Genomic DNA, 56271 nt, shown 5'->3' with positions numbered 1-56271 from the left:
CTCGCCGCGGCAAGCATTGAGCAGCCAGCTTCCTGGGCGCAGGCTGGTCAGGCGGTCGGCATCGAACAGGTGCAGGGTGCGCTGCGCACCCGCGCGGATCAGTGGCGTATGCAGACAGAGCACGTCACACCGCGCGATCAGCTCATCCAGGCTATGGAAGTCGCCCTGCTCCACCGCCTGACGCGGCGGATCGCAGACCAGTACCGTCCAGCCCAGTCCGCGCAGCACCTTGGCGAGGCGGCCGCCGACCTGACCGGCGCCGACGATGCCATAGGTCCGCTGCGCCAGCTCCGCGCCGGTGCCATCGGCCAGCGCCAGCAGCGCGCCAAGCACCCAGTCCACCACCCCACGGGCATTGCAGCCGGGGGCGTTGCTCCAGCGGATGCCCGCCTGCTGCAGATAGCCGAGATCGAGATGGTCGGTGCCTATGGTGCAGGTACCAACGAAGCCGACCTTCGAACCTGCCAGCAGCGTCTCGTCGATGCGGGTGATGGAGCGCACCAGCAGCGCATCGGCGCGGCCCACGGCTTCGCGATCGAAGGCGCGGCCAGGAAGGCGTTCGAGGGTCGCATGGGGTCCGAAAAAGGCGTCCAGCAGCGGTATGTTTTCGTCGGCAAGGATGTGCATGCCTGGGCACTCGCAAGGGCGGGGATCGGCACTTTAGCAGGCCATTCGCACCAGGCAACGGTCGCCGCGAGGCTTGCCACGCCGGCCATGAGGTCTAGACTATTGGCCCCGAAGCTGACCGACCGCTCAAGTGACCTCCTCTCTGCCTCGTATCAGACGTGAATTCGGCGCCCTGCTCTCCCTGGCCGCGCCCATCGTCATCGCCCAGCTCTCGCATTCGGCCATGGGCTTCGTCGACGCCGTGATGGCCGGCCGTGTCGGCCCGCTGGATCTGGCTGCCGTCGCCCTGGGCAACTCCGTGTGGATTCCGGTGTTCCTGCTGATGACCGGCATCCTGCTGGCGACCACGCCCAAGGTAGCCGAGCGCCACGGCGGCGGGCGCAGCGGTGAGATCGGCTCGCTGGTGCGCCAGGCGCTGTGGCTGGCCCTGGGCTGCGGCCTCATCGCCAGCCTGCTGCTGCTCAATGCCCGGCCGCTGCTGGTGGCCATGCACGTCGACCCGCAACTGATCGGCCCGACCCTGCTCTATCTCAAGGGCATCGCCATGGGGTTGCCAGCCACCGCCTTCTACTATGTGCTGCGCTGCTTCAGCGACGGCCTCGGGCGCACCCGGCCGGCGATGCTGGTCGGCCTCGCGGGGTTGGCGCTGAACGTGCCGCTGAACTGGATCTTCATCCAGGGCCACCTGGGCCTGCCGGCCCTGGGCGGCGCCGGCTGCGGCTTCGCCTCCGGCACAGTGATGTGGGCGATGCTGCTGGCCATGCTGGCGATCATCCGTACCGAACGCTATCGCTCCTGCGCCATCTTCGCCCGCATCGAGCGGCCGCACGGACCCACGCTGCGCGCCCTGCTGGCCATCGGCGTACCCATCGGCATCGCCGTATTCGCCGAGTCCAGCATCTTCTCCGTGGTGGCGTTGCTGATCGGTGAACTGGGCCCGACCGTGGTGGCCGGTCACCAGGTGGCGCTCAACTTCTCCGGTCTGGTGTTCATGGTGCCCCTGGCGCTGGGGATGGCGGTGACCGTCCGCGTCGGTCAGGCGCTGGGCCGCGGCGAGCCGCGCGAAGCCCGTTTCGCCGCGGGCGTCGGCATGGCCGCCGGGCTGCTCTGCGCCTGCGTTTCCTGCACCCTGATGCTGACCGCGCGTACCTTCATCGCCGGGCTCTACTCCCAGGACCTGGCGGTGATCCAGCTGGCGGCCTCGCTGCTGGTGTTCGCCGGCATCTTCCAGTTCTCCGACGCCATCCAGGTCACCGCCGCTGGCGCCCTGCGCGGCTATCAGGATACCCGCGCGACCATGGTCATCACCCTGCTGGCCTACTGGGGCGTGGGACTGCCGGTCGGCTGGGCGCTGGGACTGAGCGACTGGTTCGGTGCGCCACGCGGACCGGCCGGCCTCTGGCAGGGCCTGGTACTGGGTCTGACCTGCGCAGCCATCCTGCTTTCGGTGCGTCTGGCGCGCAGTGCCCGTCGACGCATCCACGGCGCCAAGCCCTTGTTACACTGACCCCCTCGTCGGACGGCCCTGGGCCGTTCAGGACGGGCGTTTTCACCTTTCGCGAGCGTGCGGCTTCGATGATCTTTCGCCTGCTACAGCTGTTTTGCCTCTGCTTCCTGCTCATCGGTCCGGTCCAGGCAGCCCTGCCCGGGCTGCCTGGTACAGAGAAGGATCAGGTCGACCCCCAGTTCGGCCAGTCCCTGGACCAGGTCATCAAGACCCTGGAAAGCGATCAGCAGCGCAATCGCCTGCTGGCGGATCTCAAGAAGCTGCAGGCCGCCCAGACCAAGGCGGAACCCAGCGCCTCCCAGGGAGTGATCGGCCTGATCACCGACACCATGACGGTGGTCGAGCAGCAATTGCAGCGCGACAACCTGCGCGAGCGCTGGCAATTCCAGCTGGATCAGGCTGGCGCGGAGCTGGCCATGTTGGCACCCGCGCCCGAACAGCGGCTCAATCTGCTCTCGGGTTTCGTCATCACCCTGGCCTTCTGGGCCGGTTGTGCCCTGGGCCTGAAGAGCATCAGCCATCGGCTGCGCATCAGGTTCGGGCTGGCCGAGGAGCTGCCGCTCAGACCGCGGACCCTGGACCTGGTGCGTTTCGCCCTGCGCAAGCTGGCACCCTGGCTGCTGGCGTTCGTCATCACCCTGCTGGTATCCCTGTGGATGCCGGATTCCCTGGGCAAGACCGTGGCCGTGACCCTGGCCTATGCCGCCGTCATCGGCCCGCTGTTCGCGGCAACGGTAGTAGTGATCTGCTCCCTGCCCAGCGGCGCGCACCGCAGCCGGGCGTTGCTGATCCTGCGCCGGCGCGCCTTTCGCCCGCTGTGGATCATCGGCAGCCTGGCGGCCCTGGGTGGCGTGGCCAGCGATCCGCACCTGGCCGAGACCCTGGGGCCGCACCTGGCCGCGGTCATCGCCATTGGCGCCAATATCTGCGCCGCCCTGCTCACGGCGCAATTCGCCCTGAGATTCCGCCGCCCCATCGCCCACCTGATCCGCAACCAGCCCCTGGCCAAGCGTCAGGCGCTGCGCGGCCTGCAAGGCGTGCGCCACCTGATCGCCCGGCTCTGGCACCTGCCGCTGCTGATCCTGGTGGCCGTCTCGGTGGTGGCCACCTTCGTTTCCGCCGGGGACACCAGCGACGCCCTGCGCCGGGCCCTGCTGTTCGCCGTGACCATGGGTGCCGCGATGGGGCTCAATGCCCTGGTCAGGGCGCGCCTGCTGCACCGGCGCCATCACGGCCGAATCCAGGAAGCCTATGCCGAACGGCTGCGGGCGTTCTTCGTGCTGGTACTGGGGATTGTCATCTGGCTGGTGGGGATCGAGCTGGCCCTACGGGCCTGGAATCTCTCCCTGCTGGGGTTCAGCCAGGGTGACGGCCATGCGGTCGCCAGCAAGTTCTTTGGCCTGGGCGGCACCCTGTTGCTGGCCTGGCTGGTATGGATCCTGGCCGACACCGCCATCCATCGCAGCCTCAATCTGCACCGCGTGAGCCCCAACAACGCTCGCGCCCAGACCATGTTGCCGCTGATCCGCAACGTGCTGTTCCTGACCATCTTCGTCATCGCCCTGATCGTCGCCCTGGCCAACATGGGCGTGAACGTCACCCCGCTGCTGGCGGGTGCCGGCGTCATCGGCCTGGCGGTGGGCTTTGGTGCCCAGAGCCTGGTAGCCGACCTCATCACCGGGCTGTTCATCATCATCGAGGACTCCCTGGCCATCGGCGACTACGTCGACGTGGGCAACCACCTGGGCACCGTCGAGGGCCTGACCATCCGCACCGTGCGGCTGCGGGACATCGACGGCATCGTCCACACCATCCCCTTCAGCGAGATCAAGAGCATCCAGAACTACTCGCGGCAGTTCGGCTACGCCATCTTCCGCCTGCCGATCCCGCAGGCGATGTCGGTGGACAAGGCTATCGAGATGGTCCAGGAGGTCGGCCGCTCGCTGCGCCAGGACCCGCTGATGGGCCGGGACATCTGGTCGCCGCTGGAGCTGCAGGGGGTGGAGAGCTTCGATTCGGGCATGGCCATCCTGAGATTTCGCTTCAAGACCGCGCCAATCAAGCAGTGGGAGGTCTCGCGGGCCTTCAACCTCAAACTCAAGCGCTACCTGGACGACGCCGGCATCGAACTGGCGTCGCCGCGCATGAACGTGCGCTACGAGGTAGGCGGCTCGCCGCTGGATCAGGCGGCGCGGGGCAGCGAAGCGCCGGGCGAAGGCTGAGGCCGCTGGCACGACCGTCGGTCCTCGCGGCGCTGCGGAAAAGCCTCTAGGGTGGACGTCACTCTATCCTGGCGAGGTCCTGACATGCCCCTGCGTACCCTGCTCTGTTATGGCGACTCCAACACCCACGGCACCCGTCCCCTGACCCAGCCCGGCGTGCTCGAACGCTTCGGCTGGGACGAACGCTGGACCGGCGTCCTGGCCCGCGGCCTGGGCAGCGACTGGCAGGTGATCGAAGAAGGCCTGCCGGCGCGGACCACGGTGCACGACGATCCCATCGACGGCCAGCACAAGAACGGCCTCACCTATCTCCGACCCTGCCTGGAAAGCCAGCTGCCCGTGGATGTCCTGCTCCTGATGCTTGGCACCAACGATCTCAAGGCACGGCTGTCGGTGACGCCCGCGGACATCGCCAGTGCGTTGCAGGTGCTGCTGGAAGAGATCAAGCGCTGCAATGCCGGCCCGAACGGCGCCACGCCCAGGCTCATCGTGATGGCACCGGCCCCCATCGAGGAAGTGGGCTTTCTTGGCGAGATCTTCGCCGGCGGCGCGGCTAAGTCCCGTCAATTGGCCGAGCGCTATCGACAGGTAGCCGAGGCCCAGGGCGCAACCTTCGTCGATGCCGGGGAGCTCATCCAGGTAAGCCCAGTGGACGGCGTGCATTTCGAAGCGAACCAGCATCGGCGGCTGGGGGAGCATCTGGTGGGGGTGGTCAGAGCGGCCGCTAGCGCTTGATCGTAGCCTGGACAACGGCGCGGCCTTGTCCACGGACTTGATGCCACACAGTGAAAAACGTTGCGCGGTTTTCCACGCTACGGGGTGGCTGGCATTGCCCTGTTGGGCTTCGACGATGGAGCCGTCTCAGCCCAACCTACGCATGACTCGCCTATGTAGGAGCGGCCCATGGCCGCGATGAGGCTTGAGCTTGAACTTGAGTTGCCGGAAGTAAGCGGGCGTTATCGCGGCCATGGGCCGCTCCTACAGGCCTGCAGGGCTGAACGTAGTGTGGACAACGGCGCAGCCTTGTCCACGGACTTGATGCCACACAGTGAAAAACGCTGCGCGGTTTCCCATGCTGCGGGGTGGCTGGCATCGTCCTGTTGGGCTTCGACGATGGAGCCGTCTCAGCCCAACCTACAGAACCGCATCAACGTAGGTTGGGTTGAGCGCAGCGAAGCCCAACATCCTCGGCTCAGCGCCGTTTTCAGCGATCCGGGCCGTAACGTTGACGAAGGGCGTGGTACTGCTCGCTGTAAGCCTGATACCCCAGGTTTCTGGCCTGAAGTGCAGCCAGCTCGTCTTCAAAGGTCAGCGCAGCCGGCGTGGCGGTCGAGGCAACAGGCGCGATGGACCGGCGATTGTGAGCCAAGTCACAGCAGCAAAGCGAGCCCTGCGCTGGAAGTCATTCCACCTTCTTGCGGATCCAGTACAGGTAGCGCCCTTCCCCTTCGCTCTTCTCCACCAGCTCATGGCCGAGGAAGACGCAGAACTTGGGGATGTCGCGCTGGGTGGAGGGATCGGTGGCGATGACCTTGAGCAGGGCGCCGGGGGCGATGTCGCGCACCTTGTTGTGCAGCATCATCACCGGCTCCGGGCAGTTGAGCCCGCTGGCGTCGAGGGTGGCATCGGCTTCGAGGGTCATCGGCACTCCAGAAAACGCTAAAAATAGATATCGAGTAGGCGCGAGAACCTGTGCAAAGTTTCGCGAGCTAGAGACAGGCAAGGCGCAACGACCAGCGAGAGTAACAGCCAACGGCTGGCCCGAAGGGTGAGCGCCAGCGAATAAAGCCGTCGAGGAAGCGCAGTTTACGAGTGTAAATGAGCATTTCGACAGGGCTGGCGATCCAGGCGGTTTTCAACGCAGCCTGGCCGACGCGCAGCAAACTTTGGATAGGTTCTCAGGGTTTACGATCCAGCCGGCGCAGATGACAGGTCACCTCCTCGCGGTCGTGGTAAAGCTGCTTGCAGCCGATGACCACGCGCTGGCCACGATCCTTGAAGTGATGGCGCAGGCGTTCGAGGATGCCGGCCACTTCGCGATAGCGCTGCTTCATCGGCAGCTTGAGATTGACCACCGCCTCGCGGCAGTGGCCCTCGCCGATCCAGCGCTCGATCAGCGCCGCGGTGCGCGCGGGCTTCTCGACGATGTCGCAGACCATCCAGTCCACCGGACGCTTGGGAACGAAGGCGTAGCCGTCGACCTGCAGGTGCTCGACGAGGCCGGTATCCATCAGCGCCTCGTTCATGGGGCCGTTGTCCACCGCCGTCACCAGCATCTCGCGGGCCACCAACTGCCAGGTCCAGCCACCCGGGGCGGCGCCCAGATCGACGGCGCGCATCTCGGAGGACAGGCGGGTTTCCCAATCGGCACGCGGGATGAAGTGGTGCCAGGCCTCTTCCAGCTTGAGGGTCGAGCGACTGGGGGCCTCGCGGGGAAACCTCAGCCGCGGGATGCCCATGGGCCAGAGCGCGGCGTTGCCCGGCTCGACCACGCCGACGAAAACCTCGCGTCCGCTGAGAAAGGTTAGCTGCAGCCGTGGCGCCCGGGCATCGTCCACCAGGCGGCCGGCCTTGCGCAGCGCCAGGGTCAGGGGGCGCTCGAATTTCTTGCAGAAGGTGGAGAGCGCCTTGCCATCGTTGGTGTCGGGCATCTCCAGGGCCAGACTGCCGCAGACAGGATAGTCAGCCAGCAGCTCCAGCAGCGGGCCGATGCGATCCTGCTCGGGCAGGCTGAGAAAGGCGCCACGGGACCACTGGCGGGGAAAGATCAGCTCGGCGAAGGTAATGTTCTGCATCAACCGGGCGGCACCCTCGGCGTCGCCACAGACGAATTCGGCATAGGCCGCACCCGGCTTGCCCTTGGCATAACCGGCCACGCCGAGCAGCGCCGCCCGCTCGCCAAGCTCGGCGCAGACCTCGCCTTCGAATCCGGTACGGCACAGCAGCAACAGGGTATTCACGACGGAGCTTCCTCAAGGGGTCACGCAGGGCGCGCACTATACCCCAGCGCGCCCGCTGGGGAACGCCAGCGGCGCCTATCTGTCCAGTACTACACCTAGAAAAATCAGTCCGCCCAGCGCTGGTACGGGTCTCCTTCACCTTTCGAGGCTCGTACGGCCAGCGGGCAACCGTCGAAGCGTCGATAAGGAGACCCCTGATGCCAGCCCTGGACAGCCTCAAAAGCCTCAAGACCCTGCAGGTCGGTGAGCGCACCTACCACTATTACAGCCTGCCCGACGCGGCCAAGACCTTGGGCAGTCTCGACAAGCTGCCCAAATCGCTCAAGGTGCTGCTGGAGAACCTGCTGCGTTGGGAAGACAACCAGACCGTTACCGGCGAGGACCTCCAGGCCCTGGCCGACTGGACCAAGACCCGTTCCGCCAATCGCGAGATCCAGTACCGGCCGGCGCGGGTGCTGATGCAGGACTTCACCGGCGTACCGGCAGTGGTCGACCTGGCCGCCATGCGCGAAGCCGTGGCCAAGGCCGGTGGCGATCCGCAGCGGATCAATCCGCTTTCCCCCGTCGACCTGGTGATCGACCATTCCGTGATGGTGGACCGCTACGCCAGCGAAAACGCCTACCACGAGAACGTCGAGATCGAGATGGAGCGTAATGGCGAGCGCTACGCCTTCCTGCGCTGGGGCCAGAACGCCTTCGACAACTTCCGCGTGGTCCCGCCGGGCACCGGTATCTGCCACCAGGTCAACCTGGAGTACCTGGGCCGCACCGTCTGGACCAAGGAAGAGGACGGCCGCACCTATGCCTTCCCCGACACCCTGGTCGGCACCGACTCCCACACCACCATGATCAATGGCCTGGGCGTGCTGGGCTGGGGCGTGGGCGGTATCGAGGCCGAGGCGGCCATGCTCGGCCAGCCGGTGTCCATGCTGATCCCCGAGGTGGTGGGCTTCAAGCTCACCGGCAAGCTGCGCGAGGGCATCACCGCCACCGACCTGGTGCTGACCGTGACCCAGATGCTGCGCAAGAAGGGCGTGGTGGGCAAGTTCGTCGAATTCTTTGGTGATGGCCTGGCCACCCTGCCCCTGGCCGACCGCGCCACCATCGGCAACATGGCCCCGGAATACGGCGCCACCTGTGGCTTCTTCCCGGTTGACCAGATCACCCTGGATTACCTGCGCCTGTCCGGTCGCCCCGAGGAAACCGTGCAGTTGGTGGAGGCCTACACCCAGGCCCAGGGCCTCTGGCGCAACCCCGGCGACGAGCCGGCATTCACCGACGTGCTGGAGCTGGACATGGGCGAAGTCCAGTCCAGCCTGGCCGGTCCCAAGCGGCCCCAGGATCGCGTACTGCTCGGCGAGGTCGCCAAGACCTTTGGCGATTTCACCGCCCTGGCGCCGAAAAAAGCCGAGGCCCCTAAGGCTGGCAGTGGCGTGGAAGTCCAGCTCGACGGCCAGACCTTCCAGCTGGAGGACGGCGCGGTAGTGATCGCTGCCATCACCTCCTGCACCAACACCTCCAACCCCAGCGTCATGATGGCCGCCGGCCTGTTGGCCAAGAAGGCGGCCGAGAAGGGCCTGATGCGCAAGCCTTGGGTGAAGTCTTCTCTCGCCCCCGGCTCCAAGGTGGTGACCGACTACTACAATGCCGCCGGTCTCACGCCCTATCTCAACGACCTTGGCTTCGACCTGGTCGGCTATGGCTGCACCACCTGCATCGGCAACTCCGGCCCGCTGCTCGACCCCATCGAGAAGGCGATCCAGGACGCCGACCTCACCGTGGCTTCGGTGCTCTCCGGCAACCGCAACTTCGAAGGCCGTGTGCATCCGCTGGTCAAGACCAACTGGCTGGCCTCGCCGCCGCTGGTGGTGGCCTATGCGCTCGCCGGCAGCGTCAAGGTCGATCTGACCCAGGAGCCGCTGGGCACCGGCAATGACGGCCAGCCGGTCTATCTGAAAGACGTCTGGCCCACCCAGCAGGAAGTGGCCGACGCCGTGCAGAAACTCGACACCGCCATGTTCCACAAGCAATACGGCGCCGTGTTCGATGGTGACGAGAAGTGGCAGGCTATCCAGGTGCCGGACGCTGAGACCTATGTCTGGGACGCCGACTCCACCTACATCCAGAATCCGCCGTTCTTCGAAACCATCGCCGGCGATCCGCCACGTATCGCCGATATCCACGATGCCCGCATCCTGGCGCTGCTGGGCGATTCGGTCACCACCGACCACATCTCCCCTGCCGGCAACATCAAGAAGGACAGCCCCGCTGGCCGCTATCTGGCCGAGCATGGCGTGGACTATGCCGACTTCAACTCCTACGGCTCGCGCCGTGGCAACCACGAAGTCATGATGAGAGGCACCTTCGCCAACATCCGCATAAAGAACGAGATGTTGGGCGGTGAAGAAGGCGGCAACACCTACCACGTCCCCACTGGCGAAAAGCTGTCGATCTACGACGCGGCCATGAAGTACGAGCTGGAGAACACCCCGCTGGTCATCATCGCCGGCAAGGAATACGGCACCGGCTCCTCTCGTGACTGGGCCGCCAAGGGTACCAACCTGCTGGGCGTCAAGGCGGTGGTCGCCGAGAGCTTCGAGCGCATCCACCGTTCCAACCTAGTAGGCATGGGCGTGTTGCCGCTGCAATTCAAGGACGGCGTCGACCGCAAGTCCCTGGGGCTGACCGGCAAGGAAAAGATCGCCGTGTTGGGCATCGACGGTGTCGAATTGCGCCCGCGCATGCCGCTGACCCTGGAAGTCACCCGTGAGGATGGCAGCCTGGAAAGCGTCGAGGTGTTCTGCCGCATCGACACCCTCAACGAGGTGAGCTACTTCAAGGCCGGCGGCATCCTGCACTATGTACTGCGGGAGTTCCTGGCCAAGCCTGCGGCCTAAGCAGGCGTTAGCGAACGCCCGGCAGCCTGGCTGCCGGGCGTTCTGCTGTCAGGAGGTTGCCAACAGCTGACTCGCCGCCCGCCCGAACCCCTCGACCACCTCCTGCAGCGGTCCGAGAAAGCGCGGGTAGATCAGCCATAGCTGGATCTCCGGCTTGAAGTCCTTCAGCGGGATCACCGCCAGGCGTTCGCGATGGGCACTCAAGGCCAGCAGCGGTGCCGGGACCAGGCCTAGACCCTGGTCGTCCGCCACGAGGCCGAGCTGGAGTTCTGTGCCATAGGTTTCCAGGTTAATACGCAACGCCTGACCCTGCTCGGCCAGGGTTCGTTGCAGGCTGGCGCGAAAGCCACAGCCATCGGGATTGAGCACCCAGCCCTGACCCTGGATGTCGGCCAGCCGTTGCGCCTTGACCGGCGCCTGGTCTCGGGCGCAGACCACCTGCAGCGGCATGGCGCCCAAGGCATTGGCCTCGACGCCGTCGGGAAACACCTTGTTGGCCGGAAACAGCACCAGGGCGCCATCCAGCTCGCCGTGCTCGATACGGCTGACCAGCACGCTGCCCCAACCGGTCGCCACCTGGGTACGCAGTTCCGGGTAGCGGGTGCGGATAGCCTTCACGGCCTCCAGCAACAGCGCATCGCCCAGGGTCTGGGGTACGCCAAGGCGCAGCAGTCCGGACGGCGGGACATCACCCGCCACTCGCTCGCGCAGGGCGTCCATCTCGCGCAGGATGGCGCGGCAGTGGCCGTAGACCTCCTGACCCAGGCGTGTCGGCTTGAGTGGCTTGGTGTGGCGGTCGAGCAACTCGACACCCAGATCCTGTTCCAGGCTCTGCAGGCGGCGGGTGATGGCTGGCTGGGTAAGTCCCAGGGACAGTGCGGCGGCATTGAGGGAACCGCTGCGGAGCACCGCGACAAAGGCTTCGATATCGTCGGTCTTCATGAGGAGGCGCCTGACTTTTCGGTTCTGGACATGCATCCCAAGCATAACCCAGGGCCATCTCACCTGCCCTTGTTCAGCGCTACGTCGTCCACTCCACACTAAATCCACAGCGGTGATACGGACGTTCGTCAGGTATAGGCGCGGATATCGGGATACTGGCCTTTGGCCGCATAACAACCGACCTCCAGTACCTTGTAGGCCAGTGGATCGTGCAGGCTGTGGGTGCGCACATCGCGCCAGAAGCGATCCAGGCCGAGACGGTTGTGCGTGGCGCGAGCGCCCAGGGCGTCGAACACGCGAGTTGTGACGTCCAGCGCGGTGCGCGCCGCCAGCACCTTGGCGCTGGCCACGGCAATGGCCGTCTCGCCGCGCAGTTCGGCGGTAAAGGCATCGTCGGCGTCGAGCAGCTCCTGTACCCGTTGCGCCGCTAGATCGGCCAGGGCCACGGCGCCTTGGAGGGCGATCCAGAGTTCGCCCATCTGGCTCAGCACCAGTTGATCCTCGCTGGCGCGGGTGGCCAGGGAATGCACCCAGGGCCGCGCCTCTTCGTGCAGATAGCGTCGCGCCTCGCGCAGGGCGCCCTGGGCTGCCCCCAGGTAGTACTGGGTAAAAGCCGACTGGTTGACCGGGGTGCGGATCACCGCGGCGAAGTCGTCGGCGTCCTCCAGGTCGCAGATCTGGACCTCCTCGGCGCTGGCCCAGACGTCTGTTAGGGTAAAGCTGCCACTGTCGCTGCGGGCAACGCCGAAGTGATCCCAGTCATCGGCGTAGGCCAATCCGGGCCGGTCCGCCGGCAGGGTGACCATCAGCCGTGCGCCACTCTCCCGGTCGCGGGCGCTGATGGTGAGGCGGTCGGCAAAGGCGGCACCGCTACAGAAACCCTTGCGCCCGGTCCGGCGATAGCCACCGCCGGCGAGCGGAAGGGCCAGGATGTCGTCATCACGCGGATTGACCACCCCGGCCAGCCACAGACGGCCTTCCGCGATTTCCGCCAGTAGTCGGTCGCGCCTGGGCCGGGGCTCGCGCCGCAGGTTGACGGTATTGAGCAGGTGGTACCCATAGAGCAGGCCCACTGAACCATCACCGGCAGCGATCTCGCGCAGCACACGCATGGCCAGCGACCAGGGCTGACCGGCGCCCCCGAGGCGCACGGGTATGACCAGGTTGGTCAGGCCGCTGTCCTTGAGTCTTTGCAGCTGGGCGTCGGGACGAATGCGCTCGCGTTCGTCGGCCACCACCCGGGCGGCGAACTCCGCGCCGATTTCGCGGGCCAGCGTCAGCCAGCCAGCAGCCTCCTCGATCGTGCTCATCTAGTCCTCCAGGGGGCCGAGGCCCAGGTGATCTCTCAGGGTCGTGCCTTGGTACTGGCGCCGGAACAGCCCGCGGCGCTGCAGGTGCGGCACCACGCTCTCGCTGAATTCGACGAAGGAACCCGGCAGGTAGCCGGGGGAAATCACGAAGCCGTCGCACCCGCCGGCTTCGAACCACTCGGCCAACTGGTCGGCGATCTGGGCAGCGGTACCCACCAGCTGCGGCACGCGGACACTGGCGGCGTAGCTGCGACCCAGTTCGGCCAGGGTGGTGCGCCGCCCCAGCGCCAGCAGCTTCTCGGCAGCGGCCAACGGCAGGTCGCCGACCTCGGCCACCTCGCCCAGGGCGGTGTCCAGGGTGAAGCGGGACAGGTCGATGTTGAGCTGGGAGCAGAGGGTAATCAGCCCCACTTCCGGTTGCGCCAGGGCGTTGTGCCGCTCCTGCTTGGCGCGCGCCTCGGCTTCGCTGCCGCCGATGAAGGGCATCACCGAAGTGAGGATCTTGCAGCGGTCGGGCGAGCGCCCCTGCTCCAGCACCTGGCGGCGGACATCGTCGCGAAAGGTGCGCATAGCGGCGAGGTTCGGCTGGATGGTGAAGATGGCTTCGGCCCAACGCGCGCCAAAGCGCCGGCCACGACCGCTGGAACCGGCCTGGATCAGCACCGGGCGCCCCTGGGGACTGCGCGAGATATTGAGCGGGCCCTCCACGCGGAACCAGTCGCCCTGGTGATCGAGGGCGCGCACCTGCGCGGGATCGGCCAGCACGCCGCCTTCGCGATCCAGCCGCAGAGCGCCTGGCCCCCAGCTGCGCCAGAGCTTGAGTGCCACTTCGACGAATTCATCGGCACGGTCGTAGCGCAGGTCGTGTTCCAGGTGGCGCTCCCTGCCGAACAGCCGGCCCTCGCTGTCGTTCATCGAGGTGACGATATTCCAGGCTGCGCGCCCGCGGGACAGGTGATCGAGGGTGGCGAAGGCCCGGGCGACATGGGCGGGTTCGTAGTAGGTGGTGGAGCGGGTGCAACCAAGGCCAAGGTGGCGGGTATGGGCCACCAGATAGGACAGCAGCGGCAGCGGGTCGAGGCGGGTGGCATCCTGGGCGCCCAGGCGCAGGGCGGTCTCCCGCGAGCCGCCGAGCTGATCGCCCACGGCTAGGCGGTCGGCGAAGAACAGGAAGTCGAACAGCCCCTCCTCCAGGGCCTTGGCCGCGCGGACGTAGTAGTCCGGGTCGAGGAAATCGCCTTGAGTCTCGGGATGGCGCCAGATGGCGTGGCTATGGACGACGGGACCGGCCAGCAGGAAGCCGGCGAGGTGCAATTGGCGACTCATCGGCTGGCCTCCGTGGAAGCTTGCAGGTAGCGATTGAAGCTCTGGTCATAGAGAGACTTGACGTCATAGGGCTGCTGCAGCACCCCGGCCTTGACCAGGAAGTCGGCGGTCTTCTGGCCATCGCTCAGGGTCTGGGCGCTGATTGGCTCGACCCAGGTGGCGTCGCGGCGGAACCAGCGTTCGGCGATGGCCGAATCGGAGTTGTTGCGTTTGGCCCAAGCCTGGGCATAGACGTCGACGTGGTCGCGTGCCCAGCTGCGGGCCCGTTGCAGGCGGGCGACAAAATCGCCAATGGCGGCGCGGTTTTCGTCCAGGCGCTGGGTGTTGGCCACCACATAGACCGGCGCTGGCATCAGGTCCTTGGCGGTGACCAGCACCCGTCCGCCCTGACGCTCCACCATACTCACGTAGGGTTCCCAGGTGGCAGTGGCATCGAGCGTGCCCTGGCTCAGGGCGGCTACCGCCTCGGTGGGCATCAGATAGCTGTAGCGGGGGGCGTCACTGGGCAGCCCGGCCTGCTCCAGCGCCGAGTAGACCAGCTGCTGGCTCCAGGAGCCCTTCCAGATGGCCACGCGCTTGCCGGCCAGGTCCGCCACCGTCTTGATCGGCGAATCCTCGCCGACCACGATGGCGGTGCCGTCCGGGCGGTTGCGGGTCACCGCCACCACCTTGATCGGTCCCCCGCAGGCGGCCAGGGCAATCACCGGGGTGTCGCCGACAATGCCCAGGTCGATGGAGCCGACATTGAGCGCTTCCACCACCGGCGCCCCGGCGTTGAATCTCTTCCACTGGATCTGGTACGGCAGGTCCTTGAGTTCACCCGCCTGCTCCAACAGGGTACTGCTGTAGTAGAACTGATCACCGATGGTGAGGGTGACCGCCTGGGCCAGGTTGGCGGAGGTGCCGGCCAGCAGGCCGGCGGCGAATAGCAATCCCTTGATCACGAAAACGTCTCCTCGAAGGTATCGGGAGCGCTCCGTGGGTACGGTCGCGCGGTAGGTAGGTCAGAACGCTTCAGCCGGTGCGGCGGACGCTGGCCAGGCGCGCGGCGACCTTTTGCCGGGTCAGGGGAATCAGCTCGCGACCGTATTCCACGGCATCGTTGAGCGGATCGAAACCGCGGATCAGGAAGCTGTCGATGCCCAGGTCGTAGTAGTCCAGCAGGGCATCGGCGACCTGCTCGGCGGTGCCCACCAGGGCGGTAGAGTTGTGCCCGCCGCCGACCAGGGCGGCGATGCCGGTCCAGAGCCGACGATCCACACGATCACCCAGGGCCACGGTGTCGCGCAGGCGCTGGGCCCCGACCGCTTCCGGCTTGGCCGGATGCACGGCGCCTTCTGCGGCCAGGCGCGCCTTGGCCTGTTGGCGGATGCCCTCGGCCTTGGCCCAGGCAGCATCCTCGGTTTCGCCCAGGATCACCCGGAAGGAGACGTTGAAGCTGGGGGTGCGGCCATGGCACGCCGCCTCGGCGCGGACCGCGGCGATGGTCTCGCGGGTCTGGGCCAGGGACTCGCCCCACAGCGCGAAGACATCGGCGTGCTTGCCGGCCACCCGCAGGGCGGCTGGCGAGGAGCCGCCGAAATAGACCGGCAGACTCGGCTGCTGCAGCGGCTTGATGGCGGAGAAGCCCTTCGCCACCCGGTAGTGCTCGCCCTCGTGGTCGAAGGGCTGGGTGCTGGTCCACTCCTGGCGCACCACGTCGAGGAATTCCTCGGTGCGGGCGTAGCGCTGGTCGTGGTCGAGCCAGTCGCCATCCTTGCGCTGCTCCCCGTCGCTGCCGCCGCTGATGATGTGCACCGCCAGGCGGCCGTCGAGCAGATGATCGAGGGTCGCCAGCTTGCGTGCCGCCAGGGTCGGGGCAACGAAGCCGGGACGATGGGCTAGCAGGAACTTGAGTGTCCGGGTGGCCTGCCCCGCCAGGGCGGTGACCAGGAAGCCATCGGGTTGATCGGACCAGTAGCCGACCAGAATGCGATCGAAGCCGGCCAGCTCGTGGGCCTGGGCGAAGCGGGTGATGTAGCCCTTGTCGAAGATGGGGCCGGAGGGGGCGATGATCTCCGAGGTGAGGCGATGGCCGATCATGCCGAGGAACTGAACGCTCATGGTGGTGAATCCCGTGCCGAGGTAAAGGGGACGCCTTCCGGGAAGGCGTTGGCTGGGGTCCACCTTAGATAGCCAGCGCATAACAAGGAAATTCCTTATACGCATATCCTAATGCGAGATTTATTTACATTGCGCATTTAATAAAGATAGCTCCGTACTTCTTCTTATGACCGCGATGGCGCTGTAGCGTGGAAAACGGCGCAGCCTTTTCCGCTGGAGGAGTTCGCTGCGAAGGGCGTCCTCACCCCAGCCCTCTCCCAGGGGGAAGGGACAGCCCGCACGAAGGTCTAGATCCGCGGTTACCCGGCCAAAGTCCGTGCATTGTTGGGCTTCGATGGTGGAGCCGTCTCACCCAACCTACGAGGGTGTTCCGCAGGCTGGGTTGAGCACCGTAGCGTGGAAAACGGCGCAGCCTTTTCCACAGGAGGAATTCGCTGCGAAGGGCGCCCTCACCCCAGCCCTCTCCCAGGGGGAGAAGGGGCACTCCGCGCGAAGGTCTAGATCCGCGGTTACCCGGCCAAAGTCCGTGCATTGTTGGGCTTCGACGGTGGAGCCGTCTCAACCCAACCTACAGTGCTATCTCGTAGGTTGGGTTGAGCGCAGCGAAGCCGAATAGGCCGGGGAAGACCCTAACGCTGCATCCCCCACTTCTTCACCGTCAGCCGCTCCAGGGTGGCGAACACCAGGCCTTCCACCAGCAGGCCGATGATGATCACCGCGGCGAGGCCAGCGAAGACGCGGTCGGTGTAGAGCTCGTTGCGATTCTGGAAGATGTACCAGCCCAGGCCGCCCTTGCCGCTGGAGGCACCGAACACCAGCTCGGCGGCGATCAGGGTGCGCCAGGCGAAGGCCCAGCCGATCTTCAGGCCCGAGACGATGGCCGGCAGCGCCGCCGGGATGAGGATCAGCCCGACGTACCTTAGCCCCTTGAGACCGTAGTTGCGCCCCGCCATGCGCAAGGTGTCGGAAACGCCGAGAAACCCCGAGTAGGTGTTGAGCGCCATGGGCCAGAGCACCGAATGCACCAGCACGAACACCAGGCTGTTCTCGCCCAGGCCGAACCAGAGCAGCGCCAGGGGCAGCAGGGCGATGGCCGGCAGCGGATTGAACATGGAGGTCAGGGTGCCGAGCAGGTCGCGACCGAACTGGGTGGAGACGGCCAGGGCGCTCAGCGCCAGGGCCAGCACCACGCCCAGCAGATAGCCCTTGAGCAGGGTGCCGAGGGAAATGGCAACCTTGGCCGGCAACTCGCCGGTCACCAGGCCATCCCAGAAGGCCGCGGCGGTCTGCAGGAAGCTGGGCAGCAGCAGGTCGTTGCCCTGCCAGCGGGCGGCCACTTCCCAGGCCAGCATCAGGATCGCCAGGATCACCAGCTTGCGCAGCCAGGCCTGGCTCCACAGGCGCGTGGCCAGGGGTAGTTCGACCGCCAGCGGCAGATCGTCGAGGGGCGCGAGGTCCCGTTGGTATTCGGCCCGCACCGGGGACTGTCGAGTCATGGTCCACCTCGAAACTAGTAGGAAATTCGGCCCTGGACGATGGCCTGCTGCAGGCGCAGGCGCTCGTCGGCGACCTCCGGTGGCAGGGTCTGAACGTCGTCGGGGAACAGCAGGTTGTGGATGCGCAGCGCGGTACTCTGGAATTCGGCGCCGCCGAAGTCCTCGAGGCCGAACTGGTGGCAGTTGAGTTCCGCGCGGACCCGGCCCGGATGGGGCGACAGGAGCAGGATGCGATTGCCCACCACCAGCGCCTCTTCGATGGAGTGGGTGACGAACAGCAGGGTGAAGCGCACCTCATCCCAGAGCGTCAGGAGTTCTTCCTGCATCTTGCGGCGGGTCAGGGCATCCAGCGCAGCGAAGGGTTCGTCCATCAGCAGGATCTTGGGCTGCATGGCCAGGGCGCGAGCGATGGCCACCCGCTGCTTCATGCCACCGGAGAGATGATGCGGATAGGCATCGACGAAGCGCGTCAGGCCGACCTTGTCGAGGTAATGCAGCGCCCGCTCACGCGCCTCGCCACGACTGGCCTGGCGACTGGCGAGCAGCGGGAACATGGTGTTTTCCAGCACCGTCTTCCAGGGCGGCAACTGGTCGAATTCCTGGAACACCACGATGCGATCCGGTCCCGGGTCCTTGATCGGCTGGCCCTCCAGGCGAATCTCGCCGTGCAGCGGCGGCAGGAAGCCCGCCACCGACTTGAGCAAGCTGGACTTGCCGCAGCCGGACGGGCCGAGCAGCACGAAACGGTCGGCGCCATGCACCTCGAAGGACACCTGGTGCGTGGCCCGCACCCGGCGCTCGCGGGTGCGGTATTCGAGGTCAAGATCCTGCACCTGCAGCAGCGGCTGGGTCTGCGCCAGGGTCAGGTGCGGACGGGAAGCGAGAGGAGCGTTCATGGTCGTCTCCTCCCTTAGAAAGGCGCATCGCCCTGGATGGTCGTGCGGTACAGCTTGCGCCGCAGATGATTGGGGCAGCCGGCCGCCAGGTGCAGCAGCGAGCGGTTGTCCCAGAACACCAGGTCGTGGGGCCGCCACTGGTGGCGATAGAGGTGCTCGGGCTTGACGCTGTGGGCATGCAGCTCGGCCAGCAGCTCGCGACTCTCGTCTTCCGGCAGGCCGACGATGTGGGTGGTGAAGCCCTCGCTGACGAACAGCGCCTTGCGACCGTTTTCCGGATGGGTCCGCACCACCGGATGCACCACCGCCTTGACCTCGGCCAGTTGCGCGGCGGTCAGGGTCGGCCGCCAGTTGCCCTCGAACTTGGGCTTGGCGTAGGTGGCGGTATAGGAATGCTCGGCCTGGAGACCCTCGACCTGACGCTTGAGCGCCGCCGGCAGGGTGTCGTAGGCCAGGTGCATGTTGGCGAAGACGGTATCGCCGCCCTCCTCCGGCAACTCCTGGGCGTGCAGCATGGAGCCCAGGCTCGGCAGCTCCTTGTAGGAGAGATCCGAGTGCCAGAACTTGCCGGCATCGCCGAGACCAATGGGCTGCCCGTCTTCGACGATGTTGGAGACGATGAGGATTTCCGGATGGCCGGCCAGGTGGAATTGCTTGAGCACATGGATCTGCAATTCACCGAAGCGGCGGCTGAAGGCGATCTGCTCCTCCGGGGTGATGCGCTGATCGCGGAACACCACCACGTGATGATCCAGGTGGGCGCGATGGACGCGGGCGAAGTCTTCGGCATTGAGCGGCCGGGCCAGCTCGATGCCGAGGATCTCGGCACCCAGGTTACCGAAGGGACGGATCTCGAAGGCCTGGTCGGCGGCCGGACGGGGGGAAGCGAGGGTCATTGGAGTGTTCTCCTTGGTGGTCCAGCTCAGCTGCCGGGACGCTCGTGGGTTTCGGGGAAGAAATAGTCCTGCCAGGCGGCAGCCTGGTGTTTCAGCACGCCCAGCTCGTGCAGCTTCTGGGCGTAGACGAAGGTCCGCTGGGGCTCGACGGTGAAGTCGATCTCCGGGTCTTCGACGATGCGCTGCACCAGGGCCAGCGGCAGCTTGGAATGCTCAACGCGGATATAGGCTTCCGCGGCCGCGGCCTTGTTGGCGCGGATGAAGGTGGCGGCTTCTACCAAGGCGTCATAGAAGGCGCGGTAGGTCTGGGGATTCTCGTCGTGGAATTTCTCGGTGGTGTAGAGCACGTTGAAGGTGCCCGGACCGCCGAGGACGTCGTAGCTGCTGAGGATGCGATGGACCCGGGGATTCTCCAGCGCCTGGTACTGGAACGGCGGACTGGAGAAATGGGTGGTGATCTCCGAGCCGCCCGCCAGCAGGGCGGCGCTGGCATCGGGATGCGGCAGACTCACGCTGATGGCATCGAATTTCTTGAACTGGGCGTCGCCAAAAAGCTTGGCGGTCTCGATCTGCAGGGTGCGCGACTGGAAGCCCACACCCGCCGCCGGGACGGCGATGCGGTCCCTATCGGTCAGGTCCGCTATCGACCTGACCTCGGCGCGATTGCTCAACAGGTAGTTGGGCATGGCGCCCAGGGCGGCGATGGCCTTGACGTTTTGCCGGCCGCGGGTGCGATCCCAGACCGTCAGCATCGGCGGTACGCCGGCGGAGACCACGTCCAGCGAGCCGGCCAGCAGCGCCTCGTTCATGGCGGTGGCGCCGGAGATGCTGTTCCAATCCACCTGGATGTCCAGCCCGGCAGCCTTGCCGTGCTTCTCGATCAGCTGCTGATCGCGCACCACGTCGAGGATCAGATAGCCGATGCCGAATTGCTGGGCGATGCTGATCTTGCCCTCGGCCACGACTTGGCCGGCAAAACCCAGGGCGCCAACCACTGCCAGGATCGCCGCGAATCCATTGCCTACCCTGCTCATCCACCACGCTCCGTGCCAATTGGCTCCCAGAAAGCGTTATAGGCTAATGAGCTGTTATAACTTTTGGTAAAGACAGAATTTGTCTAACCATATGCGCGGCGGCACATGAGCAAAGATCCAGGTCGACCGCCGCGACGGCACTACCCTTCCAGCAGCTGCCGCAGGCGCCGTACGGCGCTGGCCGGGGTGGTGAGCACCGGCCCTGCCCAAGCGATCTCACTGGCCGCCTGCGCGGCGGTCATGGAGAACTGAGCGAAGCAGAGCACATCATAGTCGCCACGGAGGCGGCCCGCAGCCGTGGCGATGAGGGCGTCGTGGCGGGCCTGGTCACCCCCATGCAGCGCCTCGAGCGCGCCTTCGCAGAGGATCGGCGTGATGTTCACGGCCTGGCCGAGCCGCTGTGCCTCGACCTCGAAGTCGCTGACGATGGCCGCGCCCGCCGGGGCGAAGGTGGTCAGGGCGGCAATGCGCCCGCCTTGGGCAAGGGCCTCCTGCACCATGGCCTCGTTGGGCTTGAGGACCGGTCGTCGATAGCGGCGCTGGCACGCTTCGATGGCGCTGGAGAAGGCCGAGCAGGTAAAGAGCACGGCGTCGGCCTCGCCGCGAAAGGCATGGTCGGCGAGGTCCTGGATGCGCTGGTCAAGCACCGGCGTGCTACCCCCGGCGGTGCTGGCGTCCTTCGACAGCGAGTCGTCCCAGAGATCGAAGCGCTGCGCCTCGGGCCAGCCCTGGGCGAAGGCGGTGTTGATGGGTTCGATGGCGATGCGGGTGGCGTGAATCAGAAAGATGCGTTTGGCAGTGGTCATGGCGATAGCGCTCCTGGAAGGGCCGCCCGAAAGGCGGCTGGTAGCCCGCAGAGGCGCCTAGCGGACGTCGAGGACGATCACGCCGTCGGCATCGGCGTAGAGCTGATCGCCGCTACGGATCGTCTGCCCGGCGAAGGTCACCGCCTCGCCGATCTGGCCTTCGTCGCGTTTGACCGACTTTCGTGGCGAGACGCCCAAAGCCTTGACCGCCAGGGGCAGCCCGGCGAGCACCGCCTTGTCACGGACGTGGCCGTAGATGAGGGCGCCGGCCCAGCCGTTCTTAACCAGGTCCTCGGCGATGATGTCGCCTAGCAGCGCACAGCGGTCGCTACCACCGCCATCCACCACCAGCACACGGCCCTCGCCCGCTTGCTGACTCAGTTCCTTGATCCGCGAGTTGTCCTCGAAGCACCTGACCGTCAGCGCCGGCCCGGCGAAGTCCTGGCGGCCGCCCAGGTCCTGGAAGATCGGCTGCAGGACGCGCGCGCGGTCGCCATGGTCGTCACAGAGGTCGGTGGTCTTGAAGGTCATGGTGGTGCTCCTTGGTGGTCGAAAGATCGATCAGGCCGGTACCGTTCGCCGTGCCAGCAGCTGACCAGTCACGAGCACGATGAAGACGCCGAGAACGCCGGCCGCATAGGGAACCCAGTGCATGTCGGCGGTACCGAGCCAACCCTGCAGGAGTTCGTCACTGGCGATCAGCTTGCCGGCGATCCAGCCAAGCAGGGCTGCCCCGGCCATGACCAACCAGCGGAAGCGCTCCATCAGGCGCAGGATGATCTGGCTACCGAAGATGATGATGGGGATGCTGATGAGCACGCCGGTGACGGCCAGGCCCAGATGGCCCTGGGCAGCGCCGGCCACGGCGATGACGTTGTCCAGACTCATCACCACATCGGCCACCATGATGATCCAGATGGCCTGGCCCAGGCTGGTACCGGCCTTGACGTCGGCCTCGTCGTCCTCGGGCACTAGCAGCTTGATGCCGATCCACAGCAGCAGCACGCCGCCCACCACCTTGAGCAGCGGCCAGCCCAGCACGTAGCTGGCGACGAACAGCAGCAGGATACGTAGCACCACGGCGCCAGCGACCCCGCCGAGGATGGCCTTGCGTCGTTGCGCCTCGGGCAGGCGGCGACAGGCCAGGGCGATCACTACGGCATTGTCGCCGCCGAGCAGGATATCGATGATGACGATCTGGAGCAGGCTGGTCAGAAAGATCGGATCGGACAGGGTGGTAAGCAAGGTGGACCTCGTCTATTTAGGGGCTGACGTCCCTTGGGCAGCAGAGGGCCGCAATGATTTCAGGTCGCCAATATTGTCTTTTATATCAACACAGCACAATATTTGCCAAGCCCTGAGAACTTGCGTTCGTGTACGGAGAACGCTGCCTTGGCCAGATACCAATTTCGGTGGCTGACGAGCCCTCCTAGGATGCCCCTGCCCCTTCCTTCCCCAATCAGACCGGATAGCCCATGAAGTTTGCCCTGGATTCCGCCCACGCCGGCCAGCTCACCCTCGGCGACCGGCATTACGCCTATGTCGACCTCAAGCGTCTGTTTGACGCCAACACCCTGGCGCGCCTGCCGTACTCCTTGCGCCTACTGGTGGAAAACGTCGCCCGCTGCTTTCCCGAGGCGCTACCGCCAGTGCTGGCCCGCGCCCGTGGTGAAGGCCCGCCGTGTGAAGCGCCCTTCCTACCCAACCGCCTGATGTTCCACGACACCACCTGCCTGCCCGCCCTGGCCGACTTCGCCGGCATGCGCGACATGGTGGCCGAACTGGGCGGCGATCCGAGTCGGATGAATCCACGCATCCCGGCGGTGCTCACCATCGACCACTCGGTGATCGTCGAACGCTTCGCCGAGCCGGACGCGGTGGAAGCCAATCTGGACATCGACTACCGCCGCAACACCGAGCGTTACCAGTTCATCAAATGGGCGCAGAAGAGTCTGGACAACTTCAAGGTGGTCCCACCGGGCACCGGCATCATCCACCAGGTCAACATGGAGTCACTCGGCACCGTGGTCTGGGAAAGCGAGACCAGCGACGGCCAGCCACTGCTGCACCCGGACGATATGGTCGCTACCGACAGCCATACGCCGATGATCAACGCCATCGGCATCCTCGGTTGGGGCGTGGGCGGTCTGGAAGGCCAGGCGGCCATGCTGGGCGAACCGGTACCGATCAGCTTTCCCGAGGTCATCGGTATCCGCGTGACCAACGCACTGCGTCCGGGGGTGACCGCCACTGACCTTTCCTTGAAAGTCACCCAGTTGCTGCGTCAGCGCGGCGTGGTAGGCAAGTTCGTCGAGTTCTGCGGACCGGGCCTGTCGGGCCTGAGTTGGGCCGTACGCGGCACCCTGTCCAACATGGCACCGGAATACGGGGCGACCGTGGTGTTCTTCCCCTTCGATACGGTGACCATGGAGTACCTCGAGCTCACCGGCCGCACGCCGGAGCTGCGTGAGCGCGTCGCCGCTTATCTGGAGGCCCAGACCCTCTGGCGTCACGACGACGACCCCGAACCCCAGTTCACAGAGGTCATCCACCTGGACCTCGCCAGTATCGAGCCCAGCGTGGCCGGTCCGCACCAGCCGCACCAGTGGCAGCCCCTGGCCAGAGCCGCAGACTCCTTTCGGGCTGAGGTGCCAGTCGATGCGGACGTCGGTCTGATCGCGCGTTCCACCCCGGCGGCGGACTACTTCGAGCCGAGCTTCGGCCAGCCGCTGACCCATGGCGCCATTTCCATCGCCGCCATCACCAGCTGCACCAACACTGCCAACCCGAGCCAGATGATCCAGGCAGGTCTCCTGGCGCGAAGGGCGCGCGAACGTGGCCTCACCCGCAAGCCCTGGGTGAAGACCTCGCTCTCCCCTGGCTCCCGGGTGGTGGCGGACTACCTGCGCGATGCCGATCTGCTGAGCGACTTCGCGGCCCTCGGTTTCGACCTGGCCGGCTTCGGCTGCATGACTTGCATCGGCAACTCGGGCAAGTTCGAATCCCACATGGAGGCCTTCGCCGACCAGGGCCTGAAGACAGTGGTGGTGCTGTCCGGTAACCGCAACTTCGAGGGGCGGGTCAATCCCAAGGCGCAGTTCGGTTACCTCGCCTCACCGGCCCTGGTGGTCGCCTACGCCCTGGCGGGCAGTATCGACGTCGATCTCGAACAGGCCGTGCTGGGGCTGGATCAGGCCGGTCAGCCGGTCCACCTGCGCGACCTGATGCCGGACGACGACGAGGTCCAGGCGCTGGTCCGCGAGACAGTGCGCCCGGAGCTGTTCCGCCAGCGCAACGCCACCCTCTGGGATGGGACCCATCACTGGCAGGCGCTGTCGGCCGAGGGTAGCGTACGCTTTCCCTGGTCGCCCAGCTCGACCTACCTGCGGCGTCCGGTCTATCTGGAAGGTATCGCGCCGGAGCCGCCAACATCGCTGGCCCTGCGCGGTGCCCGGGCCCTGATGGTGCTGGGCGACAACATCACCACCGACCATATCTCGCCCGCCAGCGCTATTCCCCTGGACAGCCCCGCCGGCCAGTGGCTGGTGGCCCACGGCGAGTTGCCGGAAGACCTCAACCAGTACTCCACCCGGCGCAGCAATCACGAGGTGATGATGCGCGGTGCCTTTGTCAACCGCGCGGTGAAGAATCGCCTGCTGCCGGCGCATCCGGGCCAGGGCGGCTGGGCGCGGGCAGCCGACGGCGAGGTATTGCCGGTGTACGACGCCGCCCTCAGCTGGGTCCGCCAAGGCACGCCGCTGGTGGTGTTCGCCGGCATCAACTATGGCGCCGGCTCCAGTCGCGACTGGGCGGCCAAGGCCCAGGCCACCCTGGGGGTTCGGCTGGTGGTGGCGCAGAGCTTCGAGCGCATCCACCGCAGCAACCTGATCGGAATGGGCATCTTCCCGGTCCGTTTCCCGGCCGGCCTGACCGTCGAAGCGCTGGCCCTGAGCGGCGAAGAACGCCTTGATTTCGTCGGCCTCGACGAACTGCAGGTGGGTATCAATCCCATCACCCTGAGCATCACCCGCCCGGATGGCCGGCAGGACAGCATCGTTCTGGAACTGCCATTGGATTCCAGCCAGGAGATTCTCTACCTGCGCCAGGGCGGAATCCTGCCCTACGTCATCCGCAAGGCACTGAGCGAGGCGCCGGCCTGACGCCTAGCTGACCCATCGGATCCATGCTGCTTCCACGCCACAGAAGCAGCATCCTAGCCACAATATTGTATCTTGTGTGTTTACAGGACAATAACGTTCGACGTACCTTGCTTCCAACACGGCTCACGCCCGACAAGAACGACAACAGGAGAGCAACACATGAGCAAGCGCATCGCCTTCGTCACCGCCGGAATGGGCGGTCTGGGTACCGCCGTCTGTCAACGCCTGGCCCGGGACGGCTTCACCGTCATCGCTGGCTGCGGCCCGGACTCATCGCTCAAGACCGACTGGCTCGCACAGCAACGCAAGCTGGGCTTCGATTTCATCGCGGCCGAAGGGAACGTTGCTGACTGGGAATCCACCCGCGCCGCCTTCGCCAAGATTCGCGACGAGGTCGGTCCGGTCGATGTGCTGGTCAACAATGCCGGTACCGCCTGCAACGTGGTGTTCCGCGACATGCAGCCGGGCGACTGGCAGACCGTCATCGATACCAATCTCAATTCGCTGTTCAACGTCACCCGCCAGGTGATCGACGGCATGACGTCCCGCGGCTGGGGCCGGATCATCAATATTTCCTCGGTCAACGCCCAGCTTGGCCAGGTCGGCCAGGTCAACTATTCCACCGCCAAGTCGGCGATCCGTGGCTTCACCCGGGCGCTGGCCAGGGAACTGGCAGCGCGTGGGGTCACCGTCAACACCGTCTCGCCCGGCTACATCGCCACGCCACGACTCAAGGCCCTGACCCGCACCGAACTCATGGATCGCATCGTTCACGAGATCCCCATGCGCCGCCTGGGTACCCCGGAAGAGATCGCCTCGATCTGTTCCTGGCTGGCCTCGGACGAATCGGCCTTCGCCACTGGCGCGGACTTCTCCCTCAACGGCGGGCTGCACATGAGCTGATCGCCGCTCCGTCACCAGACCACAACGACAACCACAACAAAAGTTGTATTTTGGAATCAGGAGATACAGATGCTCTCTCTACTTGGCTTTGGAATGATCGTGACCTTCATGGCGCTGATCATGACCAAGCGTCTGCCACCGCTGGTGGCCCTGACCATCATCCCCATCGTCTTCGCCATCATCGGCGGCTTCGCTCCCGAAATGGGCCCGATGATGATCGATGGTCTGCGCAAGGTCGCGCCCACTGCCATCATGGTGATGTTTGCCATCCTCTACTTCGGCCTGATGTTCGACACCGGGCTGTTCGATCCCATCATCCGCACCTTCATCAAGCTGATCAAAGGCGATCCCGCGAAGGCCGTGCTCTTCGCCACGCTGCTGGCCGGCATGGTGTCGCTGGACGGTGACGGTTCCACCACCTACATGATCACCCTGACCGCCATGCTGCCGCTGTTCCGCCGACTGCGGCTGAATCCACTGATCCTGCCCTGCGTGGTCATCCTCGCTGCCAGCGTTACCAACCTGCTGCCCTGGAGCGGTCCCATGGCGCGGATCGCCGCGGCGCTGCAGGTGGAAACCAGTCAGCTGTTCATTCCGCTGATCCCGCCGATGATCGTCAGCTTCATCGGGGTATTGGCGCTGGCCTTCTGGCTGGGGTTGCAGGAGCGGCGCCGCCTGGGCCTGCTGGTGGCGCCAGGCAGCAACCCGTTACGCGCGACGGGCATGGACGAAGACATGGGTGATCTGCTGACCTTGAGCGATGAGAACGCCGAGCTGCGCCGGCCCAAGCTGTTCTGGTTCAATGCCCTGCTCACCTTGGCACTGATGACCTGCCTCGTGATCGAACTGCTGCCGCTGCCGATCCTGTTCATGGTCGCCTTCTGCATCGCGCTGACCATCAACTACCGGCAGATGGACGAACAGCGCCGCCGCATCTCGGCCCATGCGCCCGCAGCCCTGACGCAGATCTCGATCTTCATCGCCGCCGGTATCTTCGCCGGCATCCTGTCCGGGACCGGCATGGTCAAGGCGATGTCCGGTTCGCTGCTCTGGGCCTTGCCGGAGAGCTGGGGCAACTACCTGGCGCCCATCACCGCGCTGCTGAGCATCCCCGGCACCTTCTTCATGTCCAACGACGCCTTCTACTACGGCGTGCTGCCAGTGCTGGCCCATGCCGCCGAGGCCTACGGCATAGGCGCGGCGGAGATCGGCCGGGCCTCGCTCATCGGGCAGCCGGTGCACCTGCTCAGTCCGCTGGTAGCGTCCACCTACCTGCTGGTGGGCCTGGCCGGGGTAGAGTTCAGCGATCACCAGCGCTACACCATGAAATGGGCGTTCGCCCTGAGCTTCCTGCTTATGGCCGTCTCCATGGTACTGGGCCTGTTCCCACTGTACTCGGCGACCTGATGGCCTCGGCGACGGCGCCTTCCGCGCCGTCGTCCGCTCCGGGTAGCCGCGGTTATGGTAACGTCGGGCTATCCGCCAGACCCGGCCAGCCGTCCTGCCCGGCACGCACCACCCGGTATCCGTTGTCCAGAAGAATCCCGATGAAAAAAGACCTCGCCGAACAACTCGCCCCGCGCATCATCGATCTTGCCCGTGCCCGCTCGATGAAAGCCGGTGATCCGTTGCGTGAAGAGGCCTTCGCCAAGGAACTGGGCGTTTCCCGCTCACCGGTGCGCCGCGGTTTTGCCCTTCTCGAAGAACTGGGCCTGGCGCGCAAGGAGCCCAATCGCGGCTTCTTCCTGACCCGTAATGCCAGCACCATCGAGCAGGCGGCCCTGCCCAGCGAGGACGATCCCTACGAGGAGCTCTATCTGCGAGTGGTGGACGACATGCTGCGCGGCGACATCCGCAGCAGCTTCTTCGAGGCCGAGTTGCTGCGCCGCTACCAGATTCCCCGCGGCCAGTTGCTCAAGGTGCTCAACCGCCTGGCCAGCGAGGCCATGATCGAACGCCGCCCTGGCCAGGGGTGGGAGATCAATACCTTCCTGCATGACAGCGAAGCCCATATCCAGAGCTATCGCTTCCGCATGGCCATCGAGCCCTTCGCCCTGCGCGAACCGGGCTATCGCATCGACAAGCGGGCCTTCGCCCAGGCCCGCCAGTGGCAGCAGCGGCTGCTGGACGGTGAGCTGTTCACCCTGTCTCGCGCGCAGTTGTTCGAGATCGGCTCCAGCTTTCACGAATTGCTCGTGCGCTGTTCGGGCAACGTCTTCCTGCTCGAAGCCATCCGCCGACAGAATCAGTTGCGCCGCTTCATGGCCTACAGATCGAACGTCGAGCGCTCGCGGCAGATCGGCCAGAGCCAGGAGCACCTGCACATTCTCGACCTGCTCGAAGGCGGCAGCCGCGAAGAGGCAGCAGTCTTCCTGCACCAGCACCTGGACGTGGTCAGCCGCCTCAAGGCCGCCCAGGACCGCCAGCTGGAAGCCGCCGAAGAAGACGCGGAAAAGCAGCCGGCCTGATCCGCGCTCCCGCGCCACTCCCCTTCCATCCTTCGCTTGCCCGGGCCCGCCTCGGGTACCGAACCGCACGGTCGCGACGAGCGACAAGGCGCGCTTTTTTGTCCGCTACCCGTTGCACGGATTGTTTTTAGATGCCATAAAGTACAAAGCGTTCTGGCGATGCCGTGACTCCTTCCTGCTCACCCGCCAGGCCGACTTCACTGCAGAATCTACAAGGAGAAAACAATGCGTATTCTGGTCCTGCCCTGCGACGGTATCGGTCCCGAAATCATCCAGGCGTCGATGTCCGTGCTGGACGTCGCCAACGAGAAGTTCGGCCTGGGATTGACCTTCGATTACGACGACGTCGGCTTCACCAGTCTGGAGAAGCACGGCATCACCCTGCGCGACGAGACCCTGGAAAAGGCCAAGACCTACGATGGCGTGATCCTCGGCACCCAGTCCCACGCCGACTACCCGGCACCGGAGAAAGGCGGTCGCAACGTCTCCGCCGGTTTTCGCATCGGCCTCGATCTCTATGCCAACGTGCGCCCGGCACGCACCCGCCCGTTCCTCGCCTCCAACATGAAGGAAGGCAAGAGCATGGACCTGGTGATCATGCGCGAGGCCACCGAAGGCTTCTATCCGGATCGCAACATGAGCCGCGGTTGGGGCGAGGTGATGCCCTCTCCAGACATGGCGTTGTCAACCCGCAAGATCACCCGCCACTGCAGTGAGCGCATCGCCCGCCAGGCCTTCGAGCTGGCCATGAAGCGCCGCCGCAAGGTCACCGCCATCCACAAGGCCAACAGCTTCCACATGACCGACGGCCTGTTCCTGGAATGCGTGCGTAACGTGGCCAAGGAATTCCCCGAGGTGCAGCTGGACGACCTGCTGGTGGACGCCTCCACCGCGCACCTGGTGCGCAATCCCGAGCGCTTCGACGTGCTGGTGGCCACCAACTTCTATGGCGACATCATCAGCGACCTGGCCAGCGAACTCTCCGGCAGCCTGGGCCTGGCCGGCTCGATCATGGCCAGCAACATCCACTGCTGCGCCCAGGCCCAGCACGGCTCGGCACCGGACATCGCCGGCCAGGACAAGGCCAATCCGGTGTCGATGATCCTGTCCATCGGCATGATGCTGCACTGGATGGGCGAGCACCGCGGCAACGCCAAGCTGCAGGAAGCGGCCGCGGCGATCGACCAGGCGGTGGACAAGGTGCTGGAAGATCCGGCCAAGCGGACGGCCGACCTGGGCGGCAGCCTGGGCTGCGCCGCCTTCGGCCAGGCGGTGGCCCAGATCCTGCGCGGCTAAGGCCATACCTGCGTCTCCCGGGGCGTGCGCGCCCCGGTCATTCCTAACAATAACAAGGAGAATCACCATGGCCACGCCGCTCCTGGGCTGCATCGCCGACGACTTCACCGGCGGTACCGACCTCGCCAGTACCCTGGTGGCCCAGGGCATGCGCACCGTTCAGGTACTGGGCGTGCCGGACCGTCCGCTGCCCAGCGACGCCGATGCCGTGGTGGTCGCCCTCAAGACCCGCACCCTGCCCGCCGCCGAAGCGGTCGCCCAGTCCCTGGCAGCCCTGGCCTATCTGCGCGAGCTGGGATGTCGGCAATTCTTCTTCAAGTATTGTTCCACCTTCGATTCCACCGCGGCCGGCAACATCGGACCGGTCGCCGATGCCCTGGCCGAGGCCCTCGGTGCTCGCCTGAGCATCGCCTGCCCCGCCTTCCCCGAAAACGGTCGGACCCTCTACCTCGGCCAGCTGTTCGTCGGCGACCAGCCCCTGGCCGAGTCGGGCATGCGCCACCATCCGCTGACGCCCATGACCGACAGCAACCTGGTGCGGGTGCTGCAGGCGCAGACGTCCCATTCCGTGGGCCTGGTGCGCCTGCCCCAGGTGCGCCAGGGCAGCGCAGCCATTGCCACGGCTCTGGCCGACCTCCAGACGCAGGGCGTCCGCCATGCCATCGTCGACGCCATCGACAACGCTGACCTGCATGCCATAGGCGCAGCCGTGGCGGATCATCCTCTCGTCACCGGCGGTTCCGGCGTGGCTCTGGGGCTGCCGGCCAACTTCCGTCGCCGTGGCCTGCTGGCCGCCCATGCCGAAGCGTCAGCCCTGCCGGCTGCGCCTGGTCTGGCTGCCGTGTTGTCGGGCAGCTGTTCCACCGCGACCCGTGGCCAGGTGGCCCTCTGGCTAGAGCACCGGCCTGGCTTCCGCCTCGATCCGCTGGCCCTGGCCGCAGGCGAGGATCAGGTCAGCGCTGCCCTGGAGTGGGCCGCAGCGCGGCTGCCTTCCGAGCCAGTACTCATCTATGGCAGCGCCGATCCCGCGGAGGTGCGCAGGGCCCAGGCACAGCTGGGCGTGGAGCGCGCCGGCCAGTTGGTGGAAGACGCCCTGGCCCGCATCGCCCAGGGCCTGTACGAATGCGGTGTGACCCGGCTGGTAGTGGCCGGCGGTGAGACCTCGGGCGCAGTGGTCAAGGCGCTTGCCATTGACAGTCTGCGTATCGGTGCGCCCATCGCCCCGGGCGTACCCTGGACGCTGGGCAGCGGCGCCCGGGGGGACATCGCCCTGGCGCTCAAATCCGGCAATTTCGGCACGCCGGACTTCTTCGAACGGGCCCTGGCCGTCGCCCCCTGACCCTTGCAAGGATCGCTCATGAGCGGCTCTGCGCCACGCTACGACCTGGTCAGCCTGAACGTCTTCCGGGCGGTGGCACAGGAGCGCAACGTCACCCGCGCCGCGCGGCTCTGCCATCTGGCCGTCTCCGCCGTGAGCAAGAGAATCAGCGAACTGGAAGACCAGGTCGGGGTGCCACTGTTCATTCGGCACGCCCGTGGTATGGGACTCACCCCGGCCGGCGAGACCATGCTGCATTATGTGGAGCGGGTGCATGGCGATCTGCGACTCATGCAGCTGGAGCTCAACGAGCACGGCAGCGGCGCCACCGGCCATATCCGCCTGCAAGCCATCACCTCGGCGCTGACCAACCACCTGACCCCCGATCTCGCCAGCTTCATGGGCCTCTATCCGCGGGTCGATTTCGACATCGAGGAGCGGGTGGGCGGCAGCATCGTCCAGGCGGTGGCGGAAGGCCGGGCGGACGTGGGCATCGTCGCGGCCGATACCGCCGCCCTGGACCTGGAGACCTTCGCCTATCGCCGCGAGCGACTGGTGGTGATCGCCGCTGCGGATCACCCCCTGGCCGGGCGTGACCGGGTAAGCTTCGCCGAGACCCTGGACCACGAATTCATCGGCCCCCACGTGGAAAGCTCGATGAACGCCCTGCTCTCGCGCCAGGCAGCGCTGCTCCAGCGCGGCATCCGTCAACGAGTGCGCATCAGCAGCTTCGAGGCCATGTGCCGGCTGGCGGCGATTCGCCTGGGCCTGTGCGTACTGCCCGAGTCCATCGTGCGGCCCTATCTCAAGCCGATGAAACTGGTGGCCCTGGAACTGGACGAAGCCTGGGCCAGCCGCGCCATCGTCGTAGTGGTGCGGCGCTATAGCGCGCTGTCACCGGTAGCCAAGGCCTTTGTCGGTCATCTGCGCTCCTGAACCCTGCAACCGGATCCCTGTACAACGCCATGTCGACTTCCCGCTTCGCCCCTTGCCCCTGGTGGCCCACCCCCTTCGTCGGCTTGCTCGGCGGCTGGCTCGCCAGCCTGGTGCACTGGCCGTTGCCCTGGATCACCGGCGCCCTGATCGCCGTGACCCTCTGCCGCTGCCTGGGCTGGCGCATCACCGCCATTCCCCACGGCCGCCCCACGGGCCAATGGCTGATCGCCACGGCCATTGGTCTGCACTTCACCCCGGCGGTACTGACCGAGGTCGTCAGGCACCTGCCGCTGATGGCCTTGGCAGCGGTTGCCACGCTACTGCTGGCGCTGGTGGGTATCACCGCCGTGCAGCGCCTGGGCACGGAACGCAAGACGGCGTTTTTCGCCTTCATGCCAGCCAACTTCGCCGAGATGATCAATCTGGCCGAACGCCATGGCGCCGATGCCCCCAAGGTCGCCGCCGCCCATACCCTGCGGCTGGTGATCATCGTGCTGGTGGTGCCGCCCGCCATGCTCTGGGGCGTGCCGGGTATCGCCCAGGCCGCCCATGTCCCACCACCGCCGGACTGGCGCTGGCTGGCACCGCTGCTGGCGGCGGGCCTGGTGGCGGCCCTGGCCTGGAAGCGCCGCGGCTGGCCCAATCCCTGGATGTTCGGCCCCCTGGCCCTGTGCTGCCTGGTCACTGCCTCCAGCGGCCTGGTCACCAGCCTGCCGCCGACGCTGAGCCATCTGGCCCAGGTGCTCATCGGCGTCACCCTGGGGTGCCACTTCGACCGCGCCTTCTTTCGCCGCTCGCCGCGCTTTCTGCTGCTGGCAACCCTCTACACCCTGCTCTGCCTGGCCGCCACCTTCCTGATCGCCTGGCTGCTGGCCCAGGTATTCGCCCTGCCCTTCACCACGCTGGGCCTGGGCATGACGCCGGGCAGCACCACCGAGATGTACCTGACGGCGGAGGCCCTGGGGCTGGGCGTGGGCACCGTTACCGCCATGCAGATCCTGCGTCTGGTGGTGGTGATGGCAGTGGCAGAGCCGCTGTATCGGCGCTGGTGCGCACGCTCGGCCGAGCCGGTGACCAGGGAATCGCCATAGCGCCGGCTGCGACGGCGTAGCGCTGCCGGACGGGTGGCGAGCGCCAAGGAGAGGGCTGCGGTCTTTGCCCGCAGCCCGGTCCAGATGCTGTCAGCTGCCCAGTGCCGGTCCCACTCGTGCCTCGGACTGACCGCTGGCGGCCAGCTCGCGGGCGACGAAGCCGTTGCGGATCTGCTCGTCGAGAAAATCCCGGACGAAGGCCGCACCAGCGCTGCGCCCCTTTGGCACGGCCATGGCCTGACGGATTTCGGTGAAGCTGTCGGCCAGCACCCGGTAGCCGGCGTGAGCCCGGGCATAGGCCTCCAGCGGTTGGCGCACGCCGGCAGCGGCGTCCAGGCCCTGGTCGACGAACCAGTCCACGGCGGCCGCGGAGGTCGGCGCCCGCACCAGCTCGGCCTGCATCAGGGTACGGCTCAGATAGAGGTCGTAGGCGGCCCCCTGCCCCACGGCGATACGGCGGCCGGCCCGGTCCAGCTCGGCGACGCCCTGGGCGGGATCGGCGTCCCGCAGCAGATAGGTGCCCTCGATGATGACGTAGGGATGGCTGAAGTCGATCTGCGCCGCCCGTACCGGTTCGATGGCCAGGAAGGCCAGGTCCCAGGCGTCTTCTTCGAGGGCGGCGAAGACCTTGCCGGCGGCGTCGTAGGTGCTGAACTGTACGGGCATGCCCAGGCGCTCGGCCAGGGCGCGGGCCAGGGCCGCGGAGACCCCGGCCGGCTGGCCATCGGCGCCGCGCTGCGCCAGCACCGGATTGCCGTAGTTGATCGCCGTCCGTAGCGCGCCCTGGGGGGCGAGGTCCGCGAGTACCGCTGAGCTGGGGGTCATGGGAGAACTCCTTGGAGGTCAGGTGGTGGCCGCAGCGGCGCGGGTATTGTCGTCGCCACGGTCGAGACGGATCAGCAGGGTCATGATGAAGGCAATCGCCAGCAGCGCACTGAGAAACAGCAGGCCCGCCGAGGCGCTCTGGGTATTGCCCTTCACCATGCCGATCATGAAGGGTCCGACAAAGCCGCCCAGGTTGCCAATGGAATTGATCACGGCGATGGATACCGCGGCCGTGGAGCGGCTGAGAAACAGCGTCGGCAGCGCCCAGAACGGCGACTTGAAGCTGTACAGACCGGCCAGCGCCAGGCTGATCAAGCCGATCGCCAGGTAAGGATCGCGCACCAGTCCGGCCCCTACCAGCGCCACCGCCGCGACCGCCAGCGGTAAGGCCGAGTGCAGACGCCGTTCGCCGTGGCGATCCGAACGTCGCGACCAGGCGATCATCACCAGGGTGGCGACGATATAGGGAATGGTGGCGATCAGACCGATCTGGGTATGGCTCAGCGCGGAGGAGAAGCCCTTGATGATCTGCGGCATCCAGTAACCCACACCTAGGCTGCCGCACTGGTAGACGAAGTAGATGAAGGCCAGGTAGAGCACCTTGGGATTGCTCATGGCCTTGAGCGCGCCGAAATGCCTGACGTCCTTGCGCGCCTGCCGATCACGCTCCAGCTCGGCGAGCAGCCAGACCTTTTCTTCATCTGCCAGCCAGCGTGCCTGTTCGGGCCGATCGGTGAGATAGAGATAGCACAGCACACCGAGGAACACCGCCGGGATGCCTTCGAGAAACAGCATCCAGCGCCAACCACTCCAGCCCAACCAATGGACGTTGTCCATGATCCAGGTCGAGAGCGGCGCGCCGATGACGTAGGACACCGGGATCGCCGCGGTGAAGAGTGCCACCGTGGTGGCCAGTTCGCGTGAGCGAAACCAGTAGGTCAGATAGACGATGATTCCGGGAAAGAAACCCGCCTCGGCCACCCCCAGCAGAAAGCGCAGGATATAGAGGTGCATCGCGGTCTGGGCGAAGGCCGTGGCCGCGGCGATCACCCCCCAGGTGACCAGGATGCGCGCGATCCACACCCGCGCGCCAAAGCGATCGAGCAGGAGGTTGCTCGGCACCTCGAACAGGAAGTAGCCGATGAAGAAGATGCCCGAAACGAAGCCGAAGACTTCGCTGGACAGGGCCAGCTCGGCGTTCATCTGCAACGCCGCGTAGCCGATGTTGGCGCGATCCAGATAGGAGACGATGTAGAGCAGAAAGACGAAGGGAATAATGCGCCAGGTCACCTTGCGGATGATGGCCTGCTCCCGGGTCGCGGGGATGGTATTCATGGTGGCCTCACAGGGCCGCCGACGAGGCGGCCGATCTTGTTGTTGTAGGACGCGGCGGAGCAGCGGCCTTCAGGGGCTGAAGACCAGGCACACCGGGCTGCCGCAGCGCACCGCCGTGCCGGTGGGTTCGAGGATTCCGCGGGTCTCGTCGACCAGGAAGGTGACGATGCTGTCGCTGTCTTCGTTGAGGGCGAATAGCTGGCGGCCATCCGGCGCCAGGGCGAAGGCACGTGGCGTGCGGCCACCGCTCGCCAGGCTGCCGAGCGGCGTTGGCAGCCCGCTCTGGGGATCCAGCGTGAAGACCATCAGGCTGTCGTGGCCGCGATTGGTGGTGTAGAGCAGACGCCCGCTGCGATCCAGTTCGATGGCCGCCGCGCGGCTGTTGCCGGTGAAGCTGGCCGGCAGCGTCGAGTGGATGGCCAGGGGCTCGAGGACACCGGAGCGGGCAGCAAAGGCATAGGAGGTGAGGGTCGAATCCAGCTCGTTGACCACATAGGCCCGCGGCAGGTGCGGATGGCAGACCAGATGCCGCGGCCCCGCGCCTTCGCGGGTCGCCACCTCGGCTACCGGCACCAGGCGTCCGTCGTGAAAGGCGAAGCTGAAGATCCGGTCCAGCCCCTTGTCCGGCACCAGTACGAAGCGGCCACTGGGGTCGAAAGGATTGCAGTGCGGCTTGGCATGGGGCTGTTCCTGGCGGTGCGGCCCGGGTTCGCCCTGCAACTCCAGCAGCTGGACCAGAGGCTCCAGGCGGCCATCCGCCGATACCGGTAGAACGGCGAGACTGCGGCCAAGGTGATTGCTCACCACCAGATGGCGATCATCCGGGGCCAGTGCCAGGTGGACCGGATTGCGGCCGCCGGTGTCCTGCCGATTGAGGAAGGCCAGATGCCCGGTCTGGCGGTCGACGGCGAAGGCGCTGACCGCCTGCTCGTCGCCATGCACCGTATAGAGACGGTCACCCGCCCGATTGAGGGTCAGGTAGGACGGATTGATCAGGTCACCGACCACCTGGACGAGTTCCAGCGCGCCTGCGGGCGTGACCCGGTAAACGCTGATGCCCTCCCCGCGGGCCTGGCGGGCACGGGTGGTTCGGCTGCCGACATAGGCGTACATAGGGGCTCTCCTGGCACCGACTGGAAGGGTCCGACGTCCGCGCCAAGGCGACCGTCCGACCCGCTTGCGTCACCTTAGGCAACCTGCTCCCCAGCGAAAATTGACCTTTGGCCAACGAGGCGTTCGCGCCTGGCGAACGCTCGCCAGCGCCCGTCTCAGCGCTCGCTGTAAGGCACGCCGCCGCGGGCCTTGTCTTCCGGCTCGGCCTCGACGATCTGTACCACTACCCGGTCAGCGGGTACGCCGAAGCTATCCACCACCGCCTCGGTGATGCGTTTCATCAGCAGTTTCTTCTGTTCGGCACTGCGGCCCTTGACCGCATGAACGACGACTTCCGGCATGAGTAGCTCCTGGAACTAGGTACGGTGTTCGGCGGCGATCGGGCGCGTTTCGCCCGTTTCCACCAGGGTGCGTGTGGCCTCAGCAGAGCCATAGATCCAGAGAATCTTCATGGGCTCGGTGGCCGAGGCATTGCGAAAGCGATGAGGCACGCCAGCCGGAATGTAGGTCACGTCCTGAGGCGCGACGGTGAACTCCTGGCCGTCGATATCGAAGATCGCCCGGCCCTCCACCAGCATCACGCTCTCTTCGCAATTGTGGTAATGGAAGGGAATCTGCGCTCCACCCTGGAATTCGGTGTAGCCGTTGATGAAATTGCGCGCCCCCAGGCCCGCGGTCACCAGCGGCATGGTGGCGGCGCCACCGCCGCGGTCGTGCTTGGCGATGGTCTCGGGCTTGAGCAGCCAGGCGGCGGAATCGGTCTTGATCATGAAAGTCTCCTTGGCTCAGGACTGGGCGCCCTGCCAGACGGTCTTGACGTTGGTGAATTCGCGGATGCCCCATTCGCCCAGCTCTCGGCCATAGCCGGACTGCTTGATGCCACCGAAGGGCACCCGTGGATCGGAAGCCACCAGCGCATTGATGAACACCGCGCCCGCCTCGATACGCCGGGCGAGGCGCTGGGCCCGCGCCAGATCGCGGGTCCAGAGGGCCGCACCCAGACCGAACTCGCTGGCATTGGCGACGCGGATCGCCTCGTCTTCGTCCGCTACCCGGATGATCGCGGCCACCGGCCCGAAGGTCTCTTCGCGGGCCACGGTCATCTCCGGGGTCACCCGGTCGAGCACGGTGGGCGGATAGAAGAAACCCGGCCCGGGGAGCGGCGTGCCGCCCAGCACCAGCCGCGCCCCCTCGACGAGGCTGAGCGTCACCTGGCGCTGCAGGTCCTCGCGCAGACTGGCGCGGGCCAGCGGACCGATCTGGGTGGCACGATCCAACGGATCGCCCAGCCGCAGGGCCGCGGCCGCTGTCGCGAAGGCCTCGGTGAAGGCGTCAGCCACCGCGTCGACGACGATGAAACGCTTGGCGGAAATGCAGCTCTGACCGGCGTTGCCAAAGCGCGCCTTGACCGCGGTCTGTGCGGCCAGGGCCACGTCGGCATCGGCCAGCACGATGAAGGGGTCCGAGCCGCCCAGTTCCAGCACCTGCTTTTTCATCAGGGAGCCGGCCTGGCTGGCCACCTGCTGGCCGACCGCGGTGGAACCGGTCAGGGTAACGGCGGCGATGCGCGGATCCGCCAGCACTCCTGCCACCTCCCTCCCCTCGATCAGCAGCGTGGCCACCAGGCCCAAGGGCAGGTCGGCCTTGGCGAACGCCTGCTCCAACGCCAGCGCGCAGCCCGGGACATTGCTGGCGTGCTTGAGGATGGCACCATTGCCGGCCGCCAGAGCTGGCGCGGCGAAGCGGATGAACTGCCAGAAGGGGTAATTCCAGGGCATCACCGCGAGCACTACGCCGAGCGGATCGTAGACCACCCGGCTATCAGCTGCGGCGCTCGCCACGGGGGTATCGCCGAGAAAGCACGGTGCCTGCTCGGCGTAGAACTCGCAGGTGAGCGCGGACTTCTCGATTTCCGCCTCGGCCTCCATCAGGGGCTTGCCCATCTCGCTGACGATGAGCCGGGCATAGGTGTCGCGACCGGCCCGCAAGACGGCTGCCAGGCGGACGAGGGCCGCACAGCGCTCGGTCAGCGGACACTCCGCCCACTGCCGCTGCGCCACAGCGGCCTGGACCAGGCGCTCTTCGACCTGTGCCCGGGTATGGGTGTAGTAGGTCGCGATGGCGGTCCCGGTAGCGGGGTTGACGACTTCAATCATGAGCGACTCCATTTGTTTTTTATTTTAACGAAAGACAATGATAGGTGCGACTTCTGAACAGTGCAGTCACTGTACTGTCTGGCACACGCCAAAAAACCGCGTCACCCCCATCACTCATTGGTACTTTGTTAGTACGTTATACCAATGTGATTAACCGAGCAAGCGGCAGCAAACCTTGGTGGAAGAGGTACCGGGTTTCTACGGGACGGCGAATGAATCGGAACAGCAATTCGACTCGTGGCCCCGCTCCTCCAGGCGCGAGCCCAGCGCCGTGAGTCGTCGCAGCTCCGCGCAGGCCGTGGCGGAATGGGGTAAGGCGACGGTGAAGCCTTGCCGGACGCGCAAGCGCTCACCACCCGGCGCCAGGCGGGCGGGCGCACCTGGGCGTGGTTCGGGTGAAGTTCCTTGGATGGAGCGCCTGGCTTAGCAGGGCAAGTCACACGGCGTGGCGTAGCGTGGCCTCGTACCGCATGACAACCTGATCAGCTAGCCTTCGGTCAGGGCACGGTAGGGCACCACAGGTCCACTGCGCCGGCGTCCACGGGGGCAGGCAGCAGCGTGGCGGCATGGAAGGCGTCGGCGATGCGCTGCTGCTCGTCCAGGGCGGCGCGGCTGACCGGCTGGACATCGTAGGTGCGGCGGCCGTTGGCCAGCTCGACGGTCGCCTCGTCCAGGCGACCCCACTGCGGACCGAGGATGCGTGCCGCCGCGGCAGGGTGTTGCTTCACCCACTGGCCGGTGCGCTGCAATTCGGCGAAGACCAGGGCCAACACCTCGGGATGAGCCTGGGCATAGGGGGTGGCGGCCAGGTAATAGCGCGGGTAGCTGGCCAGGCCTTCGCCCGAGGCGAGGATGCGGACGTGCTGCTGGCGCTGGGCGCTGGCCACGAAGGGCTCCCAGGTGACCCAGGCGTCCACCTTGCCATTCTCCAGGGCGGCACGGCCGTCGGCCGGAGTGAGATAGGCCGGCTGGATGTCGGCGAAGGTCAGACCGACCTTCTGCAGGGCAGCGATCAGCAGGTAGTGGCTACCGGCGGCCTTGGTCACGGCGATGCGCTTGCCCTTGAGATCGGCGAGGGTCTGCAGCGGCGAGCCCTCCGGGACCAGGATGGCCTGGGCCTGGGGCGACGGCGTTTCCCGGGCGAAATAGGTGAGTTTGGCACCCGCGGCCTGGGCGAACACCGGCACGGTGTCGGCGACGTCGGCGGAGAGATCCACGTTGCCCACGTTGAGCGCTTCCAGCAGCGGCAGGCCGCTGGAGAATTCGTGCCAGCTGAGGGTAACGCCCTGGGCCGCCAGGTCGCGTTGCAGGGTGCCCTGCTCCTTGAGCAGCACCAGCAGGGTGGAGGATTTCTGGTAACCGATACGCAGGCTGGTATCGGCCTGGACGGCGCTGGCGAGGCCTAGCAGACCCAGCGCGAGCAGGCCCCGGCGGAGAAGACCTGCGCGGAACGAAAAGCGGATAGCGGCCATGAATGCCTCAACGGGCGGCGAATAAATGTCGACCACGATAAGGAATACGCAAAGGCCAGCTTAATACCGATTTGGAATTTGGTTAGAGGCGAGCCCCAAGCCGCGAACACCTTAACGTTATACCGAAAGGCTATTTAAGGCCCTGCATATCTTGAAGCTAACGTATAACCACCGGACCACCGGATCTCTCCCTCCGCCTTTACTCCCGAGGATCCCATGGCCGTGCTCTACACCGTTCTCCGCTTACGGGCGCCCTTCCAATGAATGCTCCCGCCAAGCAGGTACTGCTCAACGCCTTCAACATGAACACCGTGGGCCACATCAATCATGGCTTGTGGACTCATCCGCGCGACACCTCCAGCACCTACCACACGCTGGGCTACTGGACCGAGCTGGCCCAGCTGCTGGAACGCGGGCTGTTCGATGGCCTGTTCATCGCCGACATCCTGGGCGTCTACGACGTCTATGGCGGCAACGTCGACCTGACCCTGCGCGAATCCATCCAGTTGCCGGTCAACGATCCCTTCCTGCTGGTCTCGGCCATGGCCGCCAGCACCCGGCACCTGGGGTTCGGTCTGACCGCCAATCTCACCTATGAGCCGCCCTACCCCTTCGCCCGCCGCCTTTCGACCCTGGATCACCTGAGCGAAGGCCGTGTCGGCTGGAACATCGTCACCGGCTACCTGGACAGCGCCGCCCGGGCCATGGGCCTGGCGCGCCAGATCGCCCACGACCGCCGCTACGACCAGGCTGACGAATACCTGGAAGTGCTCTACAAGCTGCTCGAAGGCAGCTGGGCCGACGACGCCGTGGTCCGTGACCGCGTCCAGCGGATCTATGCCCGTCCCGAGCGGGTGCGCAAGGTCGTGCACCACGGCGAATTCTTCGACGTCGAGGGCTATCACCTCTGCGAGCCCTCGCGGCAACGCACCCCGGTGCTGTTCCAGGCTGGCTCCTCGGATCGCGGTCTGGCCTTTGCCGGACGCCATGCCGAATGCGTCTTCATTTCAGGGCAGGACCAGGCCGCCACCCGCGCCCAGGTCGAGCGAGTGCGCGGCGCGGCAGTCGCGGCGGGCCGCGATGCCGCGGACGTCAAACTGTTCATGGGCCTCACGGTGATCGTCGCCCCTACCGCCGCCGAGGCACGGGACAAGCACGCCGAGTACCTGAACCATGCCAGCGCCGAGGCCGGGGTCGCCCACCATGCGGCCTCGGTGGGCATCGACCTGGCCGCCTATGGCCTCGACGAACCCATCCGCCCGCAAAGGACCGAGGCCATCGAATCGGCGCTCAAGCGCCTGGTGGCCAAGGATGCCGGCTGGACCCGTCGCAAGCTGCTGGAACAGCACGCCCTGGGCGGACGCTACACCACCCTGGTCGGTGATCCTCGGCAGGTAGCGGATGCCCTGCTCGGGTGGATCGACGAGACTGGGCTGGACGGCTTCAACCTCGCCCGCACCGTCACCCCCGAGTGCTACGGCGACTTCATCGACCTGGTGATCCCGGAGCTGCAGAGCCGGGGTCGCTACAAGACCGCCTACGCCGAGGGCAGCTTCAGACACAAGCTGTTCGGGCGCGGTGATCGCCTGGATTCCCGGCACTTCGGCACCCGCTTCCGTCAGGACTGAACGCTCAAGGACACCCCATGCCCCGCCTGAAACCCCTGCTTTTCGCCCTCGGCCTCGTCAGCGGTACGGCCTTTGCCGCCCCGCTCAAGATTGGCACCACCGCCGCCTTCGCCCCGCCCCTGGAAGTGGCGGCGCAGGAAGCCAAGGCCGCCGGCGTGGACGTCGAGCTCGTCGAATTCAGCGACTGGATCGCCCCCAACACCAGCCTCGCCAACCATGACATCGACGCCAACTACTACCAGCACATCCCCTTCCTGGAGAACGCCAAGCGCAGTGCCGGCTATGACCTGGTGGCGGTGGCGCCGGGGATCATCAACAACGTCGGGCTCTATTCGAAGAAGTACCGCACCCTGGCGGAAGTCCCCAAGGGCGCGCGGGTGGCCATCGCCAACGATGCCATCAATGGCGGCCGTGGCCTTTTGCTGCTGGAGAAGGCTGGCTTCATCACCTTGAAGCCTGGCGTCGGCTACCACGCGACGCTTGCCGACATCACCGGCAATCCGCGCGACATCCAGATCATCGAACTCGAAGCCGTGCAGTTGGCTCGCTCGCTGGACGATGTCGACCTGGCCCAGGGCTATCCGCATTACCTGCGCCTGGCCAAGACCCTCGATCCCAACCAGGCGCTGTTGTTCGACGGCCTCGACCATCCCGAGTACGTCATCCAGTTCGTCGCCCGTCCGGACAACAGGGACGACCCGCGCCTGGCCAAGCTGATCGATCTCTACCAGCACTCGCCCAAGGTGCGCGCCGCCCTGGACCAGGCCTACGGCACCCTGTACCAGCCAGGCTGGAAGAGGTAACGCTCGCGGGCCCGATCAAGGTTTTTCGACGACGAAGGCGCAGCGTCCGCGGTTCCTGCCGCCATCGGGCAGGTCCATGAATTCGTCGACGAGGATGCGCACGCCCTGCTCCAGCAGGAGGCCCCGCAGCACCTCCGGCGGATGGGAATCGTAGAAGAACGGCTGTTCGAACATGGTATCGACGAAGGCTTCGCTCCCCGAACCGCCCGCCGTCAGCATCAGTCGCCCGCCCGCTGGCAGCCCGGCGATCACTCGCGCCAGGACGGGCCCGTGCCAGCGGCGCTCCAGGTGGAACAACGAATCCCAGAGCAGCGCGCCCTGGTAGGGTTCGGCGCAAGCGTAGTTTTCCAGGCGCGCCTCAATCCAGCGCTGCTTGGGGAATTCCCGTCGCGCGTGAGCCAGCATGGCGGCGGCCTGATCGACACCGAGCACGCGATGCCCCTCGGCCAGGATGGCGGCGGCGACCGGCGTGCCCGTGCCGCAGCCCAGATCGAGCACGGTGGCGCCGGGTGCGAGATTTTCCAGCAGCAGCGCCAGATAGCGACGCTCGTCGTCTCTGAGGCTGATCCGGGTCTGGCGGAAGGTGTCGGCAATGGCGTTGTAGGAGGTCTTGTTCAAGGTCGGGCTCCCTGGCTATCCCAGGAGCTTAGCCCAGCCTGCTCGTGGCTTCCGGCCCTGCTTCTCGCCCCGGCCCTTTCGCCTGGCAGTTTTTGCGTTCAGACCGCCACCTGGCGTTCTCCGGCCAGGTGCCTGGGTCACGGGCCAGCCAATGCCTCGCGTGACCCAGGGGAGCCCTCTGGCCTAGGCCGCGGCCTGGGAGGCGGCCCGAGCCTCCAGTTCGCGCACGAGCGGCAGCACCCGCTGGCCGAAATACTCCACCTCCTCCTGGAAATGCAGGAAACCGGCCAGCACCAAGTCCACGCCTTCGGCCTTGAGGGCCACGATGCGCTCGGCGACCTGTTCGGGCGTACCGATCAGGTTCGGCTTGAAGCCGTCGTTGTACTGCACCAGGTCCTCGAAGCTGGAGTCGGCCCAGTTGCCCTTGCCTTCCGGGCTGGCAGCACCAGCCTGGCGCGCCGCATCGCCAAAGGCCTTGACCGCCTCCGGGTTGGCCTTCGCCACGATCTCCCGCAACACCTCGCGCGCCTCGGTCTCGGTGTCGCGCGCGATGATGAAGGCATTCACCCCGACCTTGACCTCACGCCCCTCCGCCGTGGCCTTGGCGCGCAGGTCCTGCACCTGGGCGCGAATCTCCTCGCGGGTGCCGCCGTTGGTGAAGTACCAGTCGGAAACCCGCGCCGCCATGTCCCGTGCCGCCCGCGAGCTGCCACCCTGGAAGATCTCTGGATGGGGCTGCTGCAGCGGCTTGGGTTTCAGGGTGTAGTCGCGGAAGCGATAGAAGTCGCCGGCGAAGCTGAAGTTGTCCTGGGTCCAGATACCCTTGAGGGCACGGAGGAATTCCTCGGAGCGGCGATAGCGCTCGTCGTGCTCCAGCCAGGGTTCACCGATGCCATGGAATTCGCCCTTGAACCAGCCAGACACCAGGTTGATGGCGATACGGCCGTTGGTGAGCTGGTCGATGGTCGCCAGCTGCTTGGCCGCCAGCGCCGGATTCCAGGGGCCGGGCAGGATGGCGGCGATCACCTTGAGCCGTTCGGTGGCCGCCAGCAGGGCATGGCTGAAGGCCACCGACTCGTGCTGGTACTCGGCGCCGTAGCCGGCAGTGAAACGGATCTGCGTCAGGGCATAGTCGAAACCGGCCTGCTCGGCAAGCTGGGCCAGCGTGCGGTTGTAGTCGATGCCCCAGTGGGTGCGCTGCTCGATGGTGCTGACCACCAGGCCACCACTGACGTTGGGGACCCAATAGGCGAATTTGACGGGGTTCTGCGACATACGAGGCTCTCCAGGTAGGGCTCGCCATACAAGGCGAGCGAAACGTTGACCCTGAGCCTCCAATCAAGAACCGAACCAAGTCTGAATGTCCCTTTGATTCAATGACTTGGCGGATAAAACACGACGATTTCCCGTGTTGCCGAAGGGACAGCTGTCCGGCCGCTGTTGCCTGAGCAACAGTGCAGCAAGGCGTCTGCCACGCCGGTTTCACACGGATGTCGCCTCAAGTGGCGGTGGTCCGCAGGAATTCGCTCCAGCGCCGCACCAGGTAGTTGTGCTCGTCCATCACCGAATTCCACACGCCGATATGGCTCATGCGCTCGGCGTAGGAACCGCCCTCGCGACGCTGACCCACCTCGATCAACGGCAGGCCGTCGCTACCGTACAGCTCCTCCCGCGCTGGCAGACCGCCGTACCAGAAATCCCACTCCGCTGCGCTCAGGTGATCCCTGGCCCTTACCGGATTGGCGATGTAGAAGCCCTGGCGGGCCATGACCGCGCCAGGCCAGCCGGCCAGCCACCAGTTGAGGTAGGCATAGGCGGCATCACGCACCCGTCCCTCGGCGCAACGTGACAGCGACAGGCCGCCGAACCAGGCCCGATAGCCTTCGCGTGGTACCGCCACCCGGTAGTCGACCCCGGCCCGGTGCAGGGCCATGAGCATCGGCGACCAGAGACTCTGGATGTCCACCCCGGCGGCCAGGGTCAGCTCGCCGGCGCTGCGGTCGTCGGACCAGAAGGCGGCGAAATGCCGATGCCGCTGGCGCTCCACCAGCAGCTCGGCCAGGCGGTCGATCTCCTCCAGGCGCAGGTTGCCGATGTCGTCGAAGCGCGCGAGACCCGCTGCCTGGATCGCCAGGGCAGCGTCCAGGGCGCCGATGGCAGCGTCGCTCTGCAGGGCGCTGTGGCCGCACCAGCCCTCGTCGATCAGCCAGGCCCAGCTCTCCTCCTGGCCGACCAGGGCGGGGGGCAGGCTTTCGGGTCGGTAGGCGAAGCTGTCGGCGTTGTGGGTCAGCGGCAGCATGCTGATGCGCTCGCTGGGCTGACCGCCCAGGCTGCCGTCGTGCTGCACATAGAGGCGGTCGCACGGCCGGCAGCCCGGCGCCAGGCGATCCGTGGCGTGCAGCCGCCCGCGCTTGGGCAGGTCGTTGATTTCCTCCCAGAGCGCGATGCGGCGGATGTCGATGGGCTGGATGGCCCGTGCCGGCCAGACGAAGTCGACGTTGTGGAACCACTGGTCGTAGAGGTCGTAGCTATCAGGCTCCAGCACGGCGATGCGCTGGGCGGTCTGGACATCGTGGATCTGGTAGACCAGGCGGATGCCCAGCTCCGCTTCCGCCCGCTGGCGGATGGGTTCAAGCAGGGTCACCGAGGTCCCCAGCACCCTCAGGGTCAGCGGCGTGCTCATGCAGCCCGACCCAGACCGCCCATGAAGGCGGCGAAGGAGCGTCTGAGCAGCGCGGTGTCCAGGTCGCGAACGATGAATACCAGGCGCGAGCGACGTTCGCCCGCCGGCCAAGCCGGCAGATGCACCGGTGGATGCAGACTGTGCTGCACGCCGTGGATGACGATGGGTTGGCTGGCGTCGATCACGTCGAGGATGCCCTTGACTCGCAGGATGCGTTGCCCGTGGCATCTTAGCAGCATCGACAGCCACACCCCGAAGGCCATCCAGTCCAGCGGCCGGTCGAACTCCAGGCAGCAGACCTCTGCGCTGCCGTGGCGGCCTTCGGCTACCGCGGCGAACAGGCGCCAGCGACCGACCTCGGCGGCCGGGTCGGCGGCCCGCAGGCCTTCGCCCAGCAGCAGGTCATCGCCACTAACCACGGAAGCCGCCAGCGCCCGAGTGGCGGTGGGATTGAGCTGGGCCAACTGCCGGTCCAGCCGCTCCAGCGTGGCAGGCGTGACCCGGTCGGCCTTGCTCAGCAGCAGCCGGTCGGCTGCGGTGACCTGGTTGAGCCACTCCGGGTGCAGCCCTTCCTGCAGCGCGGCATGCTCGGCGTCCACCACCGTCACCAGGAGCCCCAGGTGGAAGCGTCCGCGCAGCTGGGGATCGAGGTTGAGCGTGGCCAGGATGGGGCCGGGATCGGCCAGGCCGGTGGTCTCCAGCAGGACCCGGCGAAAGGCCGGTATCTCGCCGCGACTACGGCGCCCGTGCAACGTCAGCAATGCTTCCTTGAGGTCACCGCGCACCGAGCAGCAGACGCAGCCGCTGGGCAGCAGCACGGTATCGGGCGCCACCTCTTCCACCAGCAGGTGGTCGATGCCGACTTCGCCGAATTCGTTGATCAGCAGCGCCGTCTCGCCCAGGGCTTCCTGGGCCAGCAGGCGCCGCAGCAGCGTGGTCTTGCCGCTGCCGAGAAAGCCGGTGATGACATTGACCGCCAGGCTCATGGCGCCCCCTCCAGCGGTGCCAGGACGCGCGGATCCAGGGGATCGAGCGGTCGCCCCAGCACCCCCTCGGCCTGGCGCCAGAGATCGTCCAGCCCCTCGGCCAGCGCCTGGCGTCCGGTCGGCCCCTGGACCAGGTAGGAGGCGCCCTGGACGTCGCTCACCGTGAGCCGGAACGGCGCCACCACCCGGTTGATGGCCGCGACCCGACGCAGGCGCTCGCGCCGTCGCGGCAGGTCGTCGCCCAAGGGATCGCTCCAATGGAGATCTGGCCCGAGCAGGCCGCAGAGTCCGCACATGGGTACCTCCTAGGGCATGACATCGCCGGAATTGGGGCCCAGGGTTTGGCCGACGAAGAGATTGCCACCCGGATCGCTGGCCAGCAGCAGTGCGACCGGCGCCACCTCCTCCGCGCGCCCGAAGCGCCCTAGCGGCAGCTCGCGGGCCTTGGCTGCCTTCCAGTCGGCGCTGATGCCGTCCACCAGGGGCGTCTCGATGGGCCCGGGGGCGATGGCGTTGACCAGCACGTTGTCGCGGCCCACCTCTAGCGCCAGGGACTTGGTGAAGCCGATCACCCCGGCCTTGGCCGCCGCATAGTGGCAGAGCTCGGCGCCACCCTTGATGCCGAGCTGGGAAGCGACATTGATGATACGGCCCCAGCGCTGCGCCTGCATGTGCGGCAGCGCGCGCTGGCTGGCGAGAAAGACGCTGGTGAGGTCGACGCGCAGCATGTCGTTCCACTGTTCCAGGGTCAGGTCGACGCAGGGCGCCTGGGTCAGCATCCCGGCATTGTTGACCAGGATGTCGATGCCGCCGTAAGCCGCCACGCAGGCGTCCACTCCGGCTCGGGCGCCATCCGGCTGGCCAACGTCGGCGACGGTCTCCGTCACCGACGCGCCCAGGGCACGGCATTCCTCGGCCACCCGCGCCAGGTGCTCGGCGTCGCGGTCGGCCAGTACCAGGTGCGCGCCGGCAGCGGCATAGGCTCGCGCGATGGCGGCGCCGATCCCGCTTGCGGCGCCGGTGACCAGGGCGCGACGGTCTGTCAGCTCGAGCATGCTCTTCTCCTCAATCGGGCCAGCGCACGGTGAGACCGCCGTCGACGATCAGACTCTGGCCGGTGATGTAGCTGGCTTCGGTACTGGTCAGGAAACGCACCAGCGCCGCCACCTCCTCGGGCTTGCCGACGCGGCCCAGAGGAATGCTGCGGGCGGCCTTGGCCAGGCCCTCCGGACCGAGGGAGTTCTTGGCGTCCAGCGACTGGGGCGTCTCGATCAGACCGGGAATCACCGCGTTGCAGCGAATGCCGCGCGGCGCCAGTTCGACCGCCAGCGAGCGACACAGTCCCGGTACCCCGGCCTTGGCGGCGGCATAGTGGGCATGGTCCTGCCAGCCGTAGACACCGCCGGCGATGGAGGAAATGGCCACCAGGGCGCCGCCCTCCCCCAGGTGCCGCGCCGCGGCCCGGAAGGTGCGCATCACCCCGGTAAGGTCGACGTCGAGCATCTCGTGCCAGCGCTCATCGCTCATCTCCAGCAGCGGTGCGGCACGCAGCAGACCGGCGTTTGCCACGGCATAGTCGAGGCGTCCGAAGTGCGCCCGGGCGGCATCGGCCAGGGCATCCACCGAGGCGCTGTCGCTGACGTCCAGTGGTTCGAGCAGGCACTCGCCACCCGCGGCGGCCACCAGCCGCCGGGTGTCTTCGGGGTCATGGGGATCGCCGGGGTAGTAGCCACCGACCACCCGCACGCCATGGCGGGCATAGGTGACGGCCAGGGCCTGGCCGATGCCGCTGGCGGCGCCGGTGATCAGGGCAACGGGTGAAATGTGAGCGTTCATCGAGGCTCCTGTCATTTGAGGCTGGTGGGTTCGACGTGGCGCGCGGCCCACATCACCAGGCCGGAGAGAAAGCACGGCAGGGCGCCGAACCAGAGTGCGGCGCTGTGCCACTGGCCACCGCTGCCAAGGACGCTGGTGATGCCGAGGCCGGCGAGGATGGCGCCGATCGGTCCCATGGCGTGGACGATGGCGCCACCCGTGGCACGGATGCTGGTGGGAAAGCTTTCGCCCATGAAGAACAACATGGCCGAATAGGGCCCGGTGAGAAAGAACAGCCCCAGGCTGTAGAGCGCCACCACCGGCACCAACTGGCTCGGCGCCTGCAACATGGCGAAGAAGGCCACACCGCCGCACGTCCAGCCCAGGGCCACGGTGTTGCGCCGGCCGATACGATCGCCCAGCCAGCCATGGAACAGGTAGCCGATGAAGCCGACGGCGTTGGACAGCACCAGGATCCACAGCGAGTTCTCGAAACTGAGCTTGTGCACGCTGACGATCACCGAGGTCCCCAGCACGCTGAACACCTGGATCGCCGACCAGTTGAGCAGGATGGCCAGGCTCAATACCAGGGTCGGGCGCAGGGCCTGGCCCTTGAAGGCCATGGCCACGCCGGCCTTGGCGTGCTCTTCGTAGTCCACGCCGTATTCGTGGGCCAAGGCACGGGCGTCCTGCTCCTGGCCTTCGCGACGCAGACGCTGGATGCGGGCGTGCACCTGGAATTGTGGAGACTCCTTGAGCTTGCGCGCCAGCACGGCGATGACGAAGGCCGGCACGGCGGCGAACACGAAGCAGCCCTGCCAGCCAATGTGGGGCAGCAGCAAGGCAGTGAGCCCGGCGGCGATCAGGGCGCCGATCGGCCAGCCGCTCTGCACCAGGCTGTAGATGAAGCCCCGGCGCCGGATCAGCCGAGGATCGTCGGAGGCGGCATAGACCTCGGTCAGGTAGGTGGCGTTGACCCCCTCCTCCGCGTAGCCCAGGCCAGCGACCGAGCGAACCAGCACCAGTGGCACCTTGCCCATGCCGGCACAGAGCGCGGTCAGCGCCGAGCACAGGGCGGTGCCGCCAATGGTGACGATGATGCCGCCGCGGCGACCGATCCGGTCCACCAGCGGGCCGATGGCGAAGGCGATGATGGCCCCACCCAGCGCCACCCAGGTGGCGAGTTCGGCCTGCTCGGCCTCGCTCCAGTTGAAGTGTCCACCCATCACCGGCAGCAGGGTGCCGAACAGGATGAAGTCGTAGACGGCGAACACCCAGGCGAAGAAGGCGATCCAGGTGGCATAGCGGACATCGCCGGAAGACAGTTGCTGCGGTTTCCAGGCAGCGGTGGTTTCCGTATGGAGCGAGCTGGCGGCAGGGAGGGTCATGGTCCTGTACCTGTGGGCTGGGCGCTTAGCGCTGGCGCGGCTGGCGCCGCAGGAAGTCGTCGGCGATCTCGTCCATGGTGGCGAAATGCACTCCGGCGTGACCCTGGATGTGCTCGATCAGGCGTTCGAGCATCAGCAGCACCTGCGGCCGCCCCGAGACATCGGGGTGGATGGTGATGGGGAAGACGGCGTAGTCCATCTCGCGATAGACCCAGTCGAACTGGTCGCGCCACATCTCTTCCAGATGGCGCGGATTGACGAAGCCGTGGCTGTTGGGTGCCTTCTTGATGAACATCATCGGCGGCAAGTCGTCGAGGTACCAGTTGGCCGGGATCTCCACCAGGTCGGTTTCCTGGCCGCGCACCAGGGGCTTCATCCAGCTCTCGGGTTGCTGGCTGTAGTCGATCTTGGTCCAGCTGTCGCCCACCCGCACGTAATAGGGACTGAAGTCGTTGTGCATCAGGCTGTGGTCGTACTTGATGCCTTTTTTCAGCAGCAGCTCGTTGGTGACCCGGCTGAATTCCCACCAGGGCGCCACGTAGCCGGTGGGCCGCTTGCCGGCCAGGGTGGTGATCAACTCGATGGACCGGTCCAACACCGCCTCCTCCTGCTCGGGGGTCATGGCGATGGGATTCTCGTGGCTGTAGCCGTGGATGCCGATCTCGTGACCTGCCGCGGCCACCGCCTGCATCTGTTCGGGAAAGGTTTCCACCGAATGCCCCGGAATGAACCAGGTGGTCTTGAGGCCGTAGCGCTCGAACAGCTTGAGCAGCCGCGGCGCCCCCACCTCGCCGGCGAACAACCCGCGGGAGATGTCATCGGGCGAATCCTCGCCGCCGTAGGAGCCGAGCCAGCCTGCCACCGCGTCGACATCGACGCCGATGGAAACGAAGATTTCTTTGGCCATCGTTGCAACCTCCAGTACCCGGACAGACACAGGTCGATGGCGGAGCCGGGCCCCCGCCACCGCCGCTTGAAATCAGACGCGGAGCTGAGCTTCCAGGGCCGTGGCGGCATCGAGCAGGCGCTCGTCCGCCGCCGCCGGGGCCACCAGCAGCAGGCCGGTGGGCAGGCCCTGGGCATCGCGGCCGTTCGGTAGCGATACGCCAGGCGCACCGAGCAGGCTCCCGGCCATGGTCAGGCGCAGCAGCTCCAGATTGGTAACGGCGAACAGATCAGCGTCGGCTTCCAGAGGGGCCAGCAGCGGCGCCACGCGGCTCACTGTCGGCACCAGCAGCAGGGCCTCGGCGAATTCGGCGGCAAAGCGCGCCCGCAGCTGATCGCGGCGTTCATGCAGAACGGCCAGATGGTCGACCGGCAACGCCCGCGCACGCTCCAGGCGCTGCCGTACCCGCGGATCCAGGCGCGCGGCGTCGGGACCGTCGAGCACGTCGCGGTGCAGCGCGAAGGCCTCCACCGCACCTGGCCAGCCTTCCTCGGCGAGAAACTCCAGGGCCTCGGCAAAGACCGTGCGGGCGCGGCGCTCCACACTTACCCCGGCACGGGCCAGCCGCTCGGCGGCGGCAAGCAGATTGGCTCGCACCGCCGGCTCTATCCGGGCATCGTCCAGCACGCTCACATCCAGCACCACCCGCAGATCCGTTGCCGCCGGCAGCGGTCGAGCAGCGCCGCCCACCAGCAGGCGATCCAGGCACTGCACGTCACGCAGGCTGCGCGCCAGCGGACCCGGTGCGTCATAGGAGGCGGCCAACGGAAAGATGCCAGCCGCCGGATAGCGACCCAGGCTGGGGCGATAGCCCACCAGGCCATTGAGGGCGGCCGGCAGGCGTACCGACCCGGCAGTGTCGGTGCCGAGGGCCAGGGGTACGATCCCCGCGGCGACGGCCACCGCCGAACCGGAAGAGGAGCCTCCCGGGATACGCACCTCGCCGCTCGCCCACGGGTTGGCGGGCGTACCGAAATGGGGATTCAAGCCGATGCCGGAATAGGCGAACTCGCTGAGATTGACCTTGCCCAGGCTGACCAGCCCAGCCTGGCTCAGGCGCTGGACCATGACGGCATCGATCGTGGCAGGCGACGCTGCGCGGCGAAGTCCGGCACCGCAGGTGGTGATCTCTCCCTGCAGATCGAAGAGGTCCTTCCAGGCCAGGGGTACGCCATCCAACGGCGAACGCGGCTGTCCAGCGCGCCAGCGCTCCCTGGAAGCCAGGGCTTCGGCGCGACCGCGTGCCATCGTCAGGGTGATGAAGACGGAAGAGGAAGACTGGGCGCACCCCAGGGCCGCTTCGAATACCGCGACCGGATCGAGGGTCCCGGCGGCATAGGCTTCACCGAGACCGACCGCATCCATTGCCAGGGCTTGAGCGGATTCCATCGTCACTCCTTAAACGTACATTTTATAATTTGGTACGTTTAATAGAGCAGGCTTTGTGCCAGCTTTAGCAAAAGGCCGCAGCCCGCTCACAAACAGAGGCAATAGGGGTCATCTGAACCTGCCCTCACCCCAAGCCAATAAAATGTACTTAAATTAAATAGATCCATTTTTGTGCAGAACCGTAACGCCTGCCCCGTTACCGTGCGTGTACCTGACCCCACCGGTAACGCGCGAAAGGCCGTGAGCCTGTGCCACAATTCTCATCTCGTTTCCGGAAGGTCCCCGATGTCGGCAGCAGTCCCCGCCCCCCTCGATGACAGTCGTACCGCCGCGCGCTACGCGATGATCCGCAGTGCACTGCGCGAAGCCATCCTGGCCGGCCGTGCGGCGCCGGGGCTGGTGCTGGTCGAGGCGCCGCTGGCGCAACTGTTCGGCACCAGCCGGGTACCGGTGCGCCAGGCGCTGACGCTGCTGCAGGAGGAAGGCCTGATTCGCCGCTTCGAGGGGCGCGGCTACCTGATCGATCCGGTCGGTACCGCGGGCGAGCCGCAGCGTCAGCCGCTGACGCGGCAGTTGCTCGGCCTGGGCAGCAGCGACGAACTGATCGATACGCGCTCCCTGGGCGAGCGGGTCGGCGACGAAATCGCCGCCTGCGTCAGCCACGCCATGCTCTTCGGCCATTTCCGGCTGGACGAGCAGCCGGCTGCCGACCACCTGGGCGTCAGTCGCGCCGTGGTCCGCGAAGCCCTGATGCGCCTGCGCGATCGCGGCCTGGTGGAAAAGGAGCCCTATGGCCAGTGGCTGGCCGGCCCCCTCACCGCCCAGGCCATCCGCGACGACTACGAGATCCGCGCGCTTCTGGAACCCGAGGCGCTGTTGCAGACCGCGCCGGGGCTGGCGCGCAGCGAACTGCTGGATATGCTCGAACGGCTCGAGCAACTGGCCGACCAGCCCGCCCCCACTTCCTGGGCGGCGGTGGAGCGCATCGAGGCGGATCTGCATGGGCGCTGCCTGGCCGGTCTGCGCAATCGCAAGCTGGCCCAACTCATCGCTCACAGCCAGAGTCCGCTGAATGTGTCACGCATCTTCCACCAGTCGCTCGGCACCCCGCTGGACGAGGCGGTGCTGGTGGAGCATCGCCTGGTGCTGGAATCCCTGCTGGTGGGCAGTCCCGATGCGGCGGCCAGCCAGTTGCGCAACCACCTCCTGCGCGGCCGCGACCGCACCCTGCAGCGGCTCAAGGTACTGTCGGTGCTGCCCGACCCAGAACTGCCGTCCTATCTGGAGCGCCTCAGCTAACGCGCCCGCAGGTGCCGCACGTAGCGGTCGCCGATGAACTGGATACCGCACACCAGCACCACCAGGATGGCGATCACCACGGCCATCACCTGGGTGTCGTAGCGCTGGTAGCCGTAGCGGATGGCCAGGTCGCCCAGCCCGCCCGCGCCTATGGCGCCCGCCATGGCCGAGGCGCCGATCATGGCCACCAGGGTCACGGTGAAGCCACCGATGATGCCGGGCAGCGCCTCGGGCAACAGCACGTTGAAGACGATGTGCCGCCGCTCGCAGCCCAGCGCCTGGGCCGCCTCGATTACCCCACCGCCAACTTCGCGCAGGCTGACCTCGGCGATACGGGCGAAGAACGGCGTGGCGCTGAGGGTGATGGGAACCACCGCCGCCCAGACGCCGATGGTGGTACCGGTGATCAGCCGCGTCAGCGGGATCAGGGCCACCAGCAGGATGATGAAGGGCGTGGCGCGAAAGGCGTTGACCACCGTGCCCAGCACCCGGTTGAGGGTGGGCGCGGCGAAGATGGCGCCGCGCCCGGTGGTGACCAGCACCACCGCCAGGGCGATGCCGGCGAACCAGACGATGGCCGCGGACACGCTGACCATGGTTAGGGTATCGAGGAAGGCTTTCCACAGCGCCTTGAGCATGAACTCAGACATAACCCAGTACCTCCGCGCGGGCGAACAGGCCAGATTGCCCAAGAAAGGCGGCCAGACGCCGCTCGTGCGCTGTCGTGGCTACCAGCAAGCGGCCCAGGGCGTGCCCCTGGATGCGATCGATACCGCCATGCAGCAATTCCAGCGGCGCGCCAAGCGCTTGGCCCAACGCCTGGAAGTCGGGCTCCACGCCCTGGCCGTCATAGGTCAGTTCGAGCACTGTCCGCGCGCCAGGTTGGCGGCTGGCACTCAGCCGATTGGCGAGATCCGGCGGCAACTGTGCGGAGAGCGGCGCCAGCAGCGCACGGGTGGCCTCTGCCTGGGGCGCGCCGAAGAGTTGCCACACCGGTCCCTGCTCGACGATGCGGCCGTGCTCCAGTACCACCACCCGGTCGCAGATCTGGCGGATCACCGCCATCTCGTGGGTGATGAGCACGATGGTCAGGCCTAGGCGCCGATTGATGTCCTGCAGCAATGCCAGGATCGACTGGGTGGTTTCCGGGTCCAGGGCCGAGGTGGCCTCGTCGCAGAGCAGCAGCTCGGGCTTGAGCATCAGCGCGCGGGCGATGCCCACCCGCTGCTTCTGGCCACCGGACAGCCGTGACGGATAGACCTGCTCCTTGCCCTGCAGGCCCACCAGCTCCAGCAATTCCCGGGCCCGGGCTTCGATCTCGTCGCGGCGAAAGCCAGCAGCCTTGAGCGGCAGCGCCAAGTTTTCCAACACCGTCTGCGAGGCCAGCAGATTGAAGTGCTGGAAGATCATGCCGATGCGTCGACGCAGCGCCACCAGCCGGTCGCCCTTCAAGGTGCCAATGTCCACGCCGTCGACCAGCACCTGGCCGGCGCTGACATCCTCAAGCCGATTGAGGGTGCGGATCAGACTGGACTTGCCAGCACCGCTACGGCCGATGATGCCGAAGATCTCGCTACGGGCGATGGACAGATCGATGTCCGCCAGGGCCGTGACGGGCACCGCGCCGCCGGTGTAGACCTTCTGCACCCCGGTCAGACGCAGATGCTCCTGTGCGGCCAGGCGCTCGGGTTCGGTGAGAATCTGCGGTGCTGGAGAGTGACGCAATGCACTGGTCATCGTGATACCTCCTGCCGATTCAGCCAGGCCAGGCTGTAGAGCTGCGGATTGCCATAGGCCTTGGCGATGGCCTCGCGCACCCGCGGATCGTGCTGGAACACCTGGATGAAGGTGCGGATCGCCGGGTCGGCGGCCTTGTCTGGCCTGGTCACGAACCTCAGGGCGTAGAGGTGACCGCTGGCTTCGTCGTCACTGAACAGCAGGGCACTGTTGGGATCCGTGGTACCCGCGGCGAGGATATGCGAGGGATAGCTCTGCGCCAGGGTCACGTCGTCCAGTACCCGCGCCAGTTGCGGCCCGGGCAGCTCGATGAATTTGAGGTGGCGGGGATTGGCGACGATGTCCTGCAGGCTCGCCTTTGGGCCGGCATCCGGCCTGAGCTGGATCAGACCGGCGCGGGCATAGAGGTGCAGCCCGCGTCCCTGGTTGACCGGGTCGTCGGCCACCGCCACGGTGGCGCCGTCCGGCACCTCGGCAAAGCTTTTCACGCGCTTGGAATAGAGGCCGACCTTGTTTTCCACACCATAGGCGATGGGCACCAGGCCATAGCCGTTCTGGGCGTTGGCGTTGTCCAGGAACGGCTGGTGCTGGAAGTAATTGACGTCGATGTCGCCGTGAGCGAGCGCCAGATTCGGCGTGTTCCAGTCACTGAAGGCGACGATCTCCACCTCCACGCCCTTTTCCCGCGCCACCTCGGCGGCACGCTCCAGGGCGGCGTTCTGCGGACTGTCGTTGATGCCGAGGCGAATCTTCTGCGGCTCGGCGGCCTGGGCGGACAGTGCCAGGGTCGTGCTCGCCATGAGCAGCCCGAGGCGCTGAAAAATCGAAGGAATAGCCATGGGAGACCTCGAGATGTCGAGGGCTCGTCCGGTGGTCCGGTGGAA

The 56271-nt window shown here is 66.5% G+C and carries 50 protein-coding genes (1 of these 50 running past the window's edge); 15 read left to right on the top strand and 35 right to left on the bottom strand.

What is annotated here, in order from left to right; translation table 11 throughout:
* Positions 1 to 627, bottom strand: the 5' portion of a protein-coding gene (pdxB, locus tag ACUCV0_RS04805; RefSeq protein WP_482212140.1) for a 4-phosphoerythronate dehydrogenase PdxB. The gene continues 537 nt to the left of window position 1, outside the view; 627 of the gene's 1164 nt are visible here — the first part of the coding sequence; it begins with the start codon at positions 625 to 627; its stop codon lies beyond the left edge, outside the window.
* Positions 628 to 757: 130 nt separating this feature from the next.
* On the opposite strand from pdxB, the gene ACUCV0_RS04800 reads away from it, so the two are divergent.
* From ACUCV0_RS04800 to ACUCV0_RS04790, 3 genes are all read left to right on the top strand, one after another.
* Positions 758 to 2134: an MATE family efflux transporter gene (locus ACUCV0_RS04800; RefSeq protein ID WP_482212139.1), complete on the top strand. Its 1377-nt coding sequence runs from the start codon at positions 758 to 760 to the stop codon at positions 2132 to 2134.
* Between the two features lie 68 nt (positions 2135 to 2202).
* On the top strand, positions 2203 to 4356 hold the full coding sequence (locus tag ACUCV0_RS04795) for a mechanosensitive ion channel domain-containing protein (protein WP_313649706.1): 2154 nt from the start codon (positions 2203 to 2205) through the stop codon (positions 4354 to 4356).
* Positions 4357 to 4440: 84 nt separating this feature from the next.
* Positions 4441 to 5091, top strand: a complete 651-nt coding sequence (locus ACUCV0_RS04790; protein WP_482212138.1) for an SGNH/GDSL hydrolase family protein — start codon at positions 4441 to 4443, stop codon at positions 5089 to 5091.
* Between the two features lie 667 nt (positions 5092 to 5758).
* Here the strand turns inward: ACUCV0_RS04790 and tusA are convergent.
* Both tusA and rlmM read right to left on the bottom strand, forming a co-directional pair.
* Positions 5759 to 5998, bottom strand: coding sequence for a sulfurtransferase TusA (gene tusA / locus ACUCV0_RS04785; RefSeq protein WP_027597771.1), 240 nt, complete (start codon positions 5996 to 5998; stop codon positions 5759 to 5761).
* Between the two features lie 256 nt (positions 5999 to 6254).
* On the bottom strand, positions 6255 to 7316 hold the full coding sequence (rlmM, locus tag ACUCV0_RS04780; protein ID WP_482212137.1) for a 23S rRNA (cytidine(2498)-2'-O)-methyltransferase RlmM: 1062 nt from the start codon (positions 7314 to 7316) through the stop codon (positions 6255 to 6257).
* A gap of 197 nt (positions 7317 to 7513) precedes the next feature.
* On the opposite strand from rlmM, the gene acnA (ACUCV0_RS04775) reads away from it, so the two are divergent.
* Positions 7514 to 10213 carry an aconitate hydratase AcnA gene (acnA, locus tag ACUCV0_RS04775; protein WP_482212136.1) on the top strand — a complete coding sequence of 900 codons (2700 nt, stop codon included), beginning with the start codon at positions 7514 to 7516 and terminating at the stop codon, positions 10211 to 10213.
* Positions 10214 to 10261: 48 nt separating this feature from the next.
* On the opposite strand, the gene ACUCV0_RS04770 is transcribed toward acnA (ACUCV0_RS04775), so the two are convergent.
* From ACUCV0_RS04770 to ACUCV0_RS04715, 12 genes are all read right to left on the bottom strand, one after another.
* On the bottom strand, positions 10262 to 11155 hold the full coding sequence (locus tag ACUCV0_RS04770; RefSeq protein ID WP_323149760.1) for a LysR family transcriptional regulator: 894 nt from the start codon (positions 11153 to 11155) through the stop codon (positions 10262 to 10264).
* 128 nt (positions 11156 to 11283) lie between these two features.
* Positions 11284 to 12465: an acyl-CoA dehydrogenase family protein gene (locus ACUCV0_RS04765; protein ID WP_482212135.1), complete on the bottom strand. Its 1182-nt coding sequence runs from the start codon at positions 12463 to 12465 to the stop codon at positions 11284 to 11286.
* On the bottom strand, positions 12466 to 13791 hold the full coding sequence (locus tag ACUCV0_RS04760) for an LLM class flavin-dependent oxidoreductase (RefSeq protein ID WP_059314621.1): 1326 nt from the start codon (positions 13789 to 13791) through the stop codon (positions 12466 to 12468).
* Positions 13788 to 14735, bottom strand: coding sequence for an ABC transporter substrate-binding protein (locus ACUCV0_RS04755; RefSeq protein ID WP_482212134.1), 948 nt, complete (start codon positions 14733 to 14735; stop codon positions 13788 to 13790). The genes ACUCV0_RS04760 and ACUCV0_RS04755 overlap by 4 nt, the downstream gene beginning before the upstream one ends.
* A 70-nt stretch (positions 14736 to 14805) precedes the next feature.
* Positions 14806 to 15894, bottom strand: a complete 1089-nt coding sequence (locus ACUCV0_RS04750) for an LLM class flavin-dependent oxidoreductase (RefSeq protein WP_482212133.1) — start codon at positions 15892 to 15894, stop codon at positions 14806 to 14808.
* Between the two features lie 629 nt (positions 15895 to 16523).
* Positions 16524 to 17390 (bottom strand): ABC transporter permease, encoded by an 867-nt coding sequence (locus ACUCV0_RS04745; protein WP_482212132.1) that lies wholly within the window; start codon positions 17388 to 17390, stop codon positions 16524 to 16526.
* A 14-nt stretch (positions 17391 to 17404) separates the two neighbouring features.
* On the bottom strand, positions 17405 to 18286 hold the full coding sequence (locus ACUCV0_RS04740; RefSeq protein ID WP_434776422.1) for an ABC transporter ATP-binding protein: 882 nt from the start codon (positions 18284 to 18286) through the stop codon (positions 17405 to 17407).
* A gap of 14 nt (positions 18287 to 18300) precedes the next feature.
* Positions 18301 to 19182, bottom strand: a complete 882-nt coding sequence (locus ACUCV0_RS04735) for a TauD/TfdA dioxygenase family protein (protein ID WP_482212131.1) — start codon at positions 19180 to 19182, stop codon at positions 18301 to 18303.
* Positions 19183 to 19208: 26 nt separating this feature from the next.
* Complete coding sequence (locus ACUCV0_RS04730; RefSeq protein ID WP_482212130.1) at positions 19209 to 20216, bottom strand: ABC transporter substrate-binding protein; 1008 nt, start codon at positions 20214 to 20216, stop codon at positions 19209 to 19211.
* 140 nt (positions 20217 to 20356) lie between these two features.
* On the bottom strand, positions 20357 to 21022 hold the full coding sequence (locus ACUCV0_RS04725) for an aspartate/glutamate racemase family protein (RefSeq protein WP_434776419.1): 666 nt from the start codon (positions 21020 to 21022) through the stop codon (positions 20357 to 20359).
* Between the two features lie 57 nt (positions 21023 to 21079).
* A complete protein-coding gene (rraA, locus tag ACUCV0_RS04720; protein WP_059314613.1) occupies positions 21080 to 21553 on the bottom strand; it encodes a ribonuclease E activity regulator RraA in 474 nt (157 codons plus the stop codon).
* A gap of 30 nt (positions 21554 to 21583) precedes the next feature.
* Complete coding sequence (locus tag ACUCV0_RS04715; RefSeq protein WP_434776418.1) at positions 21584 to 22267, bottom strand: TerC family protein; 684 nt, start codon at positions 22265 to 22267, stop codon at positions 21584 to 21586.
* A 230-nt stretch (positions 22268 to 22497) separates the two neighbouring features.
* Between ACUCV0_RS04715 and acnA (ACUCV0_RS04710) the strand changes: the two genes are divergently transcribed.
* The 8 genes from acnA (ACUCV0_RS04710) (at position 22498) to ACUCV0_RS04675 (ending at position 33194) form a co-directional block, all read left to right on the top strand.
* Positions 22498 to 25182, top strand: a complete 2685-nt coding sequence (acnA, locus tag ACUCV0_RS04710; RefSeq protein ID WP_482212129.1) for an aconitate hydratase AcnA — start codon at positions 22498 to 22500, stop codon at positions 25180 to 25182.
* Positions 25183 to 25341: 159 nt separating this feature from the next.
* The gene (gene phbB, locus ACUCV0_RS04705) at positions 25342 to 26085 is read left to right on the top strand and encodes an acetoacetyl-CoA reductase (protein ID WP_059314610.1); all 744 of its coding nucleotides are present in this window, start codon (positions 25342 to 25344) and stop codon (positions 26083 to 26085) included.
* Positions 26086 to 26154: 69 nt separating this feature from the next.
* Positions 26155 to 27492, top strand: coding sequence for a CitMHS family transporter (locus tag ACUCV0_RS04700; RefSeq protein ID WP_059314609.1), 1338 nt, complete (start codon positions 26155 to 26157; stop codon positions 27490 to 27492).
* A 140-nt stretch (positions 27493 to 27632) separates the two neighbouring features.
* The gene (locus ACUCV0_RS04695) at positions 27633 to 28553 is read left to right on the top strand and encodes a GntR family transcriptional regulator (protein WP_313649244.1); all 921 of its coding nucleotides are present in this window, start codon (positions 27633 to 27635) and stop codon (positions 28551 to 28553) included.
* A gap of 225 nt (positions 28554 to 28778) precedes the next feature.
* Positions 28779 to 29849: an isocitrate/isopropylmalate dehydrogenase family protein gene (locus tag ACUCV0_RS04690; protein WP_482212128.1), complete on the top strand. Its 1071-nt coding sequence runs from the start codon at positions 28779 to 28781 to the stop codon at positions 29847 to 29849.
* 67 nt (positions 29850 to 29916) lie between these two features.
* Complete coding sequence (otnK, locus tag ACUCV0_RS04685; protein ID WP_482212127.1) at positions 29917 to 31188, top strand: 3-oxo-tetronate kinase; 1272 nt, start codon at positions 29917 to 29919, stop codon at positions 31186 to 31188.
* Between the two features lie 18 nt (positions 31189 to 31206).
* Positions 31207 to 32103, top strand: coding sequence for a LysR family transcriptional regulator (locus tag ACUCV0_RS04680; RefSeq protein ID WP_059314605.1), 897 nt, complete (start codon positions 31207 to 31209; stop codon positions 32101 to 32103).
* Positions 32104 to 32132: 29 nt separating this feature from the next.
* On the top strand, positions 32133 to 33194 hold the full coding sequence (locus tag ACUCV0_RS04675) for an AbrB family transcriptional regulator (RefSeq protein WP_482212126.1): 1062 nt from the start codon (positions 32133 to 32135) through the stop codon (positions 33192 to 33194).
* A gap of 90 nt (positions 33195 to 33284) precedes the next feature.
* Here ACUCV0_RS04675 and ACUCV0_RS04670 read toward each other — a convergent pair whose 3' ends face one another.
* The 7 genes from ACUCV0_RS04670 to ACUCV0_RS04640 form a co-directional block, all read right to left on the bottom strand.
* Positions 33285 to 34019 carry a transporter substrate-binding domain-containing protein gene (locus ACUCV0_RS04670; RefSeq protein ID WP_059314603.1) on the bottom strand — a complete coding sequence of 245 codons (735 nt, stop codon included), beginning with the start codon at positions 34017 to 34019 and terminating at the stop codon, positions 33285 to 33287.
* A gap of 18 nt (positions 34020 to 34037) precedes the next feature.
* Complete coding sequence (locus ACUCV0_RS04665; protein ID WP_313649248.1) at positions 34038 to 35354, bottom strand: MFS transporter; 1317 nt, start codon at positions 35352 to 35354, stop codon at positions 34038 to 34040.
* A 69-nt stretch (positions 35355 to 35423) separates the two neighbouring features.
* Positions 35424 to 36467: a lactonase family protein gene (locus ACUCV0_RS04660; RefSeq protein WP_313649249.1), complete on the bottom strand. Its 1044-nt coding sequence runs from the start codon at positions 36465 to 36467 to the stop codon at positions 35424 to 35426.
* Between the two features lie 155 nt (positions 36468 to 36622).
* Positions 36623 to 36808: a tautomerase family protein gene (locus tag ACUCV0_RS04655; protein WP_059314600.1), complete on the bottom strand. Its 186-nt coding sequence runs from the start codon at positions 36806 to 36808 to the stop codon at positions 36623 to 36625.
* A 15-nt stretch (positions 36809 to 36823) separates the two neighbouring features.
* Positions 36824 to 37237, bottom strand: coding sequence for a cupin domain-containing protein (locus ACUCV0_RS04650; RefSeq protein ID WP_059314599.1), 414 nt, complete (start codon positions 37235 to 37237; stop codon positions 36824 to 36826).
* 15 nt (positions 37238 to 37252) lie between these two features.
* Entirely contained in the window at positions 37253 to 38623 is a 1371-nt protein-coding gene (locus ACUCV0_RS04645) for an NAD-dependent succinate-semialdehyde dehydrogenase (RefSeq protein WP_482212125.1), read from the bottom strand.
* Positions 38624 to 39120: 497 nt separating this feature from the next.
* The gene (locus tag ACUCV0_RS04640) at positions 39121 to 40095 is read right to left on the bottom strand and encodes an aliphatic sulfonate ABC transporter substrate-binding protein (RefSeq protein ID WP_482212124.1); all 975 of its coding nucleotides are present in this window, start codon (positions 40093 to 40095) and stop codon (positions 39121 to 39123) included.
* A 260-nt stretch (positions 40096 to 40355) separates the two neighbouring features.
* Here ACUCV0_RS04640 and ACUCV0_RS04635 point away from each other — a divergent pair, with 260 nt between their 5' ends.
* Together ACUCV0_RS04635 and ACUCV0_RS04630 are read left to right on the top strand one after the other, a co-directional pair.
* Complete coding sequence (locus ACUCV0_RS04635) at positions 40356 to 41723, top strand: LLM class flavin-dependent oxidoreductase (protein WP_482212123.1); 1368 nt, start codon at positions 40356 to 40358, stop codon at positions 41721 to 41723.
* A gap of 17 nt (positions 41724 to 41740) precedes the next feature.
* Positions 41741 to 42526 carry a MetQ/NlpA family ABC transporter substrate-binding protein gene (locus ACUCV0_RS04630; RefSeq protein WP_482212122.1) on the top strand — a complete coding sequence of 262 codons (786 nt, stop codon included), beginning with the start codon at positions 41741 to 41743 and terminating at the stop codon, positions 42524 to 42526.
* Between the two features lie 15 nt (positions 42527 to 42541).
* Here ACUCV0_RS04630 and ACUCV0_RS04625 read toward each other — a convergent pair whose 3' ends face one another.
* The 10 genes from ACUCV0_RS04625 to ACUCV0_RS04580 form a co-directional block, all read right to left on the bottom strand.
* Entirely contained in the window at positions 42542 to 43144 is a 603-nt protein-coding gene (locus tag ACUCV0_RS04625) for a class I SAM-dependent methyltransferase (protein WP_482212121.1), read from the bottom strand.
* Between the two features lie 183 nt (positions 43145 to 43327).
* Positions 43328 to 44419, bottom strand: a complete 1092-nt coding sequence (gene sfnG, locus ACUCV0_RS04620; RefSeq protein ID WP_482212120.1) for a dimethylsulfone monooxygenase SfnG — start codon at positions 44417 to 44419, stop codon at positions 43328 to 43330.
* Positions 44420 to 44642: 223 nt separating this feature from the next.
* On the bottom strand, positions 44643 to 45827 hold the full coding sequence (locus tag ACUCV0_RS04615; RefSeq protein WP_482212119.1) for an ABC transporter substrate-binding protein: 1185 nt from the start codon (positions 45825 to 45827) through the stop codon (positions 44643 to 44645).
* A complete protein-coding gene (locus ACUCV0_RS04610) occupies positions 45824 to 46813 on the bottom strand; it encodes a CobW family GTP-binding protein (protein WP_482212118.1) in 990 nt (329 codons plus the stop codon). The genes ACUCV0_RS04615 and ACUCV0_RS04610 overlap by 4 nt, the downstream gene beginning before the upstream one ends.
* Positions 46810 to 47109 (bottom strand): hypothetical protein, encoded by a 300-nt coding sequence (locus tag ACUCV0_RS04605; RefSeq protein WP_059314592.1) that lies wholly within the window; start codon positions 47107 to 47109, stop codon positions 46810 to 46812. Before ACUCV0_RS04605 ends, ACUCV0_RS04610 begins: the two co-directional genes overlap by 4 nt.
* A 9-nt stretch (positions 47110 to 47118) precedes the next feature.
* Complete coding sequence (locus ACUCV0_RS04600) at positions 47119 to 47868, bottom strand: SDR family NAD(P)-dependent oxidoreductase (RefSeq protein WP_482212117.1); 750 nt, start codon at positions 47866 to 47868, stop codon at positions 47119 to 47121.
* Between the two features lie 10 nt (positions 47869 to 47878).
* Complete coding sequence (locus ACUCV0_RS04595) at positions 47879 to 48649, bottom strand: SDR family NAD(P)-dependent oxidoreductase (protein ID WP_482212116.1); 771 nt, start codon at positions 48647 to 48649, stop codon at positions 47879 to 47881.
* A gap of 11 nt (positions 48650 to 48660) precedes the next feature.
* Positions 48661 to 50016, bottom strand: a complete 1356-nt coding sequence (locus tag ACUCV0_RS04590; RefSeq protein WP_482212115.1) for an MFS transporter — start codon at positions 50014 to 50016, stop codon at positions 48661 to 48663.
* A 25-nt stretch (positions 50017 to 50041) separates the two neighbouring features.
* Positions 50042 to 50923: a polysaccharide deacetylase family protein gene (locus tag ACUCV0_RS04585; RefSeq protein ID WP_059314588.1), complete on the bottom strand. Its 882-nt coding sequence runs from the start codon at positions 50921 to 50923 to the stop codon at positions 50042 to 50044.
* 72 nt (positions 50924 to 50995) lie between these two features.
* Entirely contained in the window at positions 50996 to 52351 is a 1356-nt protein-coding gene (locus ACUCV0_RS04580) for an amidase (protein WP_482212114.1), read from the bottom strand.
* A gap of 285 nt (positions 52352 to 52636) precedes the next feature.
* Here ACUCV0_RS04580 and ACUCV0_RS04575 point away from each other — a divergent pair, with 285 nt between their 5' ends.
* On the top strand, positions 52637 to 53650 hold the full coding sequence (locus ACUCV0_RS04575; RefSeq protein WP_482212113.1) for a GntR family transcriptional regulator: 1014 nt from the start codon (positions 52637 to 52639) through the stop codon (positions 53648 to 53650).
* On the opposite strand, the gene ACUCV0_RS04570 is transcribed toward ACUCV0_RS04575, so the two are convergent.
* From ACUCV0_RS04570 to ACUCV0_RS04560, 3 genes are read right to left on the bottom strand one after another with little or no spacing between them, the layout of a single operon-like run.
* Complete coding sequence (locus ACUCV0_RS04570) at positions 53647 to 54300, bottom strand: methionine ABC transporter permease (RefSeq protein WP_323150089.1); 654 nt, start codon at positions 54298 to 54300, stop codon at positions 53647 to 53649. The two genes, ACUCV0_RS04575 and ACUCV0_RS04570, sit on opposite strands and share 4 nt — an antisense overlap.
* A complete protein-coding gene (locus ACUCV0_RS04565; protein ID WP_482212112.1) occupies positions 54293 to 55387 on the bottom strand; it encodes a methionine ABC transporter ATP-binding protein in 1095 nt (364 codons plus the stop codon). Before ACUCV0_RS04565 ends, ACUCV0_RS04570 begins: the two co-directional genes overlap by 8 nt.
* Positions 55384 to 56226 (bottom strand): MetQ/NlpA family ABC transporter substrate-binding protein, encoded by an 843-nt coding sequence (locus ACUCV0_RS04560; RefSeq protein WP_482212111.1) that lies wholly within the window; start codon positions 56224 to 56226, stop codon positions 55384 to 55386. Before ACUCV0_RS04560 ends, ACUCV0_RS04565 begins: the two co-directional genes overlap by 4 nt.
* Positions 56227 to 56271: the final 45 nt, after the last annotated feature.

Source organism: Pseudomonas sp. VMV1, from assembly GCF_056790235.1.
Note: the sequence above shows the minus strand (reverse complement) of the source record. Positions and strands in the feature narration are given on the sequence as shown.

Coding starts and splice junctions, on each gene's coding strand:
- ACUCV0_RS04660 (WP_313649249.1), bottom strand. CDS start 36,467: ATGTACGCCTATGTCGGCAGCCGAACCACCCGTGCCCGCCAGGCCCGC.
- tusA (WP_027597771.1), bottom strand. CDS start 5,998: ATGACCCTCGAAGCCGATGCCACCCTCGACGCCAGCGGGCTCAACTGC.
- ACUCV0_RS04670 (WP_059314603.1), bottom strand. CDS start 34,019: ATGACCCCCAGCTCAGCGGTACTCGCGGACCTCGCCCCCCAGGGCGCG.
- ACUCV0_RS04615 (WP_482212119.1), bottom strand. CDS start 45,827: ATGAGCACGCCGCTGACCCTGAGGGTGCTGGGGACCTCGGTGACCCTG.
- ACUCV0_RS04770 (WP_323149760.1), bottom strand. CDS start 11,155: ATGAAGACCGACGATATCGAAGCCTTTGTCGCGGTGCTCCGCAGCGGT.
- ACUCV0_RS04560 (WP_482212111.1), bottom strand. CDS start 56,226: ATGGCTATTCCTTCGATTTTTCAGCGCCTCGGGCTGCTCATGGCGAGC.
- ACUCV0_RS04630 (WP_482212122.1), top strand. CDS start 41,741: ATGCCCCGCCTGAAACCCCTGCTTTTCGCCCTCGGCCTCGTCAGCGGT.
- ACUCV0_RS04585 (WP_059314588.1), bottom strand. CDS start 50,923: ATGGCCAAAGAAATCTTCGTTTCCATCGGCGTCGATGTCGACGCGGTG.
- ACUCV0_RS04610 (WP_482212118.1), bottom strand. CDS start 46,813: ATGAGCCTGGCGGTCAATGTCATCACCGGCTTTCTCGGCAGCGGCAAG.
- ACUCV0_RS04635 (WP_482212123.1), top strand. CDS start 40,356: ATGAATGCTCCCGCCAAGCAGGTACTGCTCAACGCCTTCAACATGAAC.
- rraA (WP_059314613.1), bottom strand. CDS start 21,553: ATGACCTTCAAGACCACCGACCTCTGTGACGACCATGGCGACCGCGCG.
- ACUCV0_RS04690 (WP_482212128.1), top strand. CDS start 28,779: ATGCGTATTCTGGTCCTGCCCTGCGACGGTATCGGTCCCGAAATCATC.
- ACUCV0_RS04760 (WP_059314621.1), bottom strand. CDS start 13,791: ATGAGTCGCCAATTGCACCTCGCCGGCTTCCTGCTGGCCGGTCCCGTC.
- ACUCV0_RS04765 (WP_482212135.1), bottom strand. CDS start 12,465: ATGAGCACGATCGAGGAGGCTGCTGGCTGGCTGACGCTGGCCCGCGAA.
- ACUCV0_RS04640 (WP_482212124.1), bottom strand. CDS start 40,095: ATGGCCGCTATCCGCTTTTCGTTCCGCGCAGGTCTTCTCCGCCGGGGC.
- ACUCV0_RS04645 (WP_482212125.1), bottom strand. CDS start 38,623: ATGATTGAAGTCGTCAACCCCGCTACCGGGACCGCCATCGCGACCTAC.
- ACUCV0_RS04595 (WP_482212116.1), bottom strand. CDS start 48,649: ATGAACGCTCACATTTCACCCGTTGCCCTGATCACCGGCGCCGCCAGC.
- ACUCV0_RS04565 (WP_482212112.1), bottom strand. CDS start 55,387: ATGACCAGTGCATTGCGTCACTCTCCAGCACCGCAGATTCTCACCGAA.
- acnA (WP_482212129.1), top strand. CDS start 22,498: ATGAAGTTTGCCCTGGATTCCGCCCACGCCGGCCAGCTCACCCTCGGC.
- ACUCV0_RS04735 (WP_482212131.1), bottom strand. CDS start 19,182: ATGACCCTCGCTTCCCCCCGTCCGGCCGCCGACCAGGCCTTCGAGATC.
- otnK (WP_482212127.1), top strand. CDS start 29,917: ATGGCCACGCCGCTCCTGGGCTGCATCGCCGACGACTTCACCGGCGGT.
- ACUCV0_RS04665 (WP_313649248.1), bottom strand. CDS start 35,354: ATGAATACCATCCCCGCGACCCGGGAGCAGGCCATCATCCGCAAGGTG.
- ACUCV0_RS04650 (WP_059314599.1), bottom strand. CDS start 37,237: ATGATCAAGACCGATTCCGCCGCCTGGCTGCTCAAGCCCGAGACCATC.
- ACUCV0_RS04590 (WP_482212115.1), bottom strand. CDS start 50,016: ATGACCCTCCCTGCCGCCAGCTCGCTCCATACGGAAACCACCGCTGCC.
- phbB (WP_059314610.1), top strand. CDS start 25,342: ATGAGCAAGCGCATCGCCTTCGTCACCGCCGGAATGGGCGGTCTGGGT.
- ACUCV0_RS04745 (WP_482212132.1), bottom strand. CDS start 17,390: ATGACTCGACAGTCCCCGGTGCGGGCCGAATACCAACGGGACCTCGCG.
- ACUCV0_RS04605 (WP_059314592.1), bottom strand. CDS start 47,109: ATGTGCGGACTCTGCGGCCTGCTCGGGCCAGATCTCCATTGGAGCGAT.
- ACUCV0_RS04695 (WP_313649244.1), top strand. CDS start 27,633: ATGAAAAAAGACCTCGCCGAACAACTCGCCCCGCGCATCATCGATCTT.
- ACUCV0_RS04680 (WP_059314605.1), top strand. CDS start 31,207: ATGAGCGGCTCTGCGCCACGCTACGACCTGGTCAGCCTGAACGTCTTC.
- ACUCV0_RS04580 (WP_482212114.1), bottom strand. CDS start 52,351: ATGGAATCCGCTCAAGCCCTGGCAATGGATGCGGTCGGTCTCGGTGAA.
- ACUCV0_RS04795 (WP_313649706.1), top strand. CDS start 2,203: ATGATCTTTCGCCTGCTACAGCTGTTTTGCCTCTGCTTCCTGCTCATC.
- ACUCV0_RS04790 (WP_482212138.1), top strand. CDS start 4,441: ATGCCCCTGCGTACCCTGCTCTGTTATGGCGACTCCAACACCCACGGC.
- ACUCV0_RS04700 (WP_059314609.1), top strand. CDS start 26,155: ATGCTCTCTCTACTTGGCTTTGGAATGATCGTGACCTTCATGGCGCTG.
- ACUCV0_RS04570 (WP_323150089.1), bottom strand. CDS start 54,300: ATGTCTGAGTTCATGCTCAAGGCGCTGTGGAAAGCCTTCCTCGATACC.
- ACUCV0_RS04655 (WP_059314600.1), bottom strand. CDS start 36,808: ATGCCGGAAGTCGTCGTTCATGCGGTCAAGGGCCGCAGTGCCGAACAG.
- sfnG (WP_482212120.1), bottom strand. CDS start 44,419: ATGTCGCAGAACCCCGTCAAATTCGCCTATTGGGTCCCCAACGTCAGT.
- acnA (WP_482212136.1), top strand. CDS start 7,514: ATGCCAGCCCTGGACAGCCTCAAAAGCCTCAAGACCCTGCAGGTCGGT.
- ACUCV0_RS04600 (WP_482212117.1), bottom strand. CDS start 47,868: ATGCTCGAGCTGACAGACCGTCGCGCCCTGGTCACCGGCGCCGCAAGC.
- ACUCV0_RS04725 (WP_434776419.1), bottom strand. CDS start 21,022: ATGACCACTGCCAAACGCATCTTTCTGATTCACGCCACCCGCATCGCC.
- ACUCV0_RS04575 (WP_482212113.1), top strand. CDS start 52,637: ATGTCGGCAGCAGTCCCCGCCCCCCTCGATGACAGTCGTACCGCCGCG.
- ACUCV0_RS04675 (WP_482212126.1), top strand. CDS start 32,133: ATGTCGACTTCCCGCTTCGCCCCTTGCCCCTGGTGGCCCACCCCCTTC.
- ACUCV0_RS04740 (WP_434776422.1), bottom strand. CDS start 18,286: ATGAACGCTCCTCTCGCTTCCCGTCCGCACCTGACCCTGGCGCAGACC.
- ACUCV0_RS04730 (WP_482212130.1), bottom strand. CDS start 20,216: ATGAGCAGGGTAGGCAATGGATTCGCGGCGATCCTGGCAGTGGTTGGC.
- ACUCV0_RS04750 (WP_482212133.1), bottom strand. CDS start 15,894: ATGAGCGTTCAGTTCCTCGGCATGATCGGCCATCGCCTCACCTCGGAG.